29 protein-coding genes and 3 pseudogenes are annotated in these 42221 nt (G+C 57.6%); 24 read left to right on the plus strand and 8 right to left on the minus strand.

Annotated features, from left to right (window positions below; all coding sequences use genetic code 11):
* Positions 1–1430, plus strand: a 1430-nt coding sequence (locus EOB49_RS19155) for a glycine cleavage T C-terminal barrel domain-containing protein (RefSeq protein WP_164781736.1), incomplete at its 5' end; no start/stop codon positions are given.
* A 502-nt stretch (positions 1431–1932) separates the two neighbouring features.
* Here the strand turns inward: EOB49_RS19155 and EOB49_RS19160 are convergent.
* The 5 genes from EOB49_RS19160 to EOB49_RS19180 form a co-directional block, all read right to left on the minus strand.
* Positions 1933–3126, minus strand: coding sequence for a betaine/proline/choline family ABC transporter ATP-binding protein (locus EOB49_RS19160; protein WP_127381910.1), 1194 nt, complete (start codon positions 3124–3126; stop codon positions 1933–1935).
* An 86-nt stretch (positions 3127–3212) separates the two neighbouring features.
* Entirely contained in the window at positions 3213–4184 is a 972-nt protein-coding gene (gene proX, locus EOB49_RS19165; protein ID WP_126080623.1) for a glycine betaine/L-proline ABC transporter substrate-binding protein ProX, read from the minus strand.
* A 27-nt stretch (positions 4185–4211) separates the two neighbouring features.
* Positions 4212–5084 carry an ABC transporter permease subunit gene (locus EOB49_RS19170; protein ID WP_245466464.1) on the minus strand — a complete coding sequence of 291 codons (873 nt, stop codon included), beginning with the start codon at positions 5082–5084 and terminating at the stop codon, positions 4212–4214.
* 367 nt (positions 5085–5451) lie between these two features.
* Positions 5452–7101 carry an ABC transporter substrate-binding protein gene (locus EOB49_RS19175; RefSeq protein WP_127381911.1) on the minus strand — a complete coding sequence of 550 codons (1650 nt, stop codon included), beginning with the start codon at positions 7099–7101 and terminating at the stop codon, positions 5452–5454.
* A gap of 59 nt (positions 7102–7160) precedes the next feature.
* Positions 7161–8699 (minus strand): trimethylamine methyltransferase family protein, encoded by a 1539-nt coding sequence (locus tag EOB49_RS19180; RefSeq protein ID WP_126080626.1) that lies wholly within the window; start codon positions 8697–8699, stop codon positions 7161–7163.
* Positions 8700–8992: 293 nt separating this feature from the next.
* On the opposite strand from EOB49_RS19180, the pseudogene EOB49_RS19185 reads away from it, so the two are divergent.
* The 13 genes and pseudogenes from EOB49_RS19185 to EOB49_RS19250 all read left to right on the plus strand — a co-directional run bounded on the left by EOB49_RS19185 (position 8993) and on the right by EOB49_RS19250 (position 25656).
* A pseudogene (locus EOB49_RS19185) lies at positions 8993–9919 on the plus strand (IS630 family transposase).
* 1651 nt (positions 9920–11570) lie between these two features.
* Complete coding sequence (locus EOB49_RS19195) at positions 11571–12605, plus strand: thiamine pyrophosphate-dependent dehydrogenase E1 component subunit alpha (protein ID WP_206516851.1); 1035 nt, start codon at positions 11571–11573, stop codon at positions 12603–12605.
* Positions 12606–12628: 23 nt separating this feature from the next.
* On the plus strand, positions 12629–13585 hold the full coding sequence (locus EOB49_RS19200) for a transketolase C-terminal domain-containing protein (protein ID WP_206516850.1): 957 nt from the start codon (positions 12629–12631) through the stop codon (positions 13583–13585).
* Positions 13578–13817, plus strand: a complete 240-nt coding sequence (locus EOB49_RS19205) for a biotin/lipoyl-containing protein (RefSeq protein WP_164762741.1) — start codon at positions 13578–13580, stop codon at positions 13815–13817. Before EOB49_RS19200 ends, EOB49_RS19205 begins: the two co-directional genes overlap by 8 nt.
* A 135-nt stretch (positions 13818–13952) precedes the next feature.
* A complete protein-coding gene (locus EOB49_RS19210) occupies positions 13953–14696 on the plus strand; it encodes an SDR family oxidoreductase (protein ID WP_126080629.1) in 744 nt (247 codons plus the stop codon).
* 128 nt (positions 14697–14824) lie between these two features.
* A complete protein-coding gene (locus EOB49_RS19215; protein ID WP_127330954.1) occupies positions 14825–15895 on the plus strand; it encodes a 2-oxo acid dehydrogenase subunit E2 in 1071 nt (356 codons plus the stop codon).
* A gap of 391 nt (positions 15896–16286) precedes the next feature.
* Positions 16287–17060: an SDR family oxidoreductase gene (locus tag EOB49_RS19220; RefSeq protein WP_126080631.1), complete on the plus strand. Its 774-nt coding sequence runs from the start codon at positions 16287–16289 to the stop codon at positions 17058–17060.
* Positions 17061–17878: 818 nt separating this feature from the next.
* Positions 17879–19906: a CocE/NonD family hydrolase gene (locus EOB49_RS19225; RefSeq protein ID WP_127330952.1), complete on the plus strand. Its 2028-nt coding sequence runs from the start codon at positions 17879–17881 to the stop codon at positions 19904–19906.
* A 306-nt stretch (positions 19907–20212) separates the two neighbouring features.
* On the plus strand, positions 20213–21796 hold the full coding sequence (locus EOB49_RS19230) for an ABC transporter substrate-binding protein (RefSeq protein WP_126080633.1): 1584 nt from the start codon (positions 20213–20215) through the stop codon (positions 21794–21796).
* 15 nt (positions 21797–21811) lie between these two features.
* Positions 21812–22750 (plus strand): ABC transporter permease, encoded by a 939-nt coding sequence (locus EOB49_RS19235; RefSeq protein WP_126080634.1) that lies wholly within the window; start codon positions 21812–21814, stop codon positions 22748–22750.
* Between the two features lies 1 nt (position 22751).
* Positions 22752–23645 (plus strand): ABC transporter permease, encoded by an 894-nt coding sequence (locus tag EOB49_RS19240; protein WP_126080635.1) that lies wholly within the window; start codon positions 22752–22754, stop codon positions 23643–23645.
* Positions 23642–24655: an ABC transporter ATP-binding protein gene (locus EOB49_RS19245; protein WP_126080636.1), complete on the plus strand. Its 1014-nt coding sequence runs from the start codon at positions 23642–23644 to the stop codon at positions 24653–24655. Before EOB49_RS19240 ends, EOB49_RS19245 begins: the two co-directional genes overlap by 4 nt.
* Positions 24652–25656 (plus strand): ABC transporter ATP-binding protein, encoded by a 1005-nt coding sequence (locus EOB49_RS19250; RefSeq protein ID WP_126080637.1) that lies wholly within the window; start codon positions 24652–24654, stop codon positions 25654–25656. Before EOB49_RS19245 ends, EOB49_RS19250 begins: the two co-directional genes overlap by 4 nt.
* 1227 nt (positions 25657–26883) lie before the next feature.
* Here the strand turns inward: EOB49_RS19250 and EOB49_RS19255 are convergent.
* Positions 26884–27495, minus strand: a pseudogene (locus EOB49_RS19255) (hypothetical protein); the annotation flags it as partial.
* A gap of 283 nt (positions 27496–27778) precedes the next feature.
* Between EOB49_RS19255 and dddP the strand changes: the two are divergent.
* From dddP to EOB49_RS19270, 5 genes are all read left to right on the plus strand, one after another.
* Complete coding sequence (gene dddP, locus EOB49_RS19260) at positions 27779–29110, plus strand: dimethylsulfonioproprionate lyase DddP (RefSeq protein WP_126080638.1); 1332 nt, start codon at positions 27779–27781, stop codon at positions 29108–29110.
* 1114 nt (positions 29111–30224) lie between these two features.
* The gene (locus EOB49_RS37725; protein ID WP_245466463.1) at positions 30225–30428 is read left to right on the plus strand and encodes a hypothetical protein; all 204 of its coding nucleotides are present in this window, start codon (positions 30225–30227) and stop codon (positions 30426–30428) included.
* The gene (locus EOB49_RS37730) at positions 30416–30613 is read left to right on the plus strand and encodes a hypothetical protein (protein ID WP_245466462.1); all 198 of its coding nucleotides are present in this window, start codon (positions 30416–30418) and stop codon (positions 30611–30613) included. Before EOB49_RS37725 ends, EOB49_RS37730 begins: the two co-directional genes overlap by 13 nt.
* Positions 30614–30629: 16 nt before the next feature.
* On the plus strand, positions 30630–30854 hold the full coding sequence (locus tag EOB49_RS37735) for a tyrosine-type recombinase/integrase (protein WP_245466461.1): 225 nt from the start codon (positions 30630–30632) through the stop codon (positions 30852–30854).
* 364 nt (positions 30855–31218) lie between these two features.
* Positions 31219–31437 carry a transposase zinc-binding domain-containing protein gene (locus tag EOB49_RS19270; RefSeq protein WP_245466460.1) on the plus strand — a complete coding sequence of 73 codons (219 nt, stop codon included), beginning with the start codon at positions 31219–31221 and terminating at the stop codon, positions 31435–31437.
* Between the two features lie 154 nt (positions 31438–31591).
* Here the strand turns inward: EOB49_RS19270 and EOB49_RS37740 are convergent.
* Positions 31592–32219: pseudogene (locus tag EOB49_RS37740) on the minus strand (transposase); the annotation flags it as partial.
* Positions 32220–32607: 388 nt separating this feature from the next.
* Here EOB49_RS37740 and EOB49_RS19280 point away from each other — a divergent pair.
* The 5 genes from EOB49_RS19280 (at position 32608) to EOB49_RS19300 (ending at position 39633) form a co-directional block, all read left to right on the plus strand.
* Entirely contained in the window at positions 32608–33591 is a 984-nt protein-coding gene (locus EOB49_RS19280) for a thiamine pyrophosphate-dependent dehydrogenase E1 component subunit alpha (RefSeq protein ID WP_126080640.1), read from the plus strand.
* A gap of 19 nt (positions 33592–33610) precedes the next feature.
* A complete protein-coding gene (locus EOB49_RS19285) occupies positions 33611–34618 on the plus strand; it encodes a pyruvate dehydrogenase complex E1 component subunit beta (RefSeq protein ID WP_126080641.1) in 1008 nt (335 codons plus the stop codon).
* A 141-nt stretch (positions 34619–34759) separates the two neighbouring features.
* Positions 34760–35521, plus strand: a complete 762-nt coding sequence (locus tag EOB49_RS19290) for an SDR family oxidoreductase (protein WP_245466459.1) — start codon at positions 34760–34762, stop codon at positions 35519–35521.
* A 591-nt stretch (positions 35522–36112) separates the two neighbouring features.
* Positions 36113–37321 (plus strand): acetyl-CoA carboxylase biotin carboxylase subunit family protein, encoded by a 1209-nt coding sequence (locus tag EOB49_RS19295; RefSeq protein WP_126080642.1) that lies wholly within the window; start codon positions 36113–36115, stop codon positions 37319–37321.
* Positions 37322–38925: 1604 nt separating this feature from the next.
* Complete coding sequence (locus EOB49_RS19300; RefSeq protein WP_245468328.1) at positions 38926–39633, plus strand: SDR family oxidoreductase; 708 nt, start codon at positions 38926–38928, stop codon at positions 39631–39633.
* A gap of 387 nt (positions 39634–40020) precedes the next feature.
* Here EOB49_RS19300 and EOB49_RS19305 read toward each other — a convergent pair whose 3' ends face one another.
* Entirely contained in the window at positions 40021–41823 is a 1803-nt protein-coding gene (locus EOB49_RS19305) for an ABC transporter ATP-binding protein (RefSeq protein ID WP_126080644.1), read from the minus strand.
* Positions 41824–42221 lie beyond the last annotated feature (398 nt).

The following is a 42221-nucleotide window of genomic DNA, read 5'->3' on the forward strand; positions in this document are numbered from 1 at the left end:
CGGAGCTGTCCGGCTACTGGATGGCGACCGGCTACAATTCGATCGGCATCGTCTCCTCCGGCGGCGCCGGCATGGCGCTGGCGCAGTGGATCAATGACGGCGAAGCGCCCTTCGACCTGTGGGAGGTCGACATCCGCCGCGCCCAGCCATTCCAGAAGAACCGACGCTATCTCAAGGAGCGCGTCTCCGAGACGCTCGGCCTGCTCTATGCCGACCATTTCCCCTATCGGCAGATGGCGACCTCGAGGAATGTCCGCCGCTCGCCCCTGCATGAGCATCTGAAGGCGCGCGGCGCGGTGTTCGGCGAAGTCGCCGGCTGGGAGCGCGCCAACTGGTTCGCACGCGAGGGCCAGGAGCGCGAATACCGCTATTCCTGGAAGCGGCAGAACTGGTTCGACAACCAGCGCGAGGAACACCTCGCGGTCAGGAATGGCGTCGGCCTGTTCGACATGACCTCGTTCGGCAAGATCCGTGTCGAGGGCCGCGACGCCTGCGCTTTCCTGCAAAGACTATGCGCCAACGACATGGACGTCGCGCCGGGCAAGATCGTCTACACCCAGATGCTCAACCAACGCGGCGGCATCGAGAGCGACCTGACGGTCTCGCGCCTGTCGGAGACGGCGTTCTTCCTCGTCGTCCCAGGCGCCACGCTGCAGCGTGACCTCGCCTGGCTGCGCCGCCATGTCGGCGGGCAGTTCGTTGTCGTCACCGACGTAACGGCGGCCGAAAGCGTGCTCTGTCTCATGGGTCCGGATGCGCGAAAGCTGATCCAGAAGGTCAGCCCGAACGATTTCTCCAATGAGAAAAATCCGTTCGGCACATTCCAGGAGATCGAGATCGGCATGGGCCTGGCCCGCGCCCACCGCGTCACCTATGTCGGCGAGCTCGGCTGGGAACTCTATGTCTCGACCGACCAGGCAGCACACGTTTTCGAAGCGATCGACGAGGCCGGTGCCGATGTCGGCCTGAAACTCTGCGGCCTGCACACGCTGGATTCCTGCCGCATCGAAAAGGCTTTCCGGCATTTCGGCCACGACATCACCGACGAGGACAATGTGCTGGAGGCCGGCCTCGGCTTCGCGGTGAAGACCGCCAAGGGCGACTTCATCGGCCGCGATGCCGTGCTGCGCAAAAAGGAAGCCGGCCTGTCACGCCGGCTCGTCCAGTTCCGGCTTAAGGATCCAGAGCCCCTGCTCTTCCATAACGAGGCGATCCTGCGCGACGGCAAGATCGTCGGTCCGATCACATCAGGCAATTACGGCCATCACCTCGGCGGCGCGGTAGGGCTGGGTTATGTGCCATGCCGGGGCGAGAGCGAGGCCGATGTGCTGGCTTCATCCTACGAGATCGAAATCGCCGGCGAACGCTTCGCGGCGGAAGCATCGTTGAAGCCGATGTACGATCCGAAGGCTGAAAAAGTGCGGGCCTGAGTTACAAACACCTATAGGAATGAGTGGATAGCTGCGCAACGCGTCTTCGCAAGGGATGCAGCTTCGATACGTAACGCGAGCAATTATACGTCAAGCGTCTAGGTGTCCGTATCCCCAATGCCGTCTCTTGTTGGGAGACCTTGAAAGTAGTGATGCTGGCCAAGGCCCGAGAGATATCAGCCCTAACCGCGGTGGAGCGGCTCAAGGCCTTGTAGGCAGACGTCCTCAGTACCGGTCCCTACGATCGACCACAGCCGTGGGTGGGTGGCAAGTCTTCAATAGGACCAATTTAAATGTGTCAGATCGGCGGTGGTAAAATGGGCGTGCGGATTTAAAGCCCGTTGCGTCCACCGCGCGTGGATCGCCCGGGCGGAACGTAAGTCATCGCCGCGAAAGGGCGACGGCGGGGTCCTTCACGAAAGTAGTTTCAGACTGTTCAGCATGCAGGGCGCCGGGGCACTGCGCGAGCACTTCTACTAAGCACGGGACAAGGTCGGTTCGCTCATTTCTTGCCTTCGTCGCTGTGAGCAGAGAGCGCAGCTGTGTCCATATCGATTGATCTTCCAGAGCTTGTTGGGCGGATTGAGGGGGCAGAGCTGCCCCCGTACTGGCAAATTTTTCCCGATTTCAAACCACTCACGGCCTTGGGGCTCGATATCACGCCTTGAATTCCTGAAAACAGGGCGCGCCGGGTGACGACGCCCGCCGGCTCGCTGCCGTCATAGACTGCGATCAGATCGCCGCCATCCGCAGCGGTGCTGATCACAGCGGAGAGCTTGTCAGTGGTTTGCACGCGGGGGAGCGCTTGGAATTTCTTTTCAGAAAGCGTCGCTATGCTGTCCCGCGGCTGCATGATCTTCCTGGCAGTGACGAGATTGAGCAGCGAAATGCCTGAGACGAAATCAGCGACATAGCGGTCCTTGGGCGCGGTTACGATGTCTTCCGGCGTTCCCACTTGAACGAACTTACCATCCTTCATGATCGCAATACGATCGCCCAGGCGAATGGCTTCGTCGAGGTCGTGTGTGATAAACACCGTTGTTTTCTGGACGACCTTCGCGAGGTCTAGGAACTGCTGTTGGAGTTGGCGGCGGATCAACGGGTCGAGCGCTGAGAACGGCTCGTCCAGTAACAGGATCTGCGGGTCTGCCGCCATGGCACGGGCAAGCCCCACCCGCTGCTTCATCCAGCCCGAGAGCTCGTCCGGGTAACGCTCGCCCCAACCGCTCAAGTCAACGAGCTTGAGGTTTTCTTCCGCCACGCGGCGGCACTCCTTGCGTGATTTGCCTCGGAGTTCGAGACTGAGGGAAACATTGTCGTAGACGGTGCGGTGCGGCAGCAGCGCCATGTGCTGGAAGACCATGCCGACCGTCTCTGAGCGAAGGGTCCGGAGTTCAGACGGCGAAAGTTTGTTGATGGCATTTCCGCCGATCCGAACCTCGCCTGCGGTTGGTTCGATCAGCCGATTGAGATGGCGGACAAGCGTCGATTTCCCTGAGCCGGACAGCCCCATGATGCAAAAGATCTCGCCGGGCTCGACCGAGAAGGACACATCGGCCACACCCAGAACGCAATCGAATTCTTCAAGGACTTGCCTCTTGCTGAACCCGCGATCGCGGGCCGCCGCGAGGGCTTCCCCTTTGCGCGTCCCGAAAATTTTCCACAAGCCGGAACAGACGATGGCGGGTATAGTCATGTGCGGAACTCTCGATAGTGTGTTGTGCCTATCTTCAGACCGTAATCGGCCGGCGGATGCCGCCGGCCGATTTAAACCTCAGAGCCTCACTTGGCGGCCTTGGCTTCAGCGATCCACTTTTCCCAATCAGCGTGGTGAGCGGCGATCCAGTCGGTTGCGTGTTTCATGATCTGCTCGTTGCTCTTTTCACCATTGGCAACCTTTTGATTTTCCGCGTTGACGTCCGCAATCGGGATCTGCACGAGCTCAAAGAATTTCTTGGCTTTCGGGTTGGCTTTCAGCCAAGTCGTATTGGCGATGATCTTCTGGTCGTTCACGGCGAAGCCAAGATTCCCGAGGCCTTCAACAACTGTGTTGCCGGTCTCCGCGTCAGGAAGAGAGGTGTTCTTGACGTTGAGCCAGACAACCTCCTTGCCTGGGCGGAGAATGGCAGATACCCACAGCGGCGTCCAAGTGTAGTACAGTGTCGGCTTGCCAGCCTTGATGCGTTCGATCGCGTCAGGAATGATGGCGAAATAGCCGCCTTGCTTTTCCTCGACGGTATCACGCAGGCCATAGGCGTCGAGCTGATGCTCGATCACGCGTTCGCAGCCCCACCCCGGTTCGCAACCGTAGAGGTCTGCCTTTCCATTCCCGTCGATGTCGAAAAGCTTGGCCTTCTCGGGATCCTTGAGGTCCTCAAGATACTTGATGCCAGTGGCGTCGGCCGTTTTCTTATCGATCAGATAGCCCTGCAGGCTGTTCTTGATTAGGGTGCCGACGCTCATCAGCTTTTCATCGCCGCCTGATGCTTTCCAGAAAGTGTCGTGAAGCGGAACCCAGTGCACCGCATAAAAGGTGAGATCGCCGTTAGCTACAGCGGTATGCGCCAGCTGAACTTGAACCTGGGTCAGGTCAGCTATGTTATAGCCGAGCTCCTTGAGACCCTCATCCACGACAAATGTCTGGAACAGCTCTTCTGTCGCTCCGCTCCAGGCCGGCATGACCTGATCTGCCATTGCCGGCACCGCATAGCCAGCCATCACGGCCATGGCCAGCGCCACACATTTTATCTTCATCGTTTCCTCCCTGTGTGAGCAAATTGCTCAGCTTCTGTGACTAGTTGTTAAGGTGACGGCCCTGAAAAGTCCCACCGGACCTTGATGCCAGAGCTCGCCCGGCCTTCGCTTCTGTGTCGACAGCGAATGCGTGAAGCGATCCAGCACGATGGCCAGCGCGACGATGCCCAGGCCCCCGACTGTCGCCAAACCCACATCAAGACGGCCTATGCCGCGCAGCACCGTCTGGCCCAGTCCACCAACAGCGATCATCGAACCGATGACCACCATCGATAGCGACATCATCAGCGTCTGGTTGATGCCGGCCATGACGGTGGGTAGCGCAAGCGGCAGCTGAGCCTTCCACAGAAGCTGACGCTCCGTAGCGCCGAAGGCGCGCATGGCTTCGATCACCTCTTCCGGTACCTGCCGTATGCCGAGGTTCGTAAGGCGGATCAGCGGCGCAACCGCAAAAATTACCGTAACGATCACGCCCGGCACGTTGCCGATACCGAAGAGCATCACAATGGGAACCAGGTAGACGAACGCTGGAATGGTCTGCATCCCGTCAAGGATCGGACGCATCACCACAAATACTCGCTCGCTCCGCGCCGCCCAGATACCGAGCGGAATGCCAAGCATCACCGCTACGACGAGCGAAGTCAGCACAATTGAAAGCGTCGTCATGGCGTCCTGCCAGACGCCGATGAGACCCATAAAGATGAGAGCGCCGACGATAACCCCGGCGACCTTCCGTCCGCCGAACTGCCAAGCCGCCAGGCCCGCAACGATGATCATCACGACCGGAGGAACCGAATGGAGCGCTATGCCGAACCACTGCAGTAGAAGGTCGAAGGGCGCCTTGACCGATTGAAAGAACGGCCTGTAGTGATCAACAACCCAGCGCAGCCCGATAGTCATCCAATCAGCGAGAGGGATTACCCCGCACTCAAAAGGATCTAGTATTCCGCACTTACCCATGTTGCTGTTCTCCAGAAGCTTTCTCGCTCGAAAACTTGCTACGCCACCAGGGTCCAGGGGAATATCGCGGCGTCGCGCTAAAGTTAGTTGTGTGCAATAGGTGCTCCGGATTCCGCAAGGCCCTACGGCAGGTAGAGCTACTCTTCTATTCCTGAGCAGGTCGCACCGTTACCGACAGATGCGCAGTTCTCCCTGCTTCATGGTGCCATCGTCCAGACTTCACCGTCCTGTTCACCCGACGACGTCCATCTGGACACCACGCTCCGGACCAGGCCTGCCCTCCAGTCGGCGTGCTCGACTGGAGCCTTCAGGCGGCGAGCCAGACGTTCTGCAGATCCATTTGAAACGTCGGGTGAATTACGTAGTTCTGGACCTTTTTGTTCATGTGACCGAAGAGGCTTTGCCAGAACGGCTGGATGATCACTCCGGAGTCCTGCAACACGTCCTCGATGTTCTTCATAAACTCTTTGCGCTCGGCAGCGTCACTCACGGAGAAGGCCTTCTTGAGCTTGGCGTCAAACTCGGGGTTTGAATAAGCGGTCTCATTCCAGGCTTCGCCAGTGCGATAGGCCAATGCAAGAACCTGAACGCCGAGGGGGCGCATGTACCAGACGGTCAGCGAATATGGGTACTTTGACCAGTCATTCCAGAATGTCGAACCCGGAAGCACAGTACGTTTGACCTTGAAACCGGCCTCGCGCAGCTGGGCCGCGATGGCGTCCCCGGTGTTTTTCTGCCAATCCTCGTCGATCGAGATCAACTCATGCTCGAAGTCTGTATGTCCGGATTGAGCAATGAGTTTCCTCGCGCCCTCTACGTTCCGGCTCTTTTTGGGCAGAGCATAATATTCCGGATGAATTGGGCTGACGTGATGGTTTTCGCCGACCGTTCCCCGCCCTGCATAGCCGAGTTGAAGGACAGCGTTGTTATCGACCGCCATCTGCAGCGCGTTTCGGACCTTCTTGTCGTCATATGGTTTGTGGGCGGTGTTGGTGCGGCACACGAGCGTCGTTGCCGTTGCGACTTCCGATTTTACCAGGTCCATCTTGTCCAGAATGTCGATGAAGTCAGCCGGAGTCTCCAGATTGAGATCGACCTCCCCGGACTCGACAGCAGCCACCGTCGCCTGGAAGTCGGTCCCATAATCGACGAACTGCACGCCATCGAGCAACGCCTCGCCGCCCCACCACTTGCCATCCTGCCGGCGTTTGACTTCAGCCTTGCTGCCGACCAAGTAGGATACCAGTTCAAATGGACCCGTCCCAATCGGCTTCGTGACTGGGTCGGCGCCGCCGGCATCGAAACTGGGGTGGACGATCAGCCCGGGATAGTCGGTGAAATTCGCGATTATGGCGATGTCGGGGTCGCTTAGCTCGAGTTTGACGGTATAATCATCGACCTTGACGATCGCTCCATCTCTCGCCTTGCCGTTCTTGGCATCGATAAGCCCCCCGACACGAGCGGCCATCGAGTTGCCCGAGACGCCCTTCTCGCACCACCGGGTTATGTTGAAGATTACGTCATCGGCGTCGAATGTATCGCCGTTGTTCCAGGTGACGCTCTTCCGGACGTGGAAGACATACTCCGTCGCGTCCTCATTGATCTCCCAGCTTTCCAGCAGAACAGGTTCGAACGTGAACTCATGTGTGTAACGGACGAGCGGCTCCAGCCAGCAACGAGAGATGTTGGCAAGTTCCACCCAGTCATAGGTACGCGGGTCTTTCTGCGCCTTGACGGGCATTGAGACGCGCAGAATTCCGCCCTTCTTCTGTTCAGCGGCGCGCACCGATTGGGGAAATGCCACGCCGATCAGGCTATAGGCCATCGCACCCGAGGCGCCGAATGTACTTGCAAGCGCAAGGAACTCACGCCGGTCCATCGTGCCTGCTTTGACCTCGCTCGCCATCTTATCGATGGAAGCTGGAACGCGATCCCCATTGCTTCTGAAAAACGCCATGTTTCTTCTCCCTAATTTTATTGTTCCCGGTCCATTTATTCATGGGCGCCTGGCTGGACTTAGGCGAGGCTCGGGGAAATATCCTCCTGGCGTTTCGCCACAAACGCATCGAGTTCCTCGCGGACGGCAGGGTCCATCGGCGGCTGCTCGTAGCTCGCGATGATTGCTGTCGCCTTCTCCCTGCAGCGCTGTGCCATGTCCTTGGAACCTTTGACCTTCCACTGCTCGTAGCTTAGGTAGTCGAGGATCTCCGGCGCGATGAACGCGTCCTTGAAGCGCTTGAGCGTGAAGGAATCTCCGAGATAGTGGCCGCCGGGTCCGATGCGGCGGACGGCTTCGAGCGCATCCTCGAAATATTCGAATGATATGCCCCGCGCGTATTTCTCGATGAGCAGGTTCTGTTCAGCATCGGCGATGAACTTCGCCATGCAGCACACCAGACCGGCTTCATCCCAGCCGCCGGCATGCATCATAAGGTTGGAGCAGGCGCTGGCGCCGGACATGTAGGCGATGGCTGATTCATAACCGGACTGGGCATCGAAGGTTTTGGCGGAGGATTGAGACGCAGTGGTTCGCCACGGCACGTTATAGCGCCTTGCCAGTTGTCCGATGACGGCGTTGATCAGAGTAACTTCCGGCATGCCGGACATGGGGGCGCCGCTGCGCATCGACACCGAGACGGAATATTGACCGTAGATCATCTTGGCGCCTGGCGCGGCAAGCTGAGTATAGGCCAGCGCGGCGAGCGCCTCCGCATTCAACTGGGCGATCGTGGCGGGGATGTCGGCGGGAGTGTTGGCGGCGCCGAGCACGAATGGAGACAGCAGCACGACCTGGTTCGCGTCGGCGAAGGCGCGAAGCCCTTCCAGCATGGTCGAATCCCAGACAAGCGGCGAGTTGCCCGACACGTGACCGATCATCACCGCGTTCTGATCCATGAATGCCTTGCCATGCACGATCTGGCCCATCGCGATCGAGTCGTCGGCACGTTGCTTTCCGGTCGTCAGACCGAAGAAAGGCATGTTGGTTTCCACCAGGCTCGAATGATTGATGTGCAGATGGCGCCATGGCACGGCGATGTCGGTCGGCTCGCAGGTGAACCCGCCCGCGATATGGAAACCGGGCAGCATCTGGGTCAGCCGGTTCATGTTCCGGAGATCCTCGATCGTGGATGCGCGCCGCACGCCCTGAAGATCGCGGATGTTTGGCGCACCCTGCATGACGCCGAAAGTCATTGTATCTGGCGCGATCTCGAAACGCTGTGACGGATCGCGAGACGTCATTTCAAAACGGGAAGGGGCCTTGGAGATGAGATCCATGACCATGTCGGCCTCGAGGCGAACGCGGTGTTCACGGACATCCGCCCCCGCCTCTTTCCACTGCCTGATCGCTGTCTCATCTCTGAATTCGATCCCGATCTCGCGTAGGATCGCCAGCGAAGCCTGATGAATGCGCTCAAGCTGTTCGGCGTTGACGGCCTCCACAGGTCGAATTCCGTACTTGATAGTCGAGACACGCGGCCTTCTTTCAGCCTCCCGTGCCGCAACCACCGAAGACCGGCCTCCGCGGCGTCGGTTTGCGGGAACGTCAGTGTCCATTCAGAGCCTCGCCCGCGATAGCGGAACGACCGGCGTCCCGCATTAAAACACTCGTGGCCCCGCCGTCTAAGAAGGCGTGCCGGATTTGTATCTTGCTGATGATAGGCGCGGGCAATAGCCTTGAGAATGCGCAAAAGGTTTCGCTAGTCTTAAACCCACTTTATGTCCAAGTCCCTCGGGCGAAAGCTTTTTGCGATCCCATCACACCACTAGAGCAGTTCGCGTTTTATCTGATTCGGGATTCCCAAGGATGAGCAAATCAGATTTGATGTTCTGACCGTTGGAGGTCGGGACTGACGAAGGCTTATTCGATGGATCTTCGGGAGCGAGCACTGGCCCGACTTGAAGAGGGCGAGACGAGCCGTGAGGTAGCTGCGGCTCTGAGGGTGGCGGTGTCGAGCGTGATCAAGTGGGCGGCGCGCAAGCGTCGCCTTGGCAGTGCGGCACCTGGCAAGATGGGCGGTCACCGGCCCTATCTGATCGATGGGAGCATCGTGCTTTCGTCCTGGGCTAGGTCGAGCGAGATGCCAACGTGACGCTTCATCAGTTGACGGCGGCACTGGCTGAACGTGGTCTCATCATCCACCCTGCGAGCGTCGGTCACTTCCTGCATCGCGAGGGCAAGAGTTTTAAAAAACCCATTCTGCCGGCCGAGCAGTTCAAGCCCAAGCTGATGCGCCGGCGAGCGCAATGGATGCGCTACCAGACCCGCATTGACCCTACGCGCTTGGTCTTCCTGGATGAACCATGGGTCAAGACAAACATGGCGCCATTGCGCGGCTGGGGTGTGCGCGGCAAGCGGCTGATGGCCCACGCACCATATGGCCATTGGAAGACCATGACCTTCATCGCCGCGCTACGCCATGATCGGGTTGGAGGCGCCTTGGGTCATTGACGGCCCTATCAATGCGCAGGCCCTCCGTGCCTATGTCGCAACCGAGCTCATCAAAGCCCTGAAGCCGGGGGACATCGTCATTCTCGACAATCTCGGTTCCCACAAAGGCCAAGCCGTCCGCGATATCGTCAGAGCTGCTGGGGCGCGGCTCTTCTTCCTGCCGCCCTACAGTCCAGATCTCAATCCAATCGAGAAGCTGTTTGCTAAGCTCAAGCACTGCATCCGACCGTGCCGCCAAACGATCACAACGCCATCGCCCACACCCCAGGTCAGCCCAAACGAATGCAACAACTACATGGAAAGCGCAGGCTATAAGTCAACCTAAATGCGAACTGCTCTAGGACTGCAGAACCTGTGGACGTCGTTCCGCTATTCCTCTCGTGCCGTTCGGACTAATGCTGCCCGGGCCGGCCGCGTACGGTCGTTAGGCTCCCCCTTTCCAGGCGCGTATGGGATGGACTTTCGCGATCCCTCGCTGCGGGCATCGTGTCAGCGCAAAAATTGAATGCTCCTACGAGCGGCTTTAAGCTTGTCATGAAGATGGTCTATGTCGGGCAGCAATCTTTCGCCTGTCAAAGCACTAGCGTCTGGAATAAAGAGCGGCTGATTGCAGTAGAGTTCTTCGAACAGGCCTGAGAATTGAACCATCTGACCAGGAAGTGGCATTCAAATCGCGATTGCGGCGTGGTTGCTTGCGCATTCCGTGCCCTCATTGGCAAATAGCCGTTTGGACGGACAATTGAAGGTGCGCCCATGCATCGGCACGATCGACCTCGGAGCGTTTCTATCACGACTCGCGGCTGTTTGAAGATGTCCTTGGGTAAATTATGAACAAGGGGAAAGGTTCTCGACATGACGTTGCCCGATCAGTTCAAGCGCACTGTAGTCATTGCGGTGGATTTACATGACTGCATCGAAGCGGATGGGGCATGGTCGATCTACAATCGAGAAGAGCTGCTGCGGAGTGCCAAGACAGCTCTCCGATGCATGCCGTGCAGCGGGGCTGCCTATTGTCTATACACAGAATTGGTATGATCCAAGAGGAGTAGACGCGCTACGTCACGAGGCTTTGAACGGCGGACGCCCATCACATAGCGTCGGGCAGGCTGCCGAGATTCATCGTGGACCTGAAACCGGAAGCTAGCCTTGTACGAAAGCAGCGTCCCAGCGCGTTCTACAACACGAATTTGGAGATTTTGCTGCGCCGATTGAATGCGGACCATCTTATAATGTTCGGAGCTTAAGCGAGGTTTGTTTGGAAACGACAGTGTGAGACGCGATTTCGCGCGACTACCGCATCAGGATTTTCAAGGATGCCTGCGGCACCGCGACTGAACTGATGCATATGACGCCATGCTTGACTTGGCCAACTGGCTTTACGCAGGCTCGGTGATCACCGCGGACAACCTAAAGAGGGCTCTGGAGGGTATGCCAACAAGGATTGGCGCTTCGATAGGCCCACTGCATTTGCTTACACACTGGAAAACGTTAAATCCTCTCTACAGCTCCCTTTGAGAGAGACGGCCTCTCAATTGGAAGCCTTTTAAGCAGGCCTATCGCGAAGCCAACCGCCGGCGCGTCAGCCGATCCGGGCAGTAAAAGTTGGGTGGACAGAACTGGGCGGTCAGTTCACGCCGCTGCTGCATAGGGAGGAACCCGGTTCGCGGCACTGCTACAGTTGCCTTTCAGGTTCTGTCATGTGCGGATCTTAACGCGTCACGTTGAGTTCGCTGGCCGCGTTCTCGTACTTCATGCGCGGCCACCGGTCCACGGCGAGAAGCGATTACCTCGGGTGAAGATTGTGAGGCTTGATATCAATCAGGTCTATACCCGACGCCATCCTTTCAGTCTACGAGACGCCCGGAATATGGTTTATTCGAAAAGAGTTATTCTGGGCTTGCGTGCCGCGACAATCTTGGTCGGCGATAGGTATCGAGTAGCCACATCGACAACGGGTTTGACCGGAGTAGATCAACTTGGAACACAAAATAGAGGCGTCGACGTCTAACATTATGCCTGCTCAATTCGCGAGAAGCTTGTATTACGACATGGCGCGTATCAGGCAGTTTGAGAACCGGGTCGTCACCCTAGTCGATGACAACGAGATCGCCGGCGTATGTCACGAGTACAGCGGGCAAGAGGCGGTTGCGGTTGGTATTTGCGGCGCACTCACGACTTCAGACATCGTCACAAGTACCCATCGAGGGCATGGCCACACACTGGCGAAGGGCGGCGACGTTGGCAGAATGTTTGCTGAGCTGCTCGCGCGAACGGGCGGATACAATAAGGGTCGCGGCGGATCCATGCACATTGCTGACGTCGGGATTGGAATATTTGGGGCGAATGGTATCGTCGGCGCTGGAGCCCCTATAGCCTGTGGTGCGGCTCACAAATTCAAAGCTGCTCGCGAAAACCGCGTTGCTGTTTCATTCTTCGGCGACGGAGCAATCAACCAAGGGGTCCTCCACGAGGCGATGAACCTCGCGGCGATTTGGGATCTTCCTGTCATTTTCGTCTGCGAGAACAATCAGTACGCGATCTCGACGCCTCTCAAAGAAGTCACGATCCTAGACCCTTACGTTCGCGCCCAATCCTACGGAATGCCTGGTGTGTGCGTCGATGGCATGGACGTCGAGGCCGTTTATCACGCTGCTCTCACTGCTACGGAACGCGCTCGGACCGGCAAAGGCCCAACGTTCATTGAGTGTCAAACCTATCGCTACTTTGGGCATTATACAGGCGAGCGTCACATGAAGATGAACTATCGATCTCAAGAGGAAGTCGATCGCTGGAAGTTGCGGGACCCTATCAAGATCTGGGCGGCGCGTATGATGGAAAGTGGCTTGTGCGCTCAAGAAGACATTGAAGCTATCGATGCCGAGGTCAACATTGAGATCGATCGGGGCGTCGAGTTCGCTAGGAGCAGCCCCCCGCCGAACCCGGCCGAGGCTCTCGATTGCATGTATGCCGTGCCGTATCCGAACACTCCGGCATGGGGAGTAGAGCCGTGAGACAGCTGAGATTTCTTCAGGCCATGAACGAAGCCTACCATCAGGCCATGGGGGCAGATGAGAGTGTCATGATTATCGGGGAGGACATTCGAGGTGGAATTCGCGGTGAGACGAAAGGCCTCCATGGCGCTTTCGGCGATCTCCGCGTACTCGACACACCCATTTCCGAGGCAGCGTTCACCGGCTTCGCTACGGGGGCGGCTTTGGCCGGTTTGCGCCCAATCGTTCAGTTTCAAGTTCCCTCACTGATTTACGTCGCATTCGACCAGCTAGTCAATCAAGCGGCGAAGATGCGATTGATGTTAGGAGGTCAAGCAAATCTTCCAATCACTTACACGCTTATGGTGTCTGGATCGCGGGGTGGAAACGCGGGCCAGCACTCAGACAATCCCTATCCGTACCTCCTACACGCTGGCTTCAAGGTTGTTTGCCCTTCGAATGCCTACGACGCCAAGGGCCTCATGATCCAGGCGATCCGCGAAGACGACCCCGTCGTTTTCATAGCATCAGCCATGTCGCTTCCGCAAAAGGGTCCGGTGCCGGAGGAAATCTATGCCGTCCCTTTCGGTTGCGGTGACGTTAAGCGTGAAGGATCCGATGTCACAGTCATTGCTATCGGGCATTTAGTGCCCGAGGCTCTAGCTGTCGCTGAGCGCCTCGCCCAGGAGAAAAACATCAGCGTCGAAGTGTGGGATCCTCGGTCTCTCTTGCCGCTTGACAGGGAAGGGCTGTTGAAGTCCGTCAAGAAAACTGGCCGCGTCGTAATCTACGACGACACGAACCGTACTTGTGGGTTCGCCGCCGAATTGAGCGCAATAATAGGGGAGCTGGCGTTTTCATCTCTCAAGGCCCCGATCAAGCGTGTCACGCGAGCTGACGTTCCTATGCCGTTCAATCTTGCGCTCGAAGCTGCTGTTCTGCCGAAGCCGCAGCAACTGGAAGACGCGATCTTAGCCGTAAGGAGCTATGCTCATGTTTGAAGTTCGTATCCCGAAGATGGGTGCATCGACGGTCGAGGTTGATCTTACGAAGTGGTATGTTTCGGTCGGCACCTCGGTCGTTCCGGGTCAGATTCTAGCCGAAGTGGAGTCGGAAAAAACTAACATTGAGATAGAGGCGGAGACCGCAGGCGTGGTTGCCGAAATCCTTGTTGATGAAGGGTCAGCGACGGAAGTCGGAATCGTCATCTGTCGCATCAACACCGGGCAGTAGAAAAGAATCACGGTTCGTTACTTATCTGACTAAACTTCAGAACCTCCGGCGATTTAAGTGCCACTCCTGGCTGCTTACGTCTGCATACCCATTGGTTAGTATTCGGAGTCAACTGCTCGTTGCTGTAGGACTACCATGACGCGGGACAAACGCTTCGAAGGCAAGACGGTTTTGATTACTGGTGGAGCTCGAGGTCAAGGTGCGGCGGAAGCCGTCCAAATCGCAACGGAGGGAGGGCGGGTTGTCATCGGCGACCTCCTAGACGAGCAGGGCGAACAACTTGCAGCGACTATTGGTGAAAAAGCGTCATACGTGCATCTCGACGTCACTAGCGAGCAAGACTGGCGAAGCCTGATCCGCTGTCTGGAGGGGGAGGGGACGGGACTTCATGGTCTGGTCAACAACGCGGCGATTTATGAACCCGTGCCAATGAGGGATTCGAGCGTCGCGCTCTTCGAAAAGCACTTCCGTGTGAATCAGTTGGGTTGCTTCCTCGGTATGCGGGAAGTCTCACCTCTGATCGAGGCATCCGGCGGTGGCGCAATAGTAAACATCTCGTCTGTCGCCGGGATGCGCGGAAGTCGAACTTGTATGGCCTACTCCGCGACGAAATGGGCCCTTCGAGGCATGACAAAATGCGCGGCCCTAGAGCTTGCGCCAGCAGGAATCCGCGTCAATTCTATCCACCCCGGGTGGGTGGAAACCGACATGCTGCTCGCCGAGGATCCGTCCGACAGAGAGCGCCAGTACGCGCTCATTCCGCTCAAGCGGGCCGGGACGGTCGACGAGGTGGCCGACCTCGTTCTCTTCCTGCTCTCGAACGAGAGCCGCTACATTACCGGGGCGGAGATCGCGATCGACGGAGGACTGTTGCTGTGAGCATTTGAGCCTTCTTAGCCCCAACATCCGTTCAGCTCGAAGATTTTTCCGCTTCGTACCCCAAGCAGAGCAGCCCGAACCCGCAAACCGCTAGCCCGCTAGATACCTCAAAAGCCACAGTAGAGCCGATGCCTATCAACGTCAGAATGCCGGCCTTCGTTTCCGATATGGGAGCAGCCACCATTGTAAAATGGATGTTCAACGAGGGGGACGACATAAAGGCCGGAGATGTTTTGGCTCAAGTATCAAGCGGTAGCGATACAGGTGAGATCAAGGCCGCTGCCGGCGGTACTCTGGAAAGGATTGTCGTTCCGGAAGGCGCTAACGGTCTAAAAGTCAGGGACCTGGTCGCCGTTCTTGCCATAAAGACTGAAGCTGGTTCGGTTGCCGCAGCCCCTGGACAACGGTCCGACGCGCCTGGAGGCCCTGCTCCTGCAGCGTCGTCTGGAAGCAAAGGTGCCAAGGACGACGCTGTTCTTAAGCTGTTTGAGGGCGGATCATATGAACGCATACCTAACGACGGGATGCGAAGGACGATTGCACGTCGTCTGGTGACCTCGAAGCAAACCATTCCGCATTTCTATGTCGCAGTGGATTGCGAGATCGATCAGCTTCTAGGACTGCGCTCCCGACTCAACGGTGCGGCGCCTAGGGCCGCGGACGGACTGCCGGTCTACAAGTTGTCCGTCAATGACATGGTGATAAGGGCCTTGGCGCTTGCGCTGCGTGACGTTCCGGACGCGAATGTCTCCTGGACCGAGGGCGCTATTCTTAAACACCAGCACGTCGACATAGGGGTAGCTGTCTCGATCGCAGGCGGTCTGATCACGCCGATCATACGCAAGGCTGAACAGAAAACACTTCAAGTCATTTCCGCCGAGATGAAGGACCTCGGCAAACGCGCGAGAGATCGCAAGCTAAAGCCTGAAGAATATGAAGGCGGCACGACATCGATCTCGAACATGGGCATGATGGGGGTCAAAGAGTTCGCTGCCGTGATCAATCCCCCCCACGCTACGATTCTGGCAGTCGGTGCGGGCAGACAGCATGTAGTCGTCAAGAGCGGTTCAATGGCCATCGCAACGGTGATGAGTGTTACCCTTTCCATCGACCATCGCTGTGTGGACGGCGTGCTCGGAGCAAAGTTGCTGCAGATATTTAAGAGCTATATTGAAAATCCTATGAGCATGGTCGCCTGAGCATGAGGTCCAAGTTTGGCAACTAGACGCTTGCGTTATGGCCGGCGAAGGTAGCGTATTCGCGATCTTGCGCATGAGCGGCTGGACATAAGCTGGGTTTACGGCCAGCGAATCCTTTTGCGCATTCTCAGGACAATTGCTGGCGCCTATCATTGCAAGCCAATTGGCCAGGCTGCCTATACGGGTTGTTTCTGCGGCAGAATGTTGATCCCTGTCGGACGGTGCTGGACAATGTCATTCCGTATCCGTGTCGCGGGGCCGTTTTAGTGATGATAGCCGGCAGAGTGGCACAGACCCGCAAAAGCAACAACGGGCGCCACCCGTATCGGGATCATGATCCCGGTCAATTTATTGGGGCGAGGCCAACATACAAACTTGGATCAAAGGCAGCATGGATTATCTGAAGAAATTCGACCTGTCCGGCAAGCGTGCAATTGTAACCGGAGGGGGGCGCGGTATCGGGCTTGAAATCGCTCACGCTCTCGGCCAAGCGGGCGCGTCAATTGTCATCGCGGACTTGGACGCGAATAGCGCTGCTGCCGCTGCGGCCAAACTCGCATCATGCGGTATCGCGGCAAGTCATCGCGGCATCGATGTGGCAAAGCCGGATGCGGTTACGGCGCTCGCCGACGAACTGAATGCCGAACAGCCGATCGACGTCCTTATTAACAATGCCGGTATAGCCCGGATAACCGAGGCCCTCGACACTTCCGACGCGGACTGGCTGGCAACGATGCGGGTCAATTCGGATGCTGCATTTTGGTGTGCGAGGGCCTTTGGCCGGCACATGATCGCCCGTCGCTGGGGCAACATCGTGAACATCGGATCCATGTGCGGCATGATAGTGACGCAGCCACAGAACAACACCGCCTATATTACCAGTAAGGGCGCCATTCACATGATGACGAAGTCGCTGGCCTGTGCCTGGGCAAAGCATAATGTGCGAGTAAATGCGGTAGCTCCAGGATATGTTACAACAGAGATGACAATTTCCCCGAGGAATGAAAGCTCATTTCAGTATGATCGATGGTTAGAGCAGACTCCGCTGGGAAGAATGGGCGAGTCCCATGAAGTTGCATCCGCGGTGCTGTTTCTTGCCAGCCCTGCATCAAGCTATTGCACGGGAGCCATCCTGTCCGTTGATGGCGGCTATACATGTATGTGAGCGACGGATAATTCATTGGAAGTGACTAACTGCCGCGTCAGTAAGATGTCACTTCAGAATCAATATAAGCGTATCGATTTGGGGGAGTGGAATGTTGGTGCAGGTGCGTCGGGTGCGGAGCCACCTAAGAGCTTAAAATCGTGGCGTGAAGGATAACTTGGACGTTCGGGTTTTAGAGAGAGATCTCGTTGGGGAAAACGGGCCATGGCCTGCTATTTGGCGCATTAACCGCCGCTGATCCGCCTGCATCCGCCGGCCGGTCGCGGTTGCGGGAAGAACATCCGCTGGCTGGCCGGAGTCAAATAAAGTCGTATAGCCGGACGATGCGTGACGATCCTGCGCAACCGCGGAATACGGATCTCCATTGCGAGATTTGTCGGGCTATCACTAAAGGCTGAGAGGTGCCCCAGATAGGCTGATGGGAAGTTGATGGCAAACTAGGCTCGGTGAGGCGACCGGTCTCACGCCACCATGACATCCCGCCGCTCGGGTGTTGGGCCGAGCCTTGACGCGCTCCATGCGAGAGCCAAGTTGACCTAAGTCTGCGCGAAACCTGTCACTCGGGACTAAGGCTAGCGAGCGCAACGTTTGATATGAATCGGCTTTATGCCAGTCGCGAGCTTTTCAGTCTGCGACTCTTCAGCCTCGTCGTCTATTCGAGGTGAGGACGAGGACGGCGCTCGCAACTTGGTCGCCGGTCCCCCTTCGACGAACACGGGTATCCCTGCCACCGCTTTTGTTCCAGCAGGTTACCCGCCGCCTTCTTGCTGAACCTCAAGGGCAGTTCGGCAAGCGCGAACGCATATGAGGATTGGACCATGGATGACATCCGCGTTGTTACCGACTTCCCCCGCAAAGTGCGCGAGATCGAGAATGTCTGGATCCCGATGCCGGACGGGGTAAAGCTCGCTGCCCGCCTCTGGTTGCCGGAGGACGCCGAGGCGGACCCGGTCCCCGCCATCCTCGAATACCTGCCCTATCGAAAGAGGGATGGGACTGTGGAGCGCGACCAACTCACCCATCCATACTTCGCCGGGCATGGCTATGCAGGTGTGCGCGTGGACATGCGCGGTTCGGGTGATAGCGAAGGGGTCTGCAGGGGCGAATATCTCAAACAAGAGCAGGACGACTGTCTTGCCGTGATCGAATGGTTGGCGAAGCAATTATGGTGCTCAGGCAGTGTCGGTATGATTGGCATCTCCTGGGGCGGGTTCAACAGCCTTCAGGTTGCTGCCCGCCGTCCGCCAGCCCTCAAGGCGATAATCTCGCTGTGTTCGACCGACGATCGATACCGGGATGAATGTCACTATTTCGGCGGCGCGCTTATGTGCGAAAATTTGATGTGGGGGGCAGCGGCTTGGGCGATTGCCATGACCCCGCCCGATCCAGCTCTTGTGGGAGAACGCTGGCGTGAGATTTGGGAAGAGCGGCTCAACGGCAACGGGATCTGGCTGCAAGACTGGTTCGCGCACCAGCGTCGGGACGATTTCTACAAGCATGGTTCTATCTGCGAGGACTATTCCAACATCGAGATTCCTGTCTACGCGGTGGGTGGCTGGGCGGACGCCTATCCCAACGCCATCTTGCGCATGCTCGAGAACCTGCCGGGACCTCGCAAAGGCCTGATCGGCCCTTGGGCTCATAAGTATCCTCACATCGCCATGCCCGGGCCTCGCATCGGCTTTCTCCAGGAATGCTTGCGCTGGTGGGACCAGCATCTTAAAGGCATCCACACCGGCGTTGAGGACGAGCCGATGTTGCGCGCGTGGATTCAGGATCCTTTGCCCCCCGCCGCCATCTACGACGAGCGGCCAGGCCGTTGGATCGCTGAGCCTTCCTGGCCGACGGCGAGCATTGTCGAAAGACGGCTGTCGCTCTCACCGGGACTTCTTGCCGAAGGAGATGGCAGTGATGCTGTTCTTACGATCTGTTCACCGTCCACTTCGGGGCTATCATCCGGTGTTTGGTGCGCGTATGGCGCAGTGCCGGACCAGCCCATCGACCAGCGCATGGAAGCCGGAAACGCCTTGGTATTCGAAACCGAGCCTCTTCTGGAGGAGGTAGACCTTCTCGGCTTCCCCGAGCTTGAGGTAACCCTCTCTTCCGACAAAGCAGTGGCAATCCTATCGGCCACGCTTTCGCTCGTGTTTAAGGACGGCTCGGCCACCCGTGTGAGCTATGGCATTCTGAATTTGACCCATCGCCACGACGACCTCGATTTGAAGCCAATGACGCCCGGTAAGGCTGAAGCAATACGCCTGAAGCTGCGGTCTTGCGGGCAACGCTTTGAAAAAGGGCAACGCATAAGGCTCGCCATCGCCACCAGCCATTGGCCTATTGTCTTTCCTAGTCCAGAGAGGGCAAGTCTATCAATACATTGTGCGGCCAGCAGGCTTATCTTGCCGGTGCGCAAAGCGAATGCCGTAGACTCCAAACTTGTACCGTTTCTGAAGCCAGAGAGTGCTCGGCCGATGGCAACAGAGACTATTAAGCCTGGTAAACCTTTCTGTCGCGAGGTAATCACCAACCAAGCCACGGGCGAGACAACTTTCCGGATGGCGAGCGACGCGGGGACCGTGGTGCATCCGCACACCGGAATGGTCATTTCGGCTAAGCACAGTGACACACTTACCATGCATCCCGACGATCCGAGCTCGGCGCGCGGAACCTCCAACTGGGAAAAGTCGTACGCCCGCGGTAACTGGAACGTGCATATTGCGCTCTCGGCCACTGTCCGCGCGCTGCGCGACGTATGGCGCATCGAGACACATATCGTGGCGAAGGAAGGCGACAAGCTTTTACTTGAACGAGACGACGTCAAGGAGTTCGCTCGGGACTTAAACTGACCGGTACTGGTCCCGCTCGGCCGGGGTTCAAATGTCGCTTTTTACAACGAGATAGTAGGTATTGACGCGTTCCAACCAGCAGTGAGGTTCACGCCATCTCCGCAACTTCTGAAGGAAAGAGTGCTGCGTCGGCAACTAGGCCGAGAGCTCATGACATAAACAGAATTTATGCCTGACGGTATCTTTTCCGCCTGCGGCTTGGCTGCCCCATAGTATATTCCAAAGAGAAACACACCCGAGCAAGGAACGCGGGCGCCGCGGCCACGGCAAGACGCCTCGGCAAGTCGCTCGGCAAGGGGAACAGCCATGGAGGACATGATGCAAAGTGTAAGCCGCCGCACCTTTCTTAGGGCAGGAGCCGCGCTAAGCGGTGGCATAATCTCTGCTGGCATGCCCTTGTCTCAAGTCATCTGGGCGGCCGAAGGCAAGGTGCTCGAGGTGCGTTCCAGTGGAGACCTGGTCACGCTGGATCCCGCTTTCCTCGGGCAGGCGGCGGAAGTAGACCTAACAAACTGTATCTATTCAAAGCTCACGCGATATAAGCCCGGCACCGAATGGGGCTGGGAGTTAGAGGCTGCAGACAAGATCGAGCAGGTTGATCCCACGCATATCCGATTTCGCCTCAAGAAAGGCATAAAATTTAGTGGCGATTACGGCGAGCTGACGGCCAAGGATGTTAAGTTCTCTTTCGAGCGCGTCATCAAGCTCAATTCACCCATCAAGCCCCAATGGGGCTCGTTAAATCACGTCGAGGTGGAGGACGACTACAGTGGTGTTATCGTGTTCAACGCGCCATTTGCGGCTGTTTGGCTTGTTCCGCTGCCTTATGCCGTCGGCCAAATCGTTTCTGAGGCTGCGGTAAGGAAAGCCACCAAGGACGGCGGTAATTTCGGTGTGAAGCCGCCAGCATTCTCAGGTCCCTACGTGCTGGCTGACTGGAAGCCCAACCAGTACGCACTTCTCACGAGAAATCCGGACTGGTCAGGCCCCAAGCCGGGCTTCGACGAAATCCGTATCCTGCCTATTCCGGACGCTAAGGCAGCGGAACGTGCTTATCAGGCGGGCGACGTCGATTTCACCGTAGTCGGTTTGGACTCTCTCGCGGCGTTCAAGAGCAATCCGCCCGCCAACACGGAGATCGCGGAAAGGGCATCGACCCGTTATACATGGATCGGCATGAACATGGATCATCCCAAACTGAAGGACATAAATGTCCGCAGGGCGATCCAATGGGCGATCAATGTACCACAGGTTTTAGATACCGCGTATGACGGTCAGTCAATTGCGGCCACGGGTATTATTCCTCCAGGTATCGTTGGGCATCGCGCAAAGACTCTGGTTCCGCCGGAAGGTGATCTCTCAAAAGCCAAAGAGCTTCTCGAGAAGGCTGGGGTAAATGGTTTGACATTGAGCCTCGACTGTACAAACGACAGCCAGACTTCAGCCATAGCTCAGACGGTGCAGGCACAATTGTCCCAAGTCGGAATTTCTCTGGTGGTTAATGCCCGAGATCCCGGGACATTCTGGTCACTCGGCGTGGAGTCTGAGGGAGACAGCTGGAAGGACGTGCAGCTCTTTATTATGACCTTCTCCGGACTGCCGGATCCGTACGACTACGTGACTTGGTTCGTGCAAGATCAAGTGGGTATATGGAACTGGCAACGCTTCCGCAGCCAACGCTTTGACGAGCTAAACGCTAAGGGACTGTCCATTAACGATCCCAACGAGCGGGCAAAGGTTTACGAGGACATGCAGGACTTGATGGAAGATTCTGGCGCATTTCGGTTCCTGACCAATGAGACCAATCCAATCCTATATCGGAAGACGCGAATGAAAGCGGCGATGCGCCCAGATGGAACCCCATTATATATCGATTTCCAGCCGGCTTAAGCTTGAGCGTGAACTGTGTGGATCTATCTACTGAAACGCGTTTTCCTCGCGGTCGCCATTACGGTGATCGCGGTGACCCTTGTGTTCATGATGATCCATGCGGTGCCTGGCGACCCAGCCGTTGCTCTGCTAGGTCCCCGCGCCACGCCTGAAATGATAGCGCACCTTCATCGGGAGATGGGGCTGGATAAGCCGCTTGCCGTGCAGATCGTCATTTTCTTCGAAGGGCTGCTGCAAGGCAATCTTGGTTTTGATGTGTTGAGCCAACGTCCGGTTGCGGACATAATATTCGAGCAACTTCCTTATACTATCGAACTAATCTTCGTCTCGATTTTGTGGGCGGTGGCGATTGCGGTGCCGCTCGGTTGTTATTCGGCCATGAGGCGTAATTCTGTCATCGACCAGATCGTCGCGATCATGGCAGTCGCCACGATCGCGATTCCTTCGTTCGTCATGGCTGTCTACGCACTCCTGATCTTCGCTGTCACGCTCCATTGGTTACCAGCAGTCGGAGCCGGACAGGGTTTTTTGGACGGCCTTGTTCATCTCATTCTGCCAGCCTTCGCCGTCGGGATCGGCTGGGTTGGATACATCTCCCGGCTGGTACGGGCATCCATGATGGAGATCCTGGGTGAAAACCATGTGCGAATGGCCCGTTCCTTCGGCATTTCCGAATGGCGCATTGTTTTGCATTACGCGCTGCCGCTTGCGATCCTGCCGACAGTGACGATCCTCGGCGTGGGCATAGCGTGGTTGCTTTCGTCAGCTGTCTTTATCGAGGTCGTTTTCGCAAGACCAGGTATCGGTGCCTTGATTGTACAGGCGGTCAACACGCGCAACTATGCAGTCGTAATAGGGGCCGTGCTAGTCACCACTGTTGTTACTGTCTTGGCGACGACGGCGTCCGATCTGATCGCTGCCTCTCTTGATCCTCGAACCCGCGAGAAACTTTAGCATGGCGAGCCTTGAAGCGCTCCGCGGCGAAACTGGCCCAGAGCTAGCACCCGGCAGCTTCCGTAAGACGGTGCGGCAACTGCGCAAGAACCGTCTTGGCGTCCTTGGAGCCGCGCTGGTCGCGATCGTTTTCGCAAGCGCGATCTTCGCCCCGATCATCATTACACATGATCCGACCCGCATCATGGTGGGGCCGCGCTTGGCGGACCCGTCACTACTTTTTCTTCTGGGCACCGATCAACTGGGCCGCGACACATTCTCGCGCGTCATGATGGGCGGCCGCGTCCCGCTGCTTGTCGCCTTCGCCTCGCTAGGCAGTTCGCTGGCAGCCGGCCTCGTGCTTGGTCTGATCGCAGGCTTCGGACCGAGGTGGCTGGACAATTTGCTCCTTCTTTTATTCGATACGATCCGCTCCTTTCCGGGCATCATCTTCGCGTTGGCGATTATCGGCTTACTTGGACCCAGCCTGGCCAGCATGATTTTTGTTATCGCAATCACCTCTATGCCCATTTATGCACGGGTCGTGAGGACCCAGACAGAGGCGCTACGCAACAGTGAATACATCGCCGCAGAACGCACTCTGGGCGCTGGCACGATGCGCATCCTGGCAGTGCACGTACTGCCTAATGTTATCGGCCCGCTTCTCATCCTCGTGAGCATGGACGTGCCCGCGGTAATCGCGGTGGAGGCCGGTCTCAGCTTCCTTGGTTTGGGCGTACGTCCACCCACGCCCGATTGGGGAGCAATCCTCAACGACGGCTATAATTACATCCAGCAGACGCCGTGGCTTGTGGTTGGCGGTGGTATTCCAATCGTCCTCGCAACGCTGGGCTTCACATTCCTGGGTGAGGCGCTACGCGACATGTTCGATCCAAAGCTGCGGAAAGATCTATGATACCACACGATCGGTCATCGCAATCGACCACACCCCTCCTGGAGATACGTCACCTCCATCTTGATTTCGGGACACCAGAGGGGCGCATTCATGCACTGCGAAACGTGTCGCTTAATGTCGCAGCCGCAGAGGTGGTCGGCGTTGTCGGCGAAAGCGGATCTGGAAAGTCGACGCTTGCGTATACGGTGATGGGTCTGCTTTCGGAAAATGCCGATGTCACAGGTGGCGAGATCCTGTTTGAAGGGCGAGACCTGCTGAAGATGCCGGCTCAGTCGCAGCGTAGCCTGCTTGGCGATCGACTTTCCATGGTTTTTCAAGATCCAATGACTGCGCTTAATCCTGTGCGCACCGTTGAGAACCAGATGATCGACATCCAGCACCACCAGCAAAAAAGCCGGAGTGAAAAGCGTGCTCGTGCCATCGACATGCTACACCGGGTCGGAATTCCGGATCCGCAAAACCGGATCGGGGCCTATCCGCACCACTTTTCCGGCGGCATGCGTCAGCGGATATGTATAGCCATGGCGCTGCTTGTAAAACCCGTGCTCCTCATCGCCGACGAGCCGACGACTGCGCTCGATGCGACACTTGAAGTCCAGATCATCCATCTGCTCAAAAATCTCCAAAGGGAGATCGGTTGCTCCGTCCTCTTCGTATCCCATCATCTTGGAGCTGTGGCTGAGTTGTGCGACCGGGTCGTCGTCATGTATGCCGGCGAAGTGGTCGAACAAGGCGATGTGCGCAGCATATTCCGCAATCCCGCTCATCCCTACACCCGCGCCCTGCTTGAGTGCGACCCGGGGCGGCTTAAACGAACCACACGCACATTGCCGACCATTTCCGGCGAGGTGCCCAGCCTCCTGGGCTTGAAGAAGGGGTGCATCTTCAGCGCGCGATGCCCGCAGGCATATGATCGCTGTCTCGAGGAACAGCCAGTCGATCGCCCGATCAGCCCAGGGCAGACGGCACGATGCCATCTGCTCGAAGAAAATCGACTAGTTTCGGCATGAGTGCCCTTGTCAGTGTTCGGGACCTCTGCGTCCGCTTCCGCACGATGGGGCCGCTTAAAGCGCTCGCGACCGGGACAAATGCGCCTTTCATCGACGCGGTATGCAGTGTTTCTTTTGAAATTCACAAGGGTGAGACGCTGGCCCTTGTCGGCGAGAGCGGCTCCGGAAAATCCACCGTCGCTCGCACGATGATTGGCCTGCAGCGGGCGGTGAGCGGCAGCATCAGCTTCGATGGGCAGGAACTCACGGACCTCAGTGCGGTAGAACGCAAGCCCTACTTGCGACGCATGGCGATGACGTTTCAGGATCCGATCGGTTCACTTTCGCCCAGGCTGACGGTGCGATCGATCTTGACCGAGCCTTTCCGCATCCATGGGCTGAAGGATCGCGATTTAGGAGCTGAAGCGACGCGCCTCCTGCGGATGGTGGGCTTGCCGGCCGATTTTGTTGGCCGCTATCCTCATCAACTCTCCGGTGGTCAAGCCAGGCGCGTCAGCGTGGCGCGCGCCCTAGCGCTCAATCCGGACTTGATCATCGCCGATGAGCCGACCGCGGGCTTGGATGTCTCGGTGCAAGGCGAGGTGCTAAATCTTCTCACTCGCCTGCAGGACGAACTAGGCATCGCGATCCTGATAATCACGCACAACCTCAATGTAGTGCGCCACATAACTGACCGCATGGCAATCATGTATCTCGGCCGCTTCATTGAAGTCGGCACGACGCAGAGTATTTTCCATCAGCCAAGCCATCCCTATACCGAAGCGCTGCTTGCGGCCAATCCCGAACCGGACCCAGACGCAGTGCTCAACAGGATTGAGCTCAAGGGCGAAGTGCCAAGCGTGATGTACCGGCCATCCGGCTGCGAGTTCCACACCCGGTGTCGTTACGCTCAAGATCGCATCTGTGGCCGCGTCGCTCCCCCATCCTCAGTGAGCCTGCAGGACCCGGAGCACAGCTTTAGATGCCATTTCCCGTTAAGCTCCAAATCGTTGACCTGCTGAACGTTCATCCCTCGCGGAAACTGGGGGCCGATTTGTTTAAAATCTTGGCTGGGCTTAGGCAATTTGTCAGGCGCGAAGCCTTTCATCAGCGCAACAGACCGCGGGTCTGGCGTAATGCATTGGCATTCCATGGCGAGCAATTGGGGTGTTCCGGCCGAACAGCCGAACCCGGCGATTGCGACGGCGTAACATAAAAACGGGGTGGCCTCGAGGGCTTCGCAACTGGGGAACTGCGGTTGGTGGGCACCCTCGGCAGGCGTCCATGGTTCAGCTGTGCCGCACAAGCAGTGCCCGGTTCGCGCGCCCTATGAGGGTACGGCTTATGGGGGTAAGGCGGAGGCGCCCACTGTTCCCGCCGGCGCGCTAATAACGAATGGGGCATCAACATCATGCTGCGCATCAAATTCAATGATTGAATCTGGCATCCAGGGACCGATAACCTCGGGCAACCGGTGTCCGTGTCCGCTATGTAGTAAGCGCCTATGAAGTGGCGGCGCTCCTCTACACGTATTTCGCGAGCGCCGAATCGTTCTGGCTTAGAATAGCGGTCCTGGAACGCTTCTTGTTGGGACGAAAGCCACAGATGTCGCTCAGCCCGAAACTGGCTTGCAATCGAGATATAGTGGGGTTCCATCTGGGCGCATTGCCGCCTGCACCTTCGTTGTGCGATACACGACGGGAGTGGCCCCGTGGGTCAGGAATCGGAAATTCCCCGGATTCTTCCATGAGGTCCAGCATCTCCTCGTAGAGCTTTCCACGCTCATTAGGTCAGCGATGGAGAGTCCCTTGACGTTCAGTTCGTCATAACGTTTCGCTCCGGAAGCGTTGCCAATTCCAAACGCCAACTTGAGCCTGCGTGGTACGCATCCGGTGAAGACCGCAGACGTGCGTATCTGGTGGCCAGAGAACCTGAGCACCGGAGTGCTGGGGTCAAGCTTTCGATGGGGAGACGCGATGATGTTCTTCGAGGAGGAGTTTGACCTCCTCGAAGCCTTCATCGGTGAAGATCCCGTCGTCATCATTGGCGCCGTAGACCCAGATGACGCCGTCCTAATCCGGGACACAAAGGGGGTGAACTCCCGTCTCGACGGCGCGGGCGTCGCCGCCGTTGCAAAGGCGGTCGTCGCCATCCGCTCGTACCATGCCGCAGCGAGTCAAAGCGGCCCGCATCTGACCCTGCCTCTGTCAACCAAGGACAGCCGTGCGGTGCTCGTGACGCTTAAGGTGGAAGCGGAAGGTGAGGCGCTGATGGCGGCCGAGCAGGCACGCGCCTTGGGGTGCTTGTGAGCGGCGTAGTTGTCAAGAACGACGTGGATGGCCCTGCTGGCCGCCACCTCGGCATCGACAGCGTTGAGTGAGGCGGATGAATTCCTGGTGACGATGGCGCTGCATGTTCCTGCCGATAACGGTGCCATCGAGCACGGTAAGGGCGGCAAACAGGGTGGTCGTGCCGTTGCACTTGTAGTCGTGGTCGTGGTGCCGAGCCTACCCTTCATGGGCAGGCCGGGCTGGGTGCGGTCGAGCGCCTGGATCTGGGCTCTTCTCGTCGACCGACAACAGGATAGCGTGAGCCGGTGGATCAACTAGTGGCATGGCCGACGACGTTGCGCAGTTTGTCGACGAACTGCGGATCGTTGCAGAGCTTGCACTGGCGCGCCACACGCAAGTCTTGAACTTACCAGATTGCCGCATGATCTCGAGGGTGCCCACGCCGTCGCTGCTCAACAGAATGATCTCTGCGCGCCAAACGTGCTTCTGCAGCGCACTGCGATGGGCGCGCTGATCAGAGAGAGGCTGACGATCAATCGAAGAAACGGTGAGGTATATTCCTGTGCGCATGTACCAGACTCGCATGCGCACTCACAAAAGGGAATCCTCAGCCGAACTCTTATGTCAGGCGTAAACCACTAGCACGACAGGGCTCCCGGCAAAGCTCTGGGATCGACAGATTGCCCATTGCGGCGCGCTGGAAGGCTACCTGGTTCCAGTTGTGGTCGCAGGCACCCCAGAGCACGAATGCAGATGAATTGACTTTATATCGAGCAATATTTTTTCCGCCTTTAGCATCCAAGAAATCCGGTCTTAGATCCACGTAAGAGTGAGCCACTAGGGCGGCCTTAACATGTCCTCGTTTTCGATTGTGAACCACAAAATTGATCCCACGCGAGTGGCAAAAGCACTTAAGCCGGATGGGAGCATGGATGACAACGATCGGGTTGAAATTGGGCCGACGGACGTCGCCTTTGCGGAGTGGGCAGCCTTGGGCCTGACCACGCCCAACCTAGATCGTATGCGCAAGACCCGTCTTGATCGGATTGTTCTGCAACTCCGCCAAAGAGACTATGCGGGCGTGCTCTGCTTCGACCCGCTGAACATACGATACGCTTCAGATTCCTCGAACATGCACATATGGATCATGCACAATCCGTCACGAGCTGTGTTCGTATCGGCCGACGGCTATGTCGTTCTCTGGGATTTCCATCGTTGCAGCCACCTGTCAACCTATCTGCCGCTCATCAACGAAACCCGGGATGGCGGGGCCGGCTTTTACTATTTCGTTGCCGGCGACCAAGAAGAAGCAGTCGCCAAGGACTTTGCCGGACAAATTGACGAACTGTTGCGCCGCTCTGGTGGCAAAAACCGTCGTCTTGCCGTCGACAAGATCGAAATCCCCGGCCTTCGTGCGCTAGATGCAGTTGGCATCGAGGTTTGCAACGGCATGCAGCTCATGGAGCACGCCAGGGCCATTAAGGGAATCGACGAGATCAACGCCATGCGCTGCTCTCTCGCGACCTGCGAGATTGCCGTTGCCAAAATGCGAGAACGTTTGCAGCCCGGCATAGCCGAAACGGAACTTTGGTCGGTTCTTCATGCCGAAAACATCGCACGTGGTGGCGAGTGGATCGAAACGCGCATTTTAACTTCCGGCCCGCGCACGAACCCCTGGATGCAGGAGGCCGGCCCCCGTCGCATTGTCTCAGGAGACCTCGTCGCCTTCGACACCGATATGGTGGGCCCGTACGGCATGTGTGCCGACTTCTCCCGCACTTGGCACTGCGGTGACGGCCGACCCACCGAAGCACAGCGAAGGCTGCACGACATAGCCTACGAGCACGTAGCTGCAAACATGGCTATGCTAAAGCCGGGCGTCTCTTTCACCGAACTCACTCAGCGCAGCCACAAGCTTCCCGCGGATTTCGTCAAGCAGCGATATGGCGTCATGATGCATGGCATTGGTCTTTGCGACGAATATCCCGCGATTCTCTATCCTGAAGACTTCATCCCGGGAGCATTCGACTATGTTCTCGAGCCCGGAATGACCCTGTGCGTCGAGGCTTATATCGGTGCCGTCGGTGGGCGGGAAGGCGTAAAACTGGAAGAGCAGGTGCTCGTGACCGAGAGCGGAGTTGAAAATCTCACGAGATGCCCGTTTGATGAGGCTTTGGTGGCCTAGGGATTTCGGCCGAGTCTCTTCAAATTGTCCAATTCTTGAGAGATCCGCGGAAAAGCTGTTTGTTGCGCATCTGGCTCAGCACTTTTGCGGAAGTTGGCTTTTCGTTGGTCCAACTCGCCCGCCTACATTCGTAGAAAGGGGGGTGGAGGCATCCAAGTCCATGGTCGACGCCCTGACCCGCGAGTGCTGTCGATACTCTGACCAGCAGTCGGGCAGTGGCAGCTGTGGCGTCAGATTTGCAGCAAGTCCGCTGTTAGCCTCCGAACACACGGTCTCTGTTGGGGGTGGCGCATGTGGCCATTCCGCCAAGGATATTGGTCGAATTGCAGGCAATAGCCGGTCAGTGTCAGGTCACACTGGGTTGGCGCTTCGTGACGACGATTTTCGTGTAGCAGACATTTCGCTGAGTGGTTTGCATGCTCTCGATCTTGGCTGGGGACACAACAATGTGGAGCTTCGGTGTATGGAGCGCGGATCGGTCGTCATCGTTCGGCGTGTTCGGTGCTCCATGGGGCGGTCAATTCATCTGCTTACGTCACAGCCGGGACCTGCTTGACAAGAAACCTGAGGCAGCGCGATACTATGAGAAGTCCCTCCTGTCGTGACGGAACGCTATCTCGCAGGATAAATATGCACTATTCCCTAGATATACATGCCGAGGCTGGGCGTTTGTTGGAAGAGAAATGCTGTGCGATTTCCGCCCTACTGATCACGACTCCCCTGGTCGGCTTGCTTTTCGCATTTGCGTCACAGGGGACAAATCTTTTTGACTCTACTAACCCGGAGAGGGCCTTCCTCCAGAGTTCTTCGATCGTGCTGCCGCCGCGCTGAGCAAGTCCAATAAGTCTGCCACGGATGTAGCTAAGCTGAGCGTCCGACGGAAACGCCCCAGTGTTGATTTTTCGAGCTTTCTCTGACTTGCCTGTCGGAGTCCACCAGAGGCGATCCGTCGCGACGCAGCCTAGTGCTACTTTGGCAGATTTTTGGCGATGTGGGCATTTTGAGGATTGAACGAAGCCGCTAACGCGGCATTTGGCGGATCGGTTTGCAGGAACGCTTCTGTTTTGAAGGATCGCGGCTGTTGAAGCGCAATCTGAGAACAGGAGCTACAGAAATGGCCAAGTTGACCCCAGTTCCCCGGCGCATGATCGAGGATATGACGATCCGTAATCTGCCGCCGGCCACGCAGCGATCCCCACGTGCATGCCGCGGCGAAGTTTTCGCGCTACTTGGCCGTTCGCCGGACCGGCTCGGTCTGGAGGACGTGCGCGCCTTCCAAGTTCATTTGATGTCGACCGGAATCTCGTGGCTGCGCTGAACCAGACGGTGTGCGCGCTGCGGTTCCTCTACGGCGTGACGCTGGGCCATGCCGAGAGTCCGGAGCGGATCGTCTATGCTCGCTCGCTACGCACGCTGCCGGTGGTATTGAGCGCCGACGAAGTCGTGGCCTTCCTAGAGGCGGTGCCGAGCCTGAAGTGCCGTACGGCCCTGACGACGGCCTAAGAGCAGGTCTCAGTGCTTGGAGACTGTCGGGCTGAAGGTCGGCGACATCGACAGCGGTCGCGGGGTGATCCGTGTTGAGCACGGCAAGGGCGACAAGGACCGCACCGTGATGCTGTCGGCGCAGCTTCTGCGCATCTGCGAGTCTACTGGCGGCTTGGCGAAGCCGCGGGACTGGCTGTTTCCCGCGCGCGGGTGTTATTTGGGCTTGTCGTTCGGCGCGTGCGGCCGCCTAAGCGGGTGACGGTCCACACGCTCAGGCACAGCTTCGCCACGCATCTTCAGAACGCACCGACATCCGCACCATCCAGGTTCTACTCGGCCACAACAATCTGTCCGGCGGCGCGCTACGCTAAGGTCTCGAACAGCCTCATCCGACGCACGACAAGCCCGGCTGAACATCGAGGTGCCGCCAGGGTGAGTGGTACCGCCATGTCGGCGAGACTGAAGGTGGCGGATATCTTCCGCCGCCATGGCGAAGTATATAGACAGGTTCATGACGGCTATCTAGGCTCGCATCGAGCGGCGTGTGATGAGCGCGATCGAGCTCTGCCGGACCGCCGAACTGGGCGGCCAGTCTACGGCTGCCGCTCCTGCGGTCGATCCGCGTGGCCTACAATTCCTGTCGCAGCCGGCACAGTCCCAAATGCCAGGGTCAGGCCTGCCGGGACTGGCTTGCCGCACGCCAGAATGAACTGCTGCCGGTGCTCTATCACGCAGTGTTCATGCTGCCGGCTGAGGTTGCTGCGATCCCTTTCACAAGGCGGCACCTTATACGCGGCCGAAACGCCTGCGCGCGAAGCCAATCTCAGGCATTTGGGAGCTGAGATCGGCCTCATCGCGGCGCTGCATAGCTCTCATCTACCATCCCGCCTGATTGTATCGTACCGGGTGGTGGTGTCTCGCCCGACGGCACACGCTGGATCTCGTGCAGGCCGGGCTCTTTTTACTCGTGCGCGTGCTGTCGCGCCTGTTTCGCTGGCGCATGACACGGAAGACGCGCTTGTGATTGACGGCCGGTTCGCCGTCTTTCGCGTTCCCTGTTCGTCAGGGCTGTGATGCGACGATCGCCATAGGTCGGGCGTTCGTCGATCAGGCGGCGACCAGCTCCAAGAGCCCATCGTCATCGGGGTTGCGATAAGGCCCGCGCGGCTTCACCAGGCGATGCAACTCATGGAGATGGGAACGCGCCGCCCCGAGGGTCTCGGCAACGGCCTTCATCGGGAACCGTCCCTCGGCTGCGACAAGAGCCGCAAGTTCGGTTTTTTGACTCCGACCTGGCCAGCGCGTCTTTGAGGATCTCCACTTCCATGGTCTTGCGGCCGAGAAGCCGCTCGAGGTCGCGAAGGCGCTCTTCAAGCCGCCGCACTTCCGAACTCCCGACCACAGATTCGTCCGATCCCACCGCAGCCGTTCCGCCTTCCTTCAATAAACGGCGCCAACGATACAAGAGATTTGGCGCCACGCCTCATCGTGCGGCGACAGAGGACACGGTCTCACCCGGAAGGAAACTCTCCTCGATAATCTGCAGCTTCTGTTCGGTCGTCGTCCAGTGTCGGCGCCGTACCTCCCCGGTGATCAGTTCAATCCGTCGACAGTCGTCAGCCATAAGCCTGTGCTTGAGGATATCCCCAAGCCTCCCGCGTTAGGCCGACTGTCCGGCCGAAATGGGGGCCAGTTCAGGATCCGACATTGTTGGCGAACTTCGAACAAAGGAGGTCTGTGCAGTTCTTTCACGACGCCTTTCTTCGATGAAGAACAGTGTAATGCGAGCCTTCAGGTCAAATGGCATGACGCATGCACAGGGTTGTGCGAGCCGGAAGGAACAAGGCCATGCTGACAGAGAACCAGATGAAAGTGCCTGCCGAGATCGTGCCTCGCCAGGAGAATGCCGAAGAGACCCGCCACGTACCTTCGGAGCTCGAGCACGAGGATTTAGCCGATGCGCGCTGTTGGAATGCAGGCGATCGCCCCTTGCTGACGGGCAGGGTTGGGTCATGCAGTTGAAGGGCGATCGTAGGCTAGAGGCTTTTCGACGGATGCTTCGCATCCGCCGATTCGAAGAAGAAGGTAGGCGCCTGTTCAACGGTGGTCAGATCCCTGGTTGGTTTCACACGACCGTGGGTCAGGAAGGCGCTATCGTCGGAGCAAGCCTCGCCCTCCGGGACGATGACGCCATGACCGGAACACACCGTTCGCATGGCCATCCGATTGCGAAGGGCGCGCATTTGCAGGCGCTTATGGCAGAACTGATGGGTAAGGAGGGCGGCGTTTGTAAGGGGCGTGGCGGTTCGATGCATTTTGCGGACAGTTCAGTGGGGATTATCAGTGAATCGGGAATCGTCGGAGGGGGCATTCCTCTTGCCACAGGATGCGCATTTAGCGCCAAGGTGCGCGGCGTCGATCAGGTTACCCTTTGCTTTTTCGGCGACGGAGCAGTGAACCAGGGCACTTTTCACGAGAGCCTCAACATGGCCTCGTTGTGGAGGCTTCCCGTCATTTATCTTTGCGAGAACAATGGCTATGCAATGACCACCTCCGTAGCAACAAGCCACGGACAGCCGGACATTGCCCTACGAGCGGCAGGTTACGGAATTCCAGGAGAAATAGTAGACGGACAGGACGTCAGTGCCGTCTATCAATCTGCGGCATATGCGGTCACGCGAGCACGCGCGGGGCAGGGACCCACTCTCATAGTGGCCAACACTTATCGGTTCGATGAACACAATATAGGCTTGGCCGTTTCTGGGGAGCCTTATCGACAGGTCGCAGAAGTCGAGGCACACAAACGCGACCGGGACCCAATTTTGCTATATCGCACTGTGCTGCTCGAAGAGGGTGTAAATGAAGAGACTCTAGCAACCATCGAGCATGAAGTGGCCCAAGCCGTCACACAGGCCGTACAGTTTGCTTTGGCTAGCCCCATGCCCCGGCCCGAAACGTTGCCCGACTATATGTTCGTGTCGACCATTGCCCGCTAAGGGTGGGCTGGAGGGATTAATGGATGTGAAAGACGATACCCACAGAGACGCAGCCACGCCCGGTCCCCATATTCAGATGACCTATTTTGAGGCAATCGTGCAGGCCCAGCTAGAGGAAATGCATCGGGATGAGCGCGTTGTATTGTTGGGAGAGGACGTCTCAGTTCATGGCGGCGGCAAGCTTATCGAATGCTTCGGCAAGAACCGGGTTTGGAACATGCCAATTTCAGAAGGCAGTTTTACGGGACTTGGCATCGGGGCTGCCATCAATGGTTTGCGACCGATTGTAGACATTTCAACTGCCAGTTTCATCTATCTCGCTTGTGACCAGATTGTAAACCAGGCCTCAAAATTGCGGTATATGACTGGGGGCCAGATAGACATCCCAATCGTCTTTCGCTGCTGTATGTTCTCGACGGGCTCCGAAGCGGCACAGCATGCCGACCGGCCTTACCCGCTTTTTATGAACGTGCCGGGCCTTAAGATTATCAGCCCGACCAGCGCTGCCGATATCAAAGGCCTCATGAAATCCGCCATTCGCGACGGCGATCCTGTGCTCGTCTTCGAGGACACCCGCCTCTGGCCTCTCAAAGGCGACGTCCCCACGGATCCGGACCATTTAATCCCAATTGGCAAAGCGGACGTGAAGCGCGAGGGGGAGCACGTTACCGTCGTTGCCATCGCCGGTGCTATCAGGCCGACCATGGAAGCTGCCAACTACCTCATCGAGGAAGGCATTTCGGTCGAAGTGATCGATCCACGTACATTGAAGCCGCTCGATTATGAGGCAATCAAGATGTCAATCGAGAAGACCGGACGGCTGATTATTGTCGAGAACGGACACCGTATCTGCAACGTCGGAAGTGAAATCGCAGCGGTGATGGCGGAAGAGTCCTTCGATCTTTTGAAGCGACCTATCTTGCGGCTGAGTGCTCCAGATATTCATGTCCCATTCAGTCCGGCTCTTGAGAAGGACTTTTTTCCAACACGGGACAGCATTGTTGGCGCCATACGACAGTTACTCTGAGTTCCCAAAAAACGCATGAATGGAAGTAACACAGCAACTGCCGTTATCGTCGCAGTAGGAGGTGATAAGACGCGCTTAGAAAAAGAAGGCAGGCCATCAGACGATAGGCGGGAAACATTCCAGAAGGGATAGGGCTTATACATGAGTAAATCATTCATCGATGGCAGATTCGGTCTGAGTGGGAAGACCGCTTTGGTGACCGGCGGAGCACGCGGCATCGGATTGCAAGTCGCGCTTACATTACAAGAAGCTGGCGCCGATATAATTCTCACTGGAAGGGATCGGGTTCGCGTGGCCGCGGCGGCAGATCAGTTTCCAGTCAAGCCTAAAGTCTATCAGCTCGATGTTAGGGACTCGCAGGCGGTACGCGATCTCGCCGATGGCATCGCCGTTTGCCCTGACATCCTTATTAACAATGCCGGGGTGTCCCGCGCGGCGCCGACGAAATATACCACCGACGAGGATTGGCGAGCTGTCCTTTCAGTCAACTTGGACGGCCTGTTCTACTGCAGTCGCACCTTCGGCTCTCTCATGGCGGAGCGCGGTTCCGGCGTGATTGTAAATATCAGTTCGATATGTGGAGATGTTGTCACCCGACAGGAATCCGTAGTCACGGCTTACAATGCGAGCAAGGCGGGGGTAACTATGGTAACCAAAACCCTTGCTTGCGAATGGGCAAGATCTGGGGTTCGGGTGAACGCAGTGGCGCCTGGATTCGTACAGTCAGAGATGACCGACCAGTATCCTGTAGAAGTGGTCAGGGCATGGTCTGATCGGACGCCAATGGGCCGCTTCGGCCAACCTCATGAGATTGCATCTGCCGTCCAATTTCTTGCTAGCGACGCGTCAACCTATATCACGGGAACGGTATTGTTGGTGGATGGTGGCTACACTTGCTGGTGAGATTTTCTATTGGTTAATTCTGGTGGGCCATCCTGCTGCCTGGGGTGACAAAGCAAGATGATCTACCCATCGAAGTTTCTGTGCGTCGCACTACTTGATCCATAGTTTCGTAGTCAAAAGCACGGTGAACGTCAACCGAATCGATGAAGCTATCCAGCAGTTTGGCGGTGCGTTCTTGAGGCCGCTGTAGGTTAGGTGTAAGGCCGTTCACCAAGCTCGTTTGAATGACAGTTCGCGCGACGAGCAGAAGCTCGTGCATCGTACCTTCTCCCAGACGCTCCCCAGCCAGCTGAGTGATGTAGACACCGGTCATCACCCGTTGCCATGGGATCTCTGGTCCTTCACCAGGATCGGTGCGGCGGTAACGGATCCCATCATCGCGCCTCTCATTCCCCAGCCGACTTGCGCGAGAAGAATAGGCCTATATTGCGGCAACCAAGACACTCTTTTTGGTGGTCATGACGTCACATCCTGCAACAGATAAATACAACTACTTCACAAGAATTTACCAATCGCAAACCACGAGCAGTGGTATGTTGGACGAACTCACGCGCGGAAAAAAACCAGACAAGCTATTCGGAGTCGACAAACATGAAAAGAAGAGCGCTTATCCTGATCGAGGGTACAAGGAACAATGGTCCTCTATATGTCCAAGCGGCCCGAAGTCTTGGCCTGCACTCGATTACCCTGGCGGCTGATCCACTTAGGCACTACTATCATGCCGCAGAAGACAGTGAGGTAATCTGTGTGGACACATCCAATCTCGATGCGCTGATTTGCGAGTGTGTTCGGCTGCATGCGACCTATGATATTGCTGGGATTACGAGCTCGGAGGAAGCTGCATATGCGACAGTCGGCATGCTCTGTCGACATTTCAATCTGCCAGGTCCGAACGCCGAATCGGTTGAACGATGCTGCGATAAATTCACTCAACGTCAGCTGCTTGGGCAAGCCGACATTCCAATTCCTGCCTACGCGTTGGCAACGAATGCGAGCGAGGTTGTAAGCTCTGCCGCTAAAATCGGCTTTCCTGTAATTGTAAAACCAGCCACGGACACCGGCGGCAGCGAGGGGGTCCGATTGTGCGGCAGTAGCGAGGAGCTAATCCAGCATACTGCTTATCTATCAAGCAGGTGGAGTACATGGCAGTCCCCAGCAAGAATATTAGTGGAACAATTTGTGAAAGGCTTTCATTATTGGGTGGAGATGATGGGAGATGACGTCATTGGAATCGCCTCTCTCGAATTCGGTCCCTCGCCGCATTTCGTATATAATAGATGCGCCTATCCGGCCTTGCTTACCAATGAAGAGGATGAGCGCATCGCCGATGTTTCACTGAGGTGTTTACAGGCTCTCGACCTTCACTGGGGTCCGACCAACGTTGAACTCAGGTGGACGGCACATGGGCCGGTCGTCATTGAAGTAAATCCGCGTATGTCGGGCTCGCCCGGTGTTGAGCTAGTTGAGCTAGCTTGCGGTATCAATCTTATCCGAGAGCACATTAAACTCGTGATCGGCGATGAGGGCGATTTGCGCGGAACCCGTTCAGAAACTGCTGCTGCGCAATTCCTAGTTCCTGAACGGGACGGCGTTCTCGATTGGATCGATGGCGTCAGCCGGGCGGCTGCTGTACCTGGCGTCGCCAAAGTGAAGCTTTACCTTGAACCAAACACCACGATCAAAAGGAGAGGCGATCACCGAGACTTAATCGGATATGTGACCGCCAGCTCGCCTGACATCGCTCGGACGGAGGCGATACTTCAGCGGGCCGTCGGCTTAATTGAGTGGTCGGTTACATAGGTTCGATTTCCCTTGCTACCTGGCGGAGCGGCGCTTGTGTCCACCGTGTGGTGTTGCCGGGTTCAAGCGCCAGCCGCTGAAGATGATGAAGCCGACGTGCATCATTGTTGAAGCTGCTGAAGCGCTAGCGCAGCGAAGAAGAACCGCCAGGGAGCCATACGATCAGCGGATGGCGCACAGGATCGCTGGTCCTCGACGCACCCGTTTCCGGTTAACCTCCGAGCCAGCGACTGTCGGCCCTCCAACAGGGAAACCGGCAGTCCCGCGCGCGTCCGCAACAGCGGACGGTTGTCGTGCGTAGGACGGAGGAAATTCGCCCCTGCCTCGGGCGGTGAACGGGACAGCCGTAGGAGCGTCAGCAAAGCGCAGGCCGCAGGACGGGACGCGGGACGACTTTCCCCGTCCGCGGCGATCCGCATGTGTTTGCGTCAGGAGAAAGGCTGACCGGACGAAAGGCGCACTGCCGCTTCTCGAAAGTCCGGTCGCTGATCAGCGACGTGCGGTAGGATCGGCCATAGCAGGGCCGAGTTCCCCCTGGAAGAAAAAACAGGTGTTGCACCCGTCGGGTCCCCCTCAATTGCTGGGCAGCCTGTTAACTTCCAGCCTGGCATACTCGCTCTCCAGGTCGTCTTGCGCGGGTTCGGCAATTCCTCGAGCGTCAGCTCCACGGCCAAGATCGCCCGCTCAACGATCTCACCCGCGTCGAGCTCGGCCAGGCCCGAATCAATACCGGCCCAGCTGGTTGGCTGCCAGTCGCAGGAGACTGAGATTCTGCATGGCAGAGTTTACTCGGCAAGCGCCAGCCAGCGCTCTCGGTGGGCCGCATTCATACCCCAACAGAGCGCGTTCAAAGCTGAGGTTGCCGCCAAGGCGCTGTCAAGCAGAGGCTTATCGCGAAATAGAGACGTACGGGCTGCGATCGTTCGAAGGTCGTCGAACGATCGACCTGATTGCAGACCGCGCATACGCCTACGAGGCCCGGGGGTACGTCCTGGGATGTTTTAGAACAGCCATGCCCGCATTACTCCAGGAGCTTGGCGCAAGGCAACGGAGGCCTACGAGTTCTGCTGCACCCGGACAAGGAGCCCGTGTGCCGGTACTCACCAAACCGCCAGCTGGTTCCGAAATAAGGCGATGTCGCAGGTCCGAACAGCTTGCGCACGACTGCGCGAGGCATAAACTGGTTTTAACCCTAGCGAAACCTTTTGTGCATTCTCAGGGCAGTTGCTGGTGCTTACGATTAGAATGACACAAGCAAGGCTCGGCTTGCCGGATCCTGAGTATGTAATACTCCGCTTCCGCCGCTGCAGAAGCCAGTCGTCGGGGGGAACTTCGGCGGGGGGAAGGAAGCCGCGGGTCTCGATCAGCGGGATGGCATCTGGGTTTGAGGTAGCAGAACCGGGGAAGCGTCTTCACCGCTTCCCCGTCGATCCTGCGGATAGGGGCAGAGCTTGGCAAGCTAGTCCGCTCGGCAGATCGCAGAGGCGGTGGCATCGCCCAGACCATCGTGCCTCACGCGATGTCCCGCTGCCTATGCATGTCGCTCGTCGAAGTGAAGGGTGGAAAGGCAGTTGGATAAAAGGTTTGCAGGTAAGGTGGCTCTCGTGACGGGCGGGCGTAGCGGCATCGGTCTTGCGACTGCGCGACGTCTAAGGGACGAGGGCGCTCGCGTGTTCACCGCTCAACGTGGTGAGGACCGGGAATTCGAGGCCATTTCGGTCGACTTCACAGCTCCGACCAAGGCGGCTCATGCTATCAAAGCGGTTGTCGAACGGGCGGGACGGCTCGATGTCCTGGTAAACAACGCCGGGGTCATGCAGGAGGCGCTCGTCGAAGATATGAGCCTAGCAGATTGGGAGAGGACGATCGCCATAAATCTGACCACCCCATTCGTGCTGATAAAGGCGGCGATGCCTCACCTGCGGTCCACTGGCGGCGCGATCGTGAATGTCGGATCGATCGAGGGGCTGGGATCCAACCCGAAACACGCGGCCTATTGCGCCTCCAAGGCTGGTCTCCACGGTCTCACCCGCGCGGTTGCGATCGACCACGGCGCCGAAGGTGTGCGCTGCAACGCTGTCGCGCCTGGCTGGATCGACACCGACCTGAACTTGGATTTCATCGAGAGCATGCCGGACCCCAAGCGCTTTCGCCAGCAGATCGGTAATATCCATCCAATTGGGCGAACGGGGAAGCCGGAGGAGGTCGCGAACCTCGTAGTCTGGCTGGCTTCGCCAGAATCCTCGTTTATCACCGGTCAGGTGTGGACGATCGATGGAGGCCGAATGGCGAAGCTCAGTCTGCCACAGTAGAACCTGCGCAGGTTTGCCAAGCCGGACTTCATTGGACACCGCTCTCTTAAAAGGTGTTTGACAGCTTAGGTTGCAACCTGAGCGAAACGTTTGCGTTGTGCCCGGTATGAAAGAGGTCTAGGATTTCGGAGGATCTCTTGCAGTATAGTTCTAGAATTTTCTAAGCGAAAATTAACGAGCTTAAGTTCTGCGCAATGCAAGCGAAACAGGAGTATGATGGACGGTACCTTATGTTTTTTTGGATGGGAGTCGGTTTCAGCGGACACCTCCATGTGCTTCCCAATATACGTCGACCGGGCTAGATTTGGGATGTCGTGAGACGGCGATACATTTTGTACCGGGAATGGGCGCTCTCGCGGTCGGGCACTCGATCCTGATACTTGGCGCTCAGGCCAGGCCCATCGCTAGTTCCAACGCCTGCCGTTCGAAGAGGCGGCGGTAAATGCCACCATCGAGATCGATCAGCGCGGCATGATCGCCGTCCTCCATGATGCGGCCACGGTCGAAGACGAGCAGCCGATCGAGCGAGCGGACCGTCGACAGCCGGTGTGCGATGACGAGTGTGGTTCGACCCACCATCAACCGATCCACCGCTTGTTGAATGAGCACCTCGGATTCCGAATCGAGGCTCGATGTGGCCTCGTCAAGAATAAGGATCGGCGCGTTCGCCAGGAAGGCGCGCGCGATCGCCACGCGCTGGCGCTCGCCGCCGGAGAGCTTCAAACCCCTTTCGCCGACCAATGTCCCATAGCCCTTCGGCAGGGGCGCGATGAAGTCATGCGCACTGGCCAGCCGTGCCGCTTGCTCGATTTCGGCCTGGCTCGCGCCAGGCCGGCCATAGGCGATGTTCTCGGCAAGCGACCTGTGAAACAGGATAGGCTCCTGCTGCACGATCGCGATCTGCGAACGGAGCGACTCTTGGGTCACCTCGGAGACGTCCTGGCCGTCTATCAGGATCCGGCCGCCGCTCAGGTCGTAGAGTCTCTGGATGAGCTTCACGAATGTTGACTTGCCGGAACCGGAAGGTCCAACCAACCCAACCCTTTCGCCAGCCTCAATCGACAGCGAACATTGGCTATAGATCGGCAGGGGATGGTTGGCGTAACGGAAGTGGACGTTCTCGAAATCGATGCGGCCCGTCGTGATCCGGATCGGCTTGGCCTCTGGACGATCCGCAACATCCAGCTGCTGATTGTGGATGGCCACCAGTTCTTCCATATCATTAACCGAGCGTTGCACGGTGCGGACATGCATGCCGGCATCACGCAGATAGCCCTTCAGGACGATGAAGGACGTGAGAACATAGGCTATCTCGCCCGGCGTTGCCTGTCCATGCGACCACAGAAGCAGGGCATATCCGACCACCGCCACCCTGAGCGCAACCAAAGTGACGCCTTGGGTTGAGTCGACGATCGTTCCGCGCACCCAACTCCGGCGCGCGCGGTGCCGCCATTTGGTCATGATATTTTCAAGCCGCTGGTCTTCGCGAACCTCGGCGCCGAAGCCTTTGACCACAGCGTTGCAACTGACCGCGTCCGCAAGCGCGCCGCCGAGCTTTGTGTCCCATTGGTTGGCAAGGCTCGCCGCCGGCGCGACATAGCTGAGCGACAGCGAAATCGAAAACGCTAGATAGATCAGAGAGCCGCAAGCAAAGATCACGCCCATGACCGGCCAGTGCCAGCCGAGCAGCGCCGTCGAACCTACCAAGATGATAAAGGACGGGAACAGCGCGACCAATATTGTGCTGTTTAGAGGGTCGAGCGCCCACATGCCGCGCGTTATCTTGCGCACTGTCGAGCCGGCGAAGCTGTTCGCATGCCAGTCTGTCGAAAAGCGCTGGACATGATAGAACGCTTCGTTCGCGACATCGGACATCATCTTCAGCAAAAGATCGTTCAGGCCAATGACGGCGATGTGGCGCATGGCGATGGCAACGAGCGCAAGCGCAATCGGTACAGAGAAGGCTGCAAGGGCCGAATGCCAGGCTGGTGCTGCCACAGCAGCGCCGCCTGCAACAGCATCGATGAGACGACCTGAATAGACCGGCATCAGCACGTCAGCCAGCGTGGAGGCAAGCATCGCAGCCGTGATGATCGCGAGCCGCACCGGCTGCCGGCTCCAGTGGCGGACAGTGAAGGCGAGTACGTGGCGACCAGTGGCGCCGCGTCCATGGACGGGGAAACGTTTCATAGTTTCCAAGCGGGCGCATCAACACGCTCGGTCCCAAAGACGTTAAAAGACAAAACTAGAATTTTCGACCTCCCCCATAACAGCATCAATTTTGGCGGGCAGCTCCTGCCGCCTCACGACGGTGATGTTCAAAAGTCGTGCCAACTGAGCGGGAACATCCGAAGGACAAATTCAGCAGGTTACCGAGCCTGGAGAAAGTCAGCCGCCATCCAGTCGAATACGATTGCTACGGCTGCTCAACTCGGGAGATTGGAAAAGAAGGTCGATGTATCGATTGAATTTTGAGCTTGTTCTTGCCTCGATCAAATAAGTACAGTTGCAATGCAGCGTTCTCAGGCCCGGCACTTAGGTGCTGATTTCAAAAGCGCGCCGCGAATACGTTCCTGCCCATATTCCGT

Origin of the sequence: Mesorhizobium sp. M7A.F.Ca.MR.148.00.0.0, from assembly GCF_003997735.1 — a bacterium.
Lineage (GTDB): Bacteria > Pseudomonadota > Alphaproteobacteria > Rhizobiales > Rhizobiaceae > Mesorhizobium.

Excerpts from the sequence above, each read along its gene's own strand:
- EOB49_RS19160 (WP_127381910.1), bottom strand. The coding sequence starts at position 3,126 with ATGACTATACCCGCCATCGTCTGTTCCGGCTTGTGGAAAATTTTCGGG.
- proX (WP_126080623.1), bottom strand. The coding sequence starts at position 4,184 with ATGAAGATAAAATGTGTGGCGCTGGCCATGGCCGTGATGGCTGGCTAT.
- EOB49_RS19170 (WP_245466464.1), bottom strand. The coding sequence starts at position 5,084 with ATGACTATCGGGCTGCGCTGGGTTGTTGATCACTACAGGCCGTTCTTT.
- EOB49_RS19175 (WP_127381911.1), bottom strand. The coding sequence starts at position 7,101 with ATGGCGTTTTTCAGAAGCAATGGGGATCGCGTTCCAGCTTCCATCGAT.
- EOB49_RS19180 (WP_126080626.1), bottom strand. The coding sequence starts at position 8,699 with ATGGACACTGACGTTCCCGCAAACCGACGCCGCGGAGGCCGGTCTTCG.
- EOB49_RS19200 (WP_206516850.1), top strand. The coding sequence starts at position 12,629 with ATGAACGAAGCCTACCATCAGGCCATGGGGGCAGATGAGAGTGTCATG.
- EOB49_RS19205 (WP_164762741.1), top strand. The coding sequence starts at position 13,578 with ATGTTTGAAGTTCGTATCCCGAAGATGGGTGCATCGACGGTCGAGGTT.
- EOB49_RS19210 (WP_126080629.1), top strand. The coding sequence starts at position 13,953 with ATGACGCGGGACAAACGCTTCGAAGGCAAGACGGTTTTGATTACTGGT.
- EOB49_RS19215 (WP_127330954.1), top strand. The coding sequence starts at position 14,825 with ATGCCTATCAACGTCAGAATGCCGGCCTTCGTTTCCGATATGGGAGCA.
- EOB49_RS19220 (WP_126080631.1), top strand. The coding sequence starts at position 16,287 with ATGGATTATCTGAAGAAATTCGACCTGTCCGGCAAGCGTGCAATTGTA.
- EOB49_RS19225 (WP_127330952.1), top strand. The coding sequence starts at position 17,879 with ATGGATGACATCCGCGTTGTTACCGACTTCCCCCGCAAAGTGCGCGAG.
- EOB49_RS19230 (WP_126080633.1), top strand. The coding sequence starts at position 20,213 with ATGGAGGACATGATGCAAAGTGTAAGCCGCCGCACCTTTCTTAGGGCA.
- EOB49_RS19240 (WP_126080635.1), top strand. The coding sequence starts at position 22,752 with ATGGCGAGCCTTGAAGCGCTCCGCGGCGAAACTGGCCCAGAGCTAGCA.
- EOB49_RS19245 (WP_126080636.1), top strand. The coding sequence starts at position 23,642 with ATGATACCACACGATCGGTCATCGCAATCGACCACACCCCTCCTGGAG.
- EOB49_RS19250 (WP_126080637.1), top strand. The coding sequence starts at position 24,652 with ATGAGTGCCCTTGTCAGTGTTCGGGACCTCTGCGTCCGCTTCCGCACG.
- dddP (WP_126080638.1), top strand. The coding sequence starts at position 27,779 with ATGTCCTCGTTTTCGATTGTGAACCACAAAATTGATCCCACGCGAGTG.
- EOB49_RS37725 (WP_245466463.1), top strand. The coding sequence starts at position 30,225 with ATGGCCAAGTTGACCCCAGTTCCCCGGCGCATGATCGAGGATATGACG.
- EOB49_RS19280 (WP_126080640.1), top strand. The coding sequence starts at position 32,608 with ATGCAGTTGAAGGGCGATCGTAGGCTAGAGGCTTTTCGACGGATGCTT.
- EOB49_RS19285 (WP_126080641.1), top strand. The coding sequence starts at position 33,611 with ATGGATGTGAAAGACGATACCCACAGAGACGCAGCCACGCCCGGTCCC.
- EOB49_RS19290 (WP_245466459.1), top strand. The coding sequence starts at position 34,760 with ATGAGTAAATCATTCATCGATGGCAGATTCGGTCTGAGTGGGAAGACC.
- EOB49_RS19295 (WP_126080642.1), top strand. The coding sequence starts at position 36,113 with ATGAAAAGAAGAGCGCTTATCCTGATCGAGGGTACAAGGAACAATGGT.
- EOB49_RS19305 (WP_126080644.1), bottom strand. The coding sequence starts at position 41,823 with ATGAAACGTTTCCCCGTCCATGGACGCGGCGCCACTGGTCGCCACGTA.